The 57,671-nt window shown below is 36.8% G+C and carries 55 protein-coding genes and 2 pseudogenes; 8 read left to right on the top strand and 49 right to left on the bottom strand.

All coding sequences use genetic code 11. From position 1 onward, the window contains the following. Positions 1-2: 2 nt before the first annotated feature. The 3 genes from G564_RS0110960 to G564_RS0110950 all read right to left on the bottom strand — a co-directional run bounded on the left by G564_RS0110960 (position 3) and on the right by G564_RS0110950 (position 2,935). Entirely contained in the window at positions 3-998 is a 996-nt protein-coding gene (locus G564_RS0110960; protein ID WP_037373875.1) for an STELLO glycosyltransferase family protein, read from the bottom strand. Positions 999-1,045: 47 nt separating this feature from the next. Next, positions 1,046-1,774, bottom strand: coding sequence for a glycosyltransferase (locus G564_RS0110955; protein WP_084625628.1), 729 nt, complete (start codon positions 1,772-1,774; stop codon positions 1,046-1,048). Between the two features lie 147 nt (positions 1,775-1,921). Continuing rightward, positions 1,922-2,935 (bottom strand): glycosyltransferase family 4 protein, encoded by a 1,014-nt coding sequence (locus tag G564_RS0110950; protein WP_029037700.1) that lies wholly within the window; start codon positions 2,933-2,935, stop codon positions 1,922-1,924. A gap of 517 nt (positions 2,936-3,452) precedes the next feature. On the opposite strand from G564_RS0110950, the gene G564_RS0110945 reads away from it, so the two are divergent. The 4 genes from G564_RS0110945 to G564_RS0110930 all read left to right on the top strand — a co-directional run bounded on the left by G564_RS0110945 (position 3,453) and on the right by G564_RS0110930 (position 4,823). Beyond that, on the top strand, positions 3,453-3,737 hold the full coding sequence (locus tag G564_RS0110945; RefSeq protein ID WP_029037699.1) for a type II toxin-antitoxin system RelE/ParE family toxin: 285 nt from the start codon (positions 3,453-3,455) through the stop codon (positions 3,735-3,737). A gap of 4 nt (positions 3,738-3,741) precedes the next feature. After that, the gene (locus tag G564_RS0110940; protein WP_029037698.1) at positions 3,742-4,068 is read left to right on the top strand and encodes a helix-turn-helix domain-containing protein; all 327 of its coding nucleotides are present in this window, start codon (positions 3,742-3,744) and stop codon (positions 4,066-4,068) included. A gap of 242 nt (positions 4,069-4,310) precedes the next feature. Further along, positions 4,311-4,565: a type II toxin-antitoxin system Phd/YefM family antitoxin gene (locus G564_RS0110935; RefSeq protein ID WP_029037697.1), complete on the top strand. Its 255-nt coding sequence runs from the start codon at positions 4,311-4,313 to the stop codon at positions 4,563-4,565. Then, positions 4,566-4,823 carry a Txe/YoeB family addiction module toxin gene (locus tag G564_RS0110930; protein WP_029037696.1) on the top strand — a complete coding sequence of 86 codons (258 nt, stop codon included), beginning with the start codon at positions 4,566-4,568 and terminating at the stop codon, positions 4,821-4,823. It begins immediately after the preceding gene. Positions 4,824-4,914: 91 nt separating this feature from the next. Here G564_RS0110930 and G564_RS0110925 read toward each other — a convergent pair whose 3' ends face one another. Beyond that, complete coding sequence (locus G564_RS0110925) at positions 4,915-5,277, bottom strand: four helix bundle protein (RefSeq protein ID WP_029037695.1); 363 nt, start codon at positions 5,275-5,277, stop codon at positions 4,915-4,917. Positions 5,278-5,528: 251 nt separating this feature from the next. Here G564_RS0110925 and G564_RS20890 point away from each other — a divergent pair. Continuing rightward, positions 5,529-6,760, top strand: a pseudogene (locus G564_RS20890) (IS256 family transposase). Between the two features lie 45 nt (positions 6,761-6,805). On the opposite strand, the gene G564_RS0110915 reads toward G564_RS20890, so the two are convergent. The 33 genes and pseudogenes from G564_RS0110915 to G564_RS20885 all read right to left on the bottom strand — a co-directional run. Next, positions 6,806-7,843 carry a glycosyltransferase family 4 protein gene (locus G564_RS0110915; protein ID WP_037373873.1) on the bottom strand — a complete coding sequence of 346 codons (1,038 nt, stop codon included), beginning with the start codon at positions 7,841-7,843 and terminating at the stop codon, positions 6,806-6,808. Between the two features lie 3 nt (positions 7,844-7,846). Next, on the bottom strand, positions 7,847-9,220 hold the full coding sequence (locus tag G564_RS19135) for an O-antigen ligase family protein (protein WP_051205419.1): 1,374 nt from the start codon (positions 9,218-9,220) through the stop codon (positions 7,847-7,849). After that, positions 9,198-10,334, bottom strand: coding sequence for a glycosyltransferase family 4 protein (locus G564_RS19130; protein WP_051205417.1), 1,137 nt, complete (start codon positions 10,332-10,334; stop codon positions 9,198-9,200). Before G564_RS19130 ends, G564_RS19135 begins: the two co-directional genes overlap by 23 nt. Further along, positions 10,331-11,425 carry a glycosyltransferase family 4 protein gene (locus G564_RS0110900; RefSeq protein WP_029037693.1) on the bottom strand — a complete coding sequence of 365 codons (1,095 nt, stop codon included), beginning with the start codon at positions 11,423-11,425 and terminating at the stop codon, positions 10,331-10,333. Before G564_RS0110900 ends, G564_RS19130 begins: the two co-directional genes overlap by 4 nt. Next, positions 11,412-12,740, bottom strand: a complete 1,329-nt coding sequence (locus tag G564_RS0110895; protein WP_029037692.1) for a glycosyltransferase family A protein — start codon at positions 12,738-12,740, stop codon at positions 11,412-11,414. The genes G564_RS0110900 and G564_RS0110895 overlap by 14 nt, the downstream gene beginning before the upstream one ends. Before the next feature lie 19 nt (positions 12,741-12,759). Beyond that, on the bottom strand, positions 12,760-13,437 hold the full coding sequence (locus G564_RS19945) for a polysaccharide pyruvyl transferase family protein (RefSeq protein WP_169578128.1): 678 nt from the start codon (positions 13,435-13,437) through the stop codon (positions 12,760-12,762). A 207-nt stretch (positions 13,438-13,644) separates the two neighbouring features. Then, a complete protein-coding gene (locus G564_RS0110885; protein WP_029037690.1) occupies positions 13,645-14,712 on the bottom strand; it encodes a glycosyltransferase family 4 protein in 1,068 nt (355 codons plus the stop codon). Further along, the gene (locus G564_RS0110880) at positions 14,712-15,317 is read right to left on the bottom strand and encodes a sulfotransferase family protein (protein ID WP_156879217.1); all 606 of its coding nucleotides are present in this window, start codon (positions 15,315-15,317) and stop codon (positions 14,712-14,714) included. The genes G564_RS0110885 and G564_RS0110880 overlap by 1 nt, the downstream gene beginning before the upstream one ends. Further along, positions 15,307-16,404, bottom strand: a complete 1,098-nt coding sequence (locus tag G564_RS0110875) for a hypothetical protein (protein WP_156879216.1) — start codon at positions 16,402-16,404, stop codon at positions 15,307-15,309. The genes G564_RS0110880 and G564_RS0110875 overlap by 11 nt, the downstream gene beginning before the upstream one ends. Before the next feature lie 98 nt (positions 16,405-16,502). Further along, positions 16,503-17,324 (bottom strand): FkbM family methyltransferase, encoded by an 822-nt coding sequence (locus G564_RS0110865; protein WP_169578127.1) that lies wholly within the window; start codon positions 17,322-17,324, stop codon positions 16,503-16,505. Between the two features lie 64 nt (positions 17,325-17,388). After that, positions 17,389-18,591, bottom strand: coding sequence for a glycosyltransferase family 4 protein (locus G564_RS0110860; protein WP_245583685.1), 1,203 nt, complete (start codon positions 18,589-18,591; stop codon positions 17,389-17,391). Continuing rightward, complete coding sequence (locus G564_RS0110855; RefSeq protein WP_029037685.1) at positions 18,563-19,420, bottom strand: sulfotransferase family protein; 858 nt, start codon at positions 19,418-19,420, stop codon at positions 18,563-18,565. Before G564_RS0110855 ends, G564_RS0110860 begins: the two co-directional genes overlap by 29 nt. A 1-nt stretch (position 19,421) precedes the next feature. Beyond that, complete coding sequence (locus G564_RS0110850; protein ID WP_029037684.1) at positions 19,422-20,516, bottom strand: glycosyltransferase family 4 protein; 1,095 nt, start codon at positions 20,514-20,516, stop codon at positions 19,422-19,424. Next, positions 20,500-21,897 (bottom strand): asparagine synthase-related protein, encoded by a 1,398-nt coding sequence (locus G564_RS0110845; RefSeq protein WP_029037683.1) that lies wholly within the window; start codon positions 21,895-21,897, stop codon positions 20,500-20,502. Before G564_RS0110845 ends, G564_RS0110850 begins: the two co-directional genes overlap by 17 nt. Continuing rightward, complete coding sequence (locus G564_RS0110840) at positions 21,894-23,075, bottom strand: glycosyltransferase family 4 protein (protein ID WP_029037682.1); 1,182 nt, start codon at positions 23,073-23,075, stop codon at positions 21,894-21,896. Before G564_RS0110840 ends, G564_RS0110845 begins: the two co-directional genes overlap by 4 nt. After that, entirely contained in the window at positions 23,075-24,073 is a 999-nt protein-coding gene (locus G564_RS0110835; protein WP_029037681.1) for a glycosyltransferase family 2 protein, read from the bottom strand. Before G564_RS0110835 ends, G564_RS0110840 begins: the two co-directional genes overlap by 1 nt. Then, complete coding sequence (locus G564_RS19940; RefSeq protein ID WP_029037680.1) at positions 24,073-24,957, bottom strand: glycosyltransferase family 2 protein; 885 nt, start codon at positions 24,955-24,957, stop codon at positions 24,073-24,075. Before G564_RS19940 ends, G564_RS0110835 begins: the two co-directional genes overlap by 1 nt. Positions 24,958-24,987: 30 nt before the next feature. Next, positions 24,988-25,794 (bottom strand): class I SAM-dependent methyltransferase, encoded by an 807-nt coding sequence (locus tag G564_RS0110825; protein WP_029037679.1) that lies wholly within the window; start codon positions 25,792-25,794, stop codon positions 24,988-24,990. A gap of 14 nt (positions 25,795-25,808) precedes the next feature. Next, positions 25,809-26,891: a glycosyltransferase family 4 protein gene (locus tag G564_RS0110820; RefSeq protein WP_156879215.1), complete on the bottom strand. Its 1,083-nt coding sequence runs from the start codon at positions 26,889-26,891 to the stop codon at positions 25,809-25,811. A gap of 2 nt (positions 26,892-26,893) precedes the next feature. After that, on the bottom strand, positions 26,894-27,547 hold the full coding sequence (locus tag G564_RS20490) for a glycosyltransferase family 4 protein (protein ID WP_169578126.1): 654 nt from the start codon (positions 27,545-27,547) through the stop codon (positions 26,894-26,896). A gap of 572 nt (positions 27,548-28,119) precedes the next feature. Continuing rightward, on the bottom strand, positions 28,120-29,079 hold the full coding sequence (locus G564_RS0110810) for a glycosyltransferase family 2 protein (RefSeq protein WP_084625626.1): 960 nt from the start codon (positions 29,077-29,079) through the stop codon (positions 28,120-28,122). Beyond that, on the bottom strand, positions 29,076-30,092 hold the full coding sequence (locus G564_RS19935) for a glycosyltransferase family 2 protein (protein ID WP_084625625.1): 1,017 nt from the start codon (positions 30,090-30,092) through the stop codon (positions 29,076-29,078). The genes G564_RS0110810 and G564_RS19935 overlap by 4 nt, the downstream gene beginning before the upstream one ends. A 32-nt stretch (positions 30,093-30,124) precedes the next feature. Then, the gene (locus G564_RS19110; RefSeq protein ID WP_051205413.1) at positions 30,125-30,979 is read right to left on the bottom strand and encodes a glycosyltransferase family 2 protein; all 855 of its coding nucleotides are present in this window, start codon (positions 30,977-30,979) and stop codon (positions 30,125-30,127) included. A gap of 9 nt (positions 30,980-30,988) precedes the next feature. Further along, positions 30,989-31,816, bottom strand: a complete 828-nt coding sequence (locus G564_RS19105) for a glycosyltransferase family 2 protein (RefSeq protein WP_051205411.1) — start codon at positions 31,814-31,816, stop codon at positions 30,989-30,991. Between the two features lie 63 nt (positions 31,817-31,879). Continuing rightward, positions 31,880-33,160 (bottom strand): glycosyltransferase, encoded by a 1,281-nt coding sequence (locus G564_RS0110790; protein WP_037373869.1) that lies wholly within the window; start codon positions 33,158-33,160, stop codon positions 31,880-31,882. 2 nt (positions 33,161-33,162) lie between these two features. Next, positions 33,163-34,860: an FkbM family methyltransferase gene (locus G564_RS19930; protein ID WP_051205410.1), complete on the bottom strand. Its 1,698-nt coding sequence runs from the start codon at positions 34,858-34,860 to the stop codon at positions 33,163-33,165. Further along, a complete protein-coding gene (locus G564_RS0110775; RefSeq protein WP_051205408.1) occupies positions 34,857-35,504 on the bottom strand; it encodes a class I SAM-dependent methyltransferase in 648 nt (215 codons plus the stop codon). Before G564_RS0110775 ends, G564_RS19930 begins: the two co-directional genes overlap by 4 nt. A gap of 10 nt (positions 35,505-35,514) precedes the next feature. Beyond that, positions 35,515-36,801, bottom strand: a complete 1,287-nt coding sequence (locus tag G564_RS0110770; protein ID WP_029037673.1) for an ABC transporter ATP-binding protein — start codon at positions 36,799-36,801, stop codon at positions 35,515-35,517. A gap of 32 nt (positions 36,802-36,833) precedes the next feature. Further along, positions 36,834-37,694 (bottom strand): ABC transporter permease, encoded by an 861-nt coding sequence (locus G564_RS0110765; RefSeq protein WP_029037672.1) that lies wholly within the window; start codon positions 37,692-37,694, stop codon positions 36,834-36,836. Between the two features lie 114 nt (positions 37,695-37,808). Next, positions 37,809-39,311, bottom strand: a complete 1,503-nt coding sequence (locus tag G564_RS0110760; protein ID WP_029037671.1) for a glycosyltransferase family 39 protein — start codon at positions 39,309-39,311, stop codon at positions 37,809-37,811. Next, the gene (locus G564_RS0110755) at positions 39,299-40,003 is read right to left on the bottom strand and encodes a class I SAM-dependent methyltransferase (protein ID WP_029037670.1); all 705 of its coding nucleotides are present in this window, start codon (positions 40,001-40,003) and stop codon (positions 39,299-39,301) included. The genes G564_RS0110760 and G564_RS0110755 overlap by 13 nt, the downstream gene beginning before the upstream one ends. Next, positions 40,000-40,320, bottom strand: a complete 321-nt coding sequence (locus G564_RS20715) for a hypothetical protein (protein ID WP_245583684.1) — start codon at positions 40,318-40,320, stop codon at positions 40,000-40,002. The genes G564_RS0110755 and G564_RS20715 overlap by 4 nt, the downstream gene beginning before the upstream one ends. A gap of 219 nt (positions 40,321-40,539) precedes the next feature. Next, positions 40,540-40,944, bottom strand: a pseudogene (locus G564_RS20885) (glycosyltransferase); the annotation flags it as partial. 501 nt (positions 40,945-41,445) lie between these two features. Here G564_RS20885 and G564_RS0110745 point away from each other — a divergent pair. After that, positions 41,446-42,273, top strand: a complete 828-nt coding sequence (locus tag G564_RS0110745; RefSeq protein ID WP_029037669.1) for an O-fucosyltransferase family protein — start codon at positions 41,446-41,448, stop codon at positions 42,271-42,273. Between the two features lie 384 nt (positions 42,274-42,657). Here the strand turns inward: G564_RS0110745 and G564_RS0110740 are convergent, their stop codons facing one another. The 5 genes from G564_RS0110740 to G564_RS19080 form a co-directional block, all read right to left on the bottom strand. Beyond that, positions 42,658-43,431 (bottom strand): glycosyltransferase domain-containing protein, encoded by a 774-nt coding sequence (locus G564_RS0110740; protein ID WP_029037668.1) that lies wholly within the window; start codon positions 43,429-43,431, stop codon positions 42,658-42,660. Further along, positions 43,428-44,189 carry a class I SAM-dependent methyltransferase gene (locus G564_RS19090; protein WP_051205404.1) on the bottom strand — a complete coding sequence of 254 codons (762 nt, stop codon included), beginning with the start codon at positions 44,187-44,189 and terminating at the stop codon, positions 43,428-43,430. Before G564_RS19090 ends, G564_RS0110740 begins: the two co-directional genes overlap by 4 nt. 59 nt (positions 44,190-44,248) lie before the next feature. Next, positions 44,249-45,457 carry an ABC transporter ATP-binding protein gene (locus G564_RS19085; protein WP_051205425.1) on the bottom strand — a complete coding sequence of 403 codons (1,209 nt, stop codon included), beginning with the start codon at positions 45,455-45,457 and terminating at the stop codon, positions 44,249-44,251. 1 nt (position 45,458) lies between these two features. Next, positions 45,459-46,301: an ABC transporter permease gene (locus G564_RS0110725; protein ID WP_169578125.1), complete on the bottom strand. Its 843-nt coding sequence runs from the start codon at positions 46,299-46,301 to the stop codon at positions 45,459-45,461. A 417-nt stretch (positions 46,302-46,718) separates the two neighbouring features. Next, positions 46,719-47,138: a methyltransferase domain-containing protein gene (locus G564_RS19080; protein ID WP_394330243.1), complete on the bottom strand. Its 420-nt coding sequence runs from the start codon at positions 47,136-47,138 to the stop codon at positions 46,719-46,721. A gap of 224 nt (positions 47,139-47,362) precedes the next feature. On the opposite strand from G564_RS19080, the gene G564_RS20880 reads away from it, so the two are divergent. Continuing rightward, positions 47,363-47,803: a class I SAM-dependent methyltransferase gene (locus G564_RS20880; RefSeq protein ID WP_394330244.1), complete on the top strand. Its 441-nt coding sequence runs from the start codon at positions 47,363-47,365 to the stop codon at positions 47,801-47,803. A gap of 51 nt (positions 47,804-47,854) precedes the next feature. On the opposite strand, the gene G564_RS0110705 is transcribed toward G564_RS20880, so the two are convergent. Beyond that, a complete protein-coding gene (locus G564_RS0110705) occupies positions 47,855-50,323 on the bottom strand; it encodes a polysaccharide biosynthesis tyrosine autokinase (RefSeq protein ID WP_029037666.1) in 2,469 nt (822 codons plus the stop codon). Positions 50,324-50,326: 3 nt separating this feature from the next. Beyond that, entirely contained in the window at positions 50,327-51,115 is a 789-nt protein-coding gene (locus G564_RS0110700; RefSeq protein WP_029037665.1) for a polysaccharide biosynthesis/export family protein, read from the bottom strand. Positions 51,116-51,269: 154 nt separating this feature from the next. On the opposite strand from G564_RS0110700, the gene G564_RS0110695 reads away from it, so the two are divergent. After that, a complete protein-coding gene (locus G564_RS0110695) occupies positions 51,270-52,109 on the top strand; it encodes an exostosin domain-containing protein (RefSeq protein ID WP_029037664.1) in 840 nt (279 codons plus the stop codon). A gap of 70 nt (positions 52,110-52,179) precedes the next feature. On the opposite strand, the gene G564_RS0110690 is transcribed toward G564_RS0110695, so the two are convergent. The 5 genes from G564_RS0110690 to G564_RS0110660 all read right to left on the bottom strand — a co-directional run. After that, complete coding sequence (locus tag G564_RS0110690) at positions 52,180-52,875, bottom strand: outer membrane beta-barrel protein (protein WP_029037663.1); 696 nt, start codon at positions 52,873-52,875, stop codon at positions 52,180-52,182. 391 nt (positions 52,876-53,266) lie between these two features. Then, on the bottom strand, positions 53,267-54,208 hold the full coding sequence (locus tag G564_RS0110680; protein ID WP_029037662.1) for an NAD-dependent epimerase/dehydratase family protein: 942 nt from the start codon (positions 54,206-54,208) through the stop codon (positions 53,267-53,269). A gap of 298 nt (positions 54,209-54,506) precedes the next feature. Next, entirely contained in the window at positions 54,507-55,427 is a 921-nt protein-coding gene (locus tag G564_RS0110670; RefSeq protein WP_029037661.1) for a GDP-L-fucose synthase family protein, read from the bottom strand. A gap of 147 nt (positions 55,428-55,574) precedes the next feature. Beyond that, positions 55,575-56,708, bottom strand: a complete 1,134-nt coding sequence (gmd, locus tag G564_RS0110665) for a GDP-mannose 4,6-dehydratase (RefSeq protein ID WP_029037660.1) — start codon at positions 56,706-56,708, stop codon at positions 55,575-55,577. A 663-nt stretch (positions 56,709-57,371) separates the two neighbouring features. Beyond that, a partial coding sequence (locus G564_RS0110660) for a transposase (protein WP_029036218.1) occupies positions 57,372-57,671 on the bottom strand: 300 nt, incomplete at its 5' end.

The following is a 57,671-nucleotide window of genomic DNA, read 5'->3' as shown; positions in this document are numbered from 1 at the left end:
GGTTAAGATTTAATATCGTCTAACCAATTATGTAATAAGTCAAGTTCCTTTTCCCCAACAAAGCCTAATCGAACTAACTCTTTGTAGCATGTACTCATATTTTCGGGAATGTGTTCTTTTCCTAATTTAAGGTCCAGGTCATTCAAACATCTGCCTATTTCCAAATTTTTTGTGTACCCTTCAATCTCATCCTGAAAGTCTTTCATAAGGTCATGATCATTTCTTTCCTGTCGAACAGTACTCTGATGGAATAAAACTGGCCATCCACAAGTCCAGGCAATCCTTTGAGCCACAAAAGAGCGCCATATATCTGTCATCCGAAAGCTACAAAATGAAGGTAAATATAATAATGGAAAAGCTTCTTTAAACCATGTAGTGTTCTGACTGTTAAAGGGACAAAAAGTTTTCTTTCCTAAAGCTATATTGGGAAATTTATCAAAAGTTAATGGCAAAGAACAAGTAAGTCTGAATATGGCATCTACATCTGGATTTTCATCCGCCAATCCCTGCTGAATCGGACAATCAACTAAATTTCTTGTAGTCAATTCGGGTAATGTATTTTTAATCTTTTCAAGTGGAAACCCCCTGGGCCATATATTAGCTTTTGTAAAAAACTTATAAACATTAACCCAACCTTCATTCTCTAATAAGTACGCCGGTACGCTTTTGCTTCTGTTTATCCAGAAATCTTCGAGAGGAAAATTATCATCATCAGTTTCAATAATTTTCTGTGCACCGTTAGAAATTGCTATTAAATAACCAAGATTTTTCCGGGCATAGTGCTTTAGAGGTAAAGTTTTGGCAAGGGAATATTGTAAGGATTGTTGTCGCTTAACAGAATAAAAGTCACAGCCTTCCAGATTAAAATCTACAGGACTTTTAGTATCTCCTATTACAATATATCCAATATTATTTTTATGAGTTTCCTCAGCAAAAGTTCTTAAGACAGAATTTCTGTCATCTGCAATGGAGGTAATTATCAAAAATGTTTTATCCATAATCTGATATTTCAAATCTTAATAGTCTGGACTATTTTGCAGTTTCATTAAACTACAGGAGTTTTTAATTTTAACCGCAGGAAAAAATAATAAAGTAATACTTGAAATGAATTTTTAATCGCCTTTTGGGAAACACTTGGAGAAGGAGCACGGTAGTGTATTGGGATCTCTGCATACCTGCTTTTACGCAATAAATAGCGCAACTCTGTTTGATAAAAATGAGCTTTAGATAATAATTTATAATCAACAAATCTTTCTACAATGTGTGCATGAAAACCCTGATAACCTGAAGTCATATCATACAAATTTGTACCTAAAAGAACATTTGACAAAATAGTTCCGAATTTAGACAAGAAGCTGCGTTTCCATGTAGAATCACATATGGAACCACCATTAATAAAACGACTTCCAAATGCACACTCATTTCCTTCATTTAAGACTCTCAGGAACATTGGCAAAGCTTTTGGATCGTGAGAAAGTCCCGCATCCATTTCAATAATAATTTGATGCCCGTTTATTAGTGCTTCTCTATAACCTTTCATGTAAGCATCAACAACATTTCTGTTTTCAGGAGCCCAAACTGTGATAAATCTTTTATCAGTTTGTGAAAGGGCCTTACATAATTCCAGAGTGTTATCACGAGAAACTTCATCCACGATGAAATATATTGTTCCATTTCCTAAACCATCTAATACTTCGGACAAAGAGGAAACAAATGGATGAAAATCTGGAGATTCATTCGCCAGGGGAATTATAACAGCAAAATTGGATTTCATTACGTACAATGTAGTATGGGAAAATAATATAGATACATAAAAAAGATAGGGACCGGCGTTAGTGGAGTTAAAAGTATGTATAATTATTTAAATCCTACAGCCTTTATGTCAGGGTTTCCTCCTTCTTAATTTCTCATGCATCAAACCTTAAGAATCCAATATCCCTTTCCACATTAGTCTCACCCTCTCCCAATCAAAAGCTTCCACTTTCTTCCTTGCTGCAAGTATTCTTTCCACAGCGCGTTCTGGATCCTTGAAGAGGTTATTTACGGCAGCGGCCATTCTTTCGGGGTCATTTGGCGGCACCAGTACTCCGTCTATATCGGCGGAAATAAGGTATGGGAGTCCGCCGACATTGGTGGAAACCACAGGTAATCCGACAGCCATGGCTTCTATAACACTTACCGGAGTGTTATCAATATTGGTGGTGTTGAGGAAGATATCATATTGTTCAGAAAGAGCAATCCATTCTTCCTTTGGCAACTGACCGGGAAAGCGAACGGGCAGGCGGTGGAGTTTTGCATAGCGGATGCATGTTTTCCAGGAATCATCTTTTTCGGGACCTGCCATGCAAAGTTCGGCATTGGGATAGTCCGGCAGCAATAGTTCCAGAACTTTTAGAGCCTGCAGCGGATTGTACATTTCTGCAAAAGCCCGCACCCAAAGTAGCCTCGGACGAAGTTCAACACGTTCTTTAAACGGGTAATCTTCCAGATTAATAGAATTTGGAATATATCTTACGTTCAAGATTCCCGCCTGCTGAAAAACGGTTTTCATGTACAGCGACGGAGCCACGTTTAAAAAGGCCTTCCCAAACAGCTTTTTTGAAGCCCCCGGGGAGCGGTCGAGTCGGGCGGGAAGTTCGCCGCCGTGGAGGATGGGGATGTATTTTAAGTTCAGCTTTTGGCAAAATCGGCCAATTGCATAAGCGTACCAGAAATTTTGAGTGCTGTAAGTATCGATAAGGACGAAGTCAGCTTTTTTTCTGTTCCTGTACACCAGTCGGAGCATATCTGCAAGGCGCAGGAGTTTGTTCTTTTTGGAAGAAGCGGTTTTTACATTAAATCCTTCTTCTCTAAGTAGTGGTGCCAGAGTATCAATGGAGGTGGGAGTGCCGCCGCGGGAACGAAGTTTGTTTCCAATATAAATCAGGTTTTGCATTTGAAGAAGCTGAAGTAAAAATAGGAAATTTTCTTTCTGTTCTTTTTATTCATGAATACTATTTTCTCTTGGAATTCGTGAATCTTCGATTTCCATTGATGAATCCTTCAACTCCGCTTAGGAGAACCAATCCCGACGCCTCCGGACTAAGCTTACGAAAATGGGTCTAAATTCTTCGTTCGCTGTCTAATTTTTGTGAACTCGCGTGAGAGATTTTTATAACGAGAAAAGATCAGGACGCGCAAACCCGCCTGACCCTAGTGGCAGACATCAGAAATTTAAGGCTGACTTCTTTAAATTTTGCCGTAAATTTTTTGTAGACCGCCTTAATCCGAAGAAAAAGCAGCTTTAGTGAGAAGCATTAAACCTTAATATTTATCTGATTTTTTGGAATGAAAGCTGCCCAGATTCATTGTATTCTTCCATCCTAGGAAGGGAGAATGAAATCGAATTATATTTTACCTACTATTGTTTCCTTATCAAGAAACATTTACCTTTGTTGAAATGGTAGTAGTATATGACACAGAGATTTAAAGTGGAATTTCTTGAGGAAGTTGATCACTTTTTAGAGGGACTGGATGACAAGACGAGAACAAAAATCCTTTATAATATTCGTAAGGCACAGGTTATAAACGATAATGAACTTTTTAAAAAGCTAATCGCTTTCTGGGACAAAACTGATAAAAAAGAAACACTGATCATATCGACGCATGGTATAGAAAAGAAAACTGCTAAAACACCTTCCAAAGAGATCAAAAAAACCGAAGAAATAATGAAACAATATTTCGCAGCAAAAAAATAAAGTTATGAGCAATAAAAATATGACGACTAAAAGTTTAGACGAGATAACCGAAAAATATGTTGGAAGAGTTGGGACGCCGGAAAGAGATGCGTTCGAAAACGAACTTCGGCTAGATCTAATAGGACATGCAATTAAAGAGGCACGCAAAGAAAGAAATCTTACACAAGCTCAACTTGGAGAATTAGTGGGAGTTCAAAAGGCTCAAATTTCAAAAATTGAAAATCATATAACAGATGCACGTTTTGATACAATAATGAGAGTATTCAAAGCCTTAAACGCTAAAGTAAATTTCAATGTCACCTTGTTAAATCAGGAGTTGAAATTATCTTAATTTCTTCTCTATAGATCTCCTGGGGAATACATTACCGACTATAAAACTTAATAATCCGGGAAGTACTTAGGAAACGAACTTTACTGAAGCACCGGCAGCCAATGGCCAGAATTTAAACGGATAAAACTAACCGCTGTCAGGGTTGCTAACCGCTGACAGGGTTGGAACCGACAATTCACCCAAAACAAAATCTCACAAATCATTTTTTGTACATATATTTGTACTTCTAAAAATACAGAATTATGCTAATAACAACTGTTTCGGAATTTAGAAAAGATATCAAAACTTACCTGGACCGGGTTGTAAAGAACTTTGAAACATTGATCATCAATCGTGGAAAAGATTCTGGAATTGTAGTTATGTCTCTGCAAGAATACAATTCTTTAATGGCTACAAATCACGAATTGTCTTCCCGAAAGAATGAACAAAGGTTAGATTCTGCAATTGCCAAGCTAAAAAGCGGAACGACTTTCAACAAAGATTTAATCGAAAAATAAATGAAGTATATCTTCGTAGACGAATCCTGGGAGGATTATTTGTATTGGCAAAAAACAGATAAGAAAAAGTTGAAGAAAATAAATGAACTTCTGAAAGACATCTCCCGAAACCCTTTTGATGGAATTGGAAAACCTGAACCCTTAAAACATAAATACGCAGGATTTTGGTCAAGACGAATTGATAGCGAACATAGACTGATATATCAATATAATGAAGGAGAAATATTAATCGCGAAATGTAGGTTTCATTATGACTGAAGATGTCGGTTGTCGGTTGTCGGTTGTCGGTTGTCGGTTGTCGGTTCGGTTTAAGGAAGCAAATCTGACAACTCACAACTGAGAACTGAGCTTAACTTTTCCAGTTTTTCTCTACATATTGAATGAAAGAAAATATTTTACCGCCCAAAAGATCATATTTCTTTCTCAAATCCTTTATCTCCGGAATTTCATAAAGTTCATCAATCATTTCCAGCTGAGAAAAACATTCAAGAAGAGAGGCGTGACTGTAAGTCAGGAATTTAATGAAATCCTGTTTATAGGTTCTTCTACCATATCCTTCGACTATATTATCTTTTATACTCTTAGAGGATCGTCTCACCTGACTCCCCTGCTCATATAATTCAAATTTTGGCATTTTCAGAGAAGCTTTATGTACTTCTATAGCATAGGCAAATGCCAAATTGTAAATATCCAGATCTTTGTAGCTTTTCATGTCTTTCAGTTTTCGGTTATCAGTTGTCCGTTCTCAGTTCCCGGTTATCGGTTCTCGGTTGTCAGTTCTGGGTTGTCAGTTTACCGGTTGTCGGTTCTCAGTTATCGGTTTCAATTATGTGGAGTTTAATCATTAGTTGTCGGCCTTAAGCTAAGAATAAGATTAGACTATCAGTTAAGACTGAACCTAGCGAAATTAACTGAGCCAGGGAGACTGTTCAGAAAAGTGTGTCAATTTAATAAATTAGATACATGGAAAATAAAGAAAAGCCAAATGATTATGACGCCTTAGTAGCTGAATTAGCTAAAGGCGTTTCTTCTGGTCAATCCTTGACTGGTAAGGATGGTGTTTTTACCCCACTATTAAAACGAGTGATCGAAGCGAGTTTAGAAGGAGAAATGGATGCTCACTTAAATTCTGAAGGTAAGTTAGCAAAGAACCGCCGCAATGGGCGTGGGCGAAAAAATATCAATAGCTCGTTGGGCGGCTTTGAGATTTTTTCGCCGCGTGACCGGGACGGTTCGTTCCAACCTGAGATCATAAAAAAGCGACAACGGCGCATCAGTAGTGATATAGATGCACGTATTCTTTCCCTCTATGGTAAAGGAATGAGTTACCGGGATATACAAGATCATCTTAAAGAGATGTATGATGTTGAAATCTCTGTCGGTACTCTAAATGCCATTACAGATCGGATAATCCCAGAGATTTTAGAATGGCAAGCCAGACCTTTAGAGAGTGTTTACCCAGTGATTTGCTTGATGCAATGCACTTCAAAGTCAGAGAACATGGTAAAGTAATTGCTAAGGCTGTTTATTCTGTTTTAGGGGTTAACAGAGACGGAGAGAAAGAAGTGCTGGGGATCTACTTCGGAGACAATGAATCCAGTAGCTTTTGGAGACAAGTACTTCACAAACTTCAGTCCAGAGGGGTTCAGGATGTTTTTGTAGCGTGTATAGATAATCTCAAAGGATTTGCAGATGCTATTGAAGATATATTCCCTAAAACTGATGTACAGCTATGCCTGGTACATCAAATGAGGAATAGTCTTAAATATGTATCTCATAAAGATGTTAAACCTATCATTACAGATCTAAGAAAGATCTATACAGCTATAAATGTAGATGCAGCAGAGCAATTTTTGACTCTGGCAGAGGAAAAGTGGGGAAATAAATACAATGTAATTTTTAAAAGTTGGAGAGCTAACTGGGGTAGATTAATTAACTTTTACAAATATCCACCTGCATTAAGAAGAGTCATATACACTAATAATCCCATTGAAAGCTTCCATAGAATGGTACGAAAGGTCACTAAAACCAAAGGAGCTTTCACATCAGAATACGCTATTGTGAAACAAATATATTTAGCAACAATCAACGCTAAAACCAAATGGAATGGTTGTATGTTTGGATGGTCATCAGTTCGTAAAGATCTGGTAGCTTACTTTGATAATAGATTTTTAACCGATGACACACTTAATTGAACACTCCCACTGACAACTCACAACTGACAACTCACAACTGACAACTCACAACTGACAACTCACAACTGATTCATTCAAAACAGAAATCCACTCCTCCTTCACGATCTCCCAATCAAACCTCCTGACCTTCTCATAGGCCGCTTTAGCTATATTCTGACACTTTTCCGGGTTCTGGAGCAGGTCTTCTATAGCAGAGACCATGGCGGGGACGTCGTTCTGTGGTACGAGGATGCCGTCCTTGCCGTTTTCTATAAGGTAAGGCATTCCGCCGACATCCGTAGAGATCACGGGGAGACCGAGGGCCATGGCTTCTATTACGCTAATCGGCGTATTATCAACATCGGTAGAGTTTATAAAAAAATCGTAGTTCACAGAGAGTGCTGACCATTCCTTCTTCTTCATTTTCCCCGGAAATTCAACAGGTAAATTATTTTCTGACGCATATTCCAAACATTTGGCCAGAGAACCATCCTTCTCCGGCCCCACCATGCACAATTTGGCTTCGGGATGATTTCTGTATACCTGTTCAAAGACCTTAATAGCCATCAGCGGATTATAACGTTCCTGAAACCTCCGGACCCAAAGAAAATTGGGCTTAAATGTCTTCCTCTCCTTAAAAGGATAATTTTCGAGGGTGATGGAGTTTGGAATGATCCGGGAGTTGGTAAAGCCGTGATCTACAAAGATGTCATATAAAAAATGTGAAGGGGCAACATTAATACGGGCGTTGCCGAAAAGCGATTTGGTAAGATTAGGGGTTTTATCCAGACGTTCCTTTAAATTTCCGCCGTGTAATATAGGGATGTAAGGCAGTTTTAATTGCTGGCAAAGCTTACCAATGCTATAGGCATAATAAAAATTCTGAGCGCCGTAAGTATCGATAAGCACCACATCAGTTTCTTTGCGATGGCTCCAGATGAGGGAAAGCATTTCTACCAGGCGGAGGGCTTTGTTATCTTTCCCGGAAGCGGTTTTAACCCAGTAACCCTCCTGCTTTAATACTTCACTAAAAAAAGAAATATAGGTAGCGGTAAAGGTGGGATTGGAAAGATTGTTACCTATATAAAGAATTCTTTTTTTCATCAACTATTCTATAGCCGTACCGGCCGTTTTTTCTTCAAGGCTTTTTACTTTTCCTGATTTTTTCTTGTCCTCCACGATGTATAAAAGAGCCAATCCATATACAAATGCCGGCAAGGCGATCCTCATCGCCGAATGGTTTATGGTAAGGAACCAAAAGGCGACAAAGGCTAAAAAGTAGTAATTATTTTTAAATTTCAGCCAGAATAATAAAGGCACAAATATAAGAATAAGGATGGCAAAAATACCAAACATACCATGTTCTGATAAGAGGCGGCTTAATTCATTGTGAGAAGCTACTGCCCATCCTCTAAATTTCTTTCCCCTATCCACACCAATTCCTATAAATGGATTTTCGTAAAACCCCTCTAATTCAGTTATTATTAATTCTGCTCTACCGGTAGTAATATCATCTTTTAGTTCTCCTGACGCGTCACGACCGGTATACCTGTTCACAATTAAACCCTGTGTCTCTCTGGCAGTGTATCCAACTACTATTAATGCTGCTATTCCCAGCATCCCTAATTTAACCAGAATTCCGCTTCTTTCTTTTGCGTTTTGCTTGTAGTAAAAAAGAAATACAAAAGCTACTATGCAAATAATGGCAGTTATTACGCCTCCTCTTGAAAAAGTAACCAGGGCTCTGTAGCTCATCAAAGCAAAAAGGATTAAATCAACAACATTTATATAACTGTTCCTGATTGTAAAAAGCCTCATAAAAAGTACCACTGAACCTAAACCTAATACTGTAGCAATTTGATTTGGTCCGTATCCCCCCGATGTTGCAAAGTTTGAATTAGTTCCATACATAAGAGTTTCACCCACACTTGGGGTACGGAAATACAGATATATCATAGTGGACACCAAAGGCAGCACCAACATTAAAAGCACTAAATTAAATTCCTTCCTGGAAATTTTTTTGTAGTAGCAATACAAGGCAGATATACCGAGACAGACGGGACCGCTAAGATTAAAAGCTACAGATCTCCTAAATTCCCCTAAAGTACTATCCATAGATTGAGACGCTACAAAAATGGCTGGAAATAGCAGAAGAAGATAGATCCAATAGGGGATTGTTTTCGCAGAGGCACCTTTATAGAACATCCCAATCAACAAAAACAGGATAACGGAATATTTTCCTGTTTCCCAAAAAACCGTCGCATGCGTCATCCGAAAGAAAACTTCGGCGCCGGCCATATAGGCAGCAGCCATTAAAGCTTCATTATGTCTATTTCGATTGTTAAGAACTAACAATATTAGCAGAATGAAAACGACAGGTAAAATTAAAGCAGCCAAAGGTCTGTGTAAAAACACAACGAAACCTATAGCTACATGAAGCAGCACAAGTGTAAAATAATTATAATTTAATATGCTCCCCATGACCCGGTACTTCTTTCTGCAAAATTTTTTCTTTGACTTCGTTTAAAAAGGAATTAAACGTAAATTTAGAGGATAACATATAATTCCGTGTCACAATTTCTCTGTACTCCGCTTCCTTCAGCAAGAAACTTTTTTCCAAAACGGAAAATAATCTTTCTTTTGTTATCGGCATTAGTAAAAATCCGTTTTCTCCATCTTTGACTAATTGATCAATACAGGAGACATCTGAAACTATAGGTAGGCATCCATAATTCATTCCTTCAGCTATCACCTTTGGAAAACCCTCACTTTGGGAAGGAAGAACAATAAAGTGGCACGTTGAAAGAATTGAATGTACCTTTTCTCTTGGCTGAGAACCGTGAAAGACAATTCCGGGCATGATATGTTCATATTTCTCTTTTAATGGCCCATCTCCTACAATATGCACCCGGTCAAATTTATATTTGAGATCTTCCAAAGCAGACATAAAAATATCAAAGCCTTTCTTTTCTGTCAGGTTTCCTACGAAACATATATTTACACCCTCTGCAATTGTTTTTTGTTCAATTATAATCTTTCCTGATTCCCTATTCTTTTCTGTTAGACACGGATTTTCAAAAGGGATTATGTTCTCTGCATGATCTGGCCAGGAACCATTCACAGTTACCTTACGGCTCTGCTGCTTTAGCATCCAGCGTTGCAAAGAATACCCCAGGGGAGGATTTTCCTGCTTCCAGTTTCCCGCGTACTTAAACCAGCCCTTCTTCTTATATTTCATGGTTAGGTAAGGGATCAGGTAAATCCCTATTCCGGTAGGAGCCCGAAACTGAAATATATCTGATCTTTCTAAGACCCCGGACACAATTCCAATTGTTTTTCTCAAATTGCCTAAAACCGTCAATTTTTCTTTTAGAGAATTTCCTCCGGAAGGCGGCAGAGGCACAAATTCCACCTTGCCGGACTTGTAGGGAACTGCACTGAGAGGAGCATCTTCTTTATGGAGGAAGGCAACATGATAGATTTTTTCAAAAATAGATGAGAGATGATCGATCTCAGCCACTGTTGGTCCCCATCCCACAATGCGTCCATCGGATGTTCTGTAATGAGCAGTATGTGAAATAATCGCTAAGATCATTCTTCCAGTAATTCTATATATTTCCCTATTACTTTTTCCCACCGGAACTGCCGGGCCCACTGCACAGCATTAGAACTATATTCTTGATAATTCGCGAGAATCCCATCAACTGCAGCAAATACTTCTTCCGTATCACTTTTATTAACCAGCACTCCTGAAAAACCATCCTGAACAGCTTCTTCAATTCCACATCCCTTTGAACCTATGGATGGTATACCAAGAGAATTGGCTTCAAGAATTGCAATCCCAAAACCTTCTACATCGCCCACTTTGGTATTTTCACTTAGCATCACGAAAATATCAGCTTTTAGAAGTAAATTACATTTTTCAGCCTCATTCACAGCACCGAAGAATATAATTGCCTCTTCAACCTTTAACTGCCTTGCCAGGTCCTGCAACTTCTCTTTTTCAGTAGGAATACCTATTATATAATATCTAAGATCAGGATATTTCTCCAGAAGGCGGGGAAGAGCTTTAACAACATTCTGTTGTCCCTTTCTTTGAGTCACATTGCCAACAGTGATCAGAACAGGCCTGCTTTCCGGTCCAATACTCTCCATCCGGGGACATTGCAGACGGAAACCATTATGGATGACATGTACTTCTTTTAAAGATGATAATTTAAGTAAGGATTTCGTGAAGTTACTAACAGCAACAACTTTATCAAAGCGTCTCAAAGAAAAATCTGTGAAATTACGTAAACCTCTATTCGGTAGTAAAAGCTCACTTCCATGGACCATGGCAATATTTCTTTTATTCTTACGAAATGATAAAAATGCTCCTAACCACAACTGAAATTTGCCTGAAGCTAAAATTACTTCACTCCTACCCGCCAGATGAAAAGCTATTTTTATTCTGTGCAAATAGCTTAAAATTATCAGCTTTCTTCTCGGAATTCTTACCACCTGAAAATCGAGAGCAGCATCAAATTTACTTTCTTCTTCTCCTGTCTCTGAACGTCTGTCAGTAAGAACAGTAACAGAATACCCGTGATCTGCCAGACCCTGAGCGAGATTATAAGAATGGTTTCCTATGCCGCCGGGCTGGGGTGGAAATTCGGAAGTAAATATGGAAATTTTACTTAAACCCATGAATTCGTGCTCCTTGCTCTATTTTTTTAGTTGCCAGTCTCCAGGAAATCAAAACCTGAAGCAAGACCAACGGAAACAAAAGTAGAGAGATAAATGCTCCAAAAACTACAAATTTCCTTTCATTTCTGTAACGATAAGGTATTATAGAAGGCGGAACTGATTTTAGCAGAGCTAAAAGACTTCTTTTTGTTCCAAAATATTTCCTGTAAAAGTAAAGCACACTGGGGACCGGTCTTGGGGAAAGTAAGTTTTTTGGCCGGAACGAATCCCAACTTCCCATTTCTCTTAATCCACCTGAATGCGCTTTTAAGTCAATACAAAAAGCATAAGGATTGGAAATACTTTTGAAGCCAAGGAGGAAAGTCCGTAAGCCGAATTCCCCATCCCCCATTCTCTGCTTTTCAAATTGCCTGTCAAACAGACCTGTTTTTTTAAAAATGTGTTTGTAGAGCATTGCGTTTCCGGAAGCAAATTGGGAGGCAATCGCAAAAAATGATCGATCTTGAGGAATCTCCGCTCCCTCAGGAAAAAAAACCCCGGCTGAAATATCTGCATCGAAAAAATCCAGGCAAGCCAGATGACTGCTTAACCAGTCTGCAGGTATTCGTACATCATCTTCAGAAAATGCAACAATATTAGATTTAGCCTCCTCTACCCCCCTGTTGCGGGCGAGCCAAAGTGCTTTTTCCTTCTGTTTCAATACCCTGATCTTTAAACGGAATTCTGAATAGAAGTCCTGCCTAAAGGGTTGCGATTGATCAATAATAATAATTTCGAAATTTTTATAATCCTGTCTCTCAAAATCAGATAAAACATCCCCCAGGTATTCATAGCGATTTAAAGTCGGAATGATTACACTAATGAGCGGCTCTTCCTTTAAGAGAGTAGATTTGTAATTTTCCCATTCCAAATCATTACTCAGGATGGAAAAATTTGTAATCCTTTTTTTACTGCTACTCCTTCTCAAGGCAATGACTTCTCTAACGACGTTATTGAAAGATATGATCCGTAGCAGAAAAACATACATCACCCAAACCGGGTGAAAATATTTTCTGAGAAAACGATATTCATCCTCCAGAGGGATTTCTTTAAATTTTGAATAGGTTGGAGCAGGACCGGTATACCCAAATTTTAACGCCCGCCAGGATCTGTCATATTCAGCGGCAGAGGAATTAATGAAATCCCGATCGGGAGGAATTTGTTCCAATACTCTCTCGGGCAGATGAGAAACAAGGGGAAAGATTGAAGTTCCATCCTTTCGGTATAATTGAAAGTAATGTGTCGGTTGAAGATATTTCAGGAAATGGAACATCATAAATTTGTGAGAGAGGGTATTAATTTTGATTGATTTTGGAAAAAACTGAATTATAAATTCTTTCAATTTCCTGCTGTTTTTCAACTAAATAATTTTCAGTATATCTTAGTTTACACCTTCCAATGATCTCCTCTACCAATAAATCCGGTCTATAATCAAGATGTTCAGGATCAACATCCATTCCGTAGTAATAATCCTTAAACTTAAAAAGTCCGCCCACCGGCCTGTCCCCAAACCGAAGGTGAATATTGGGAATTCTGAATGAATCAGCAAAAATAAGCCCGTGAAGAGAAGAGGAAGCTATAAAATGACATTGCTTAATCTGTTTGGCTACCTTAAATGGATGATCTCTTGGATCTATGATCTTGATTTCAGCAACACAAGATAAATTTTTAATAAAATCAATATCTCTTTTATGGGGTACTATTCCCAATTTAAACTTTTTCTTCTCCTGACATGGGTAAATTTTAGAAGCAAGTATCCCCGGATCAGCATATAAAACTTCAGGGGGTGCATCACATCTTTTTCCGCTCAGGGGTCCTCTGATTATCTTTATTTTCCATTGATTCCTTTGTCTGTCATACCTTTCAGAAATAAAGCCGGCGCCGAGTAAATATCCTGAAAACTCCCTTTTAAAGTTTCCCAGGATTGAACCAGTCAATACCGTTTCACTTTCTGCGGGAGAAGCAAATATCAATTCAGCACCAAAAAAATGTACCAGATCTCTGTTAAAACTATCTCCAAAATTATTGATCCGGGCATAATAAGAATGAATTATTTTTTTCCTATAAATCCCGGACTTCAGTTTCCTCCAATTATTCACCAGATCAAGATATAACTGGTGAAAATTAAGATAGGTAGTTTTTAAAAAAGAATATTTCTTTTTTGCCATTCCTGAATTTTCTTATTCTATTAGAACTTCGAGAACTTCCCGGTATATTTTCTCTTTTTTAAAATGTTCTCTATATAAGGTTTTATAAAAGTTCCTGTCTATGCTTTCCAGACTTACGATATCAGCAATTTTTTGAGCTAAAGCTTCAGGATCTTCAGGATCGAAAAGGATCTGTTTGACTTCTGTGTTTTCTTTATCCACAAAATCAAGGGCGCCAAATCTTTCCGATACAAGAACAGGGATACCTAAAGAAAGTGCTTCAATAAAAACCAATCCAAAAGATTCAAAAAGACTCGGTAAAATGATCAGATCCATTTTATTATAAAAATCCACCATCTGGCCTGCTGACAAAACTCCTAAAAAGTTCACTTCCTCTCTAAGGTTGAGTTCGCTTACCTGTATTTCCAGGTTTTTGCGGTTAGGACCATCTCCCGCCAAATAAAATTTCAACTCTTTTGAAGCATTGGCTTTTGCTGAGGCAATAGCCTTTATAATTACCTGCTGATTTTTAATTATTGTAAATCTTCCGGGGCAACCTATTAAAAATTGATCCCTTGTTTCTTCAATTTCGATCAGTTTTGGTTTAACCTCTTGAATATTTGACCAAAAAGGTATAGGGATAATTTTAGACCCTCTAACATGAAAAACCTCCTTTAACTCTTTTTCGAGAATATGGGAATTGACTATGATCTTGTCAGCAAGTTTATAGAACTGCCTCTTTATAATAATTACATAATGTCCCGGATCACCGTGTTTTTTTAAAGAGTGGACCCAGACAATATTTCTTTTTATATTTAAAATTTTACCCGCTAACATGGACGGATTAGCATAACTGAAATTGGAAATAATAACATCGGGAGAAATTTCTTTTATGCATTTAAAAATTTGAAAATAGTCGCTTACATAACCTCCTTTTTCTTCGACAATAATTTCTAAACTTCCAACCTTATATTTTCCCGGGTGTTCCTTTAGGGAATATACCTTTACTTCATGACCATCTTCAATTAGCTGTTGGCCTAAGTCCATGAAAAAATCAGAGAGTAATCCTTTGTTGTAGGTAAAAAGAAATAATATTTTCATTACTTCCAGTTATTCTTTTTATTCCAGTAATAAGATCTCAGATCCCGGTATAATTTAATTTTCGCCCGTAACCTGGTATTTTTTCTACTATGAGGAAATTCTTCCAGAGGGATCTCCAAGCCCAGAAAATCACACAAGGTTTTATAATCGAAATTCTTTCCTTGTTCCATAACCAAAAAATTGGGCTTATTTTGAAAGAAATCTAAAACCTTCTTATTATGGCCTGTATAGATCCTTTTGTAGGTTTCCTCGAAGCCTTCAGCACAGGGAACATTATAGATCTTTCTATGCAATGGCACCCTAATGCTGCCCCAGTGCCTTACAACACTATTTATCCAGCCTTTGGTTTCTCTAAGGGTCAGTATAAATTTTGCGTCGGGATAAAGATCGTGTAATTCTTTATAGAAAAGAGGCCAGGGCATATCCTGCACAGCATCCCAATCTTGCAGGGTTCTATGGATATAATCCTTCAGATCCTTACTGTCTTCAAACTTCAAAAGATTCTTATCACCTCCATATACCCTGTAACCCAAACGCTTGAGTGCTGTTTCAAGCGAGGTAGTACCTGTTTTATGAAACCCTATGACAAACACTTTACTCCTCATTCCCATTCCGCGAAATTTCTGTAGCTAATATAGTTTTAAAATAAGGGCCCAGAGTTAATCGTTCCTCCCAGAGTTTCCTGTTATTGATCAATAGTTTCTTAAATCCACCTGAGTTCATTTTTTTATGAAAATGATCGATCTTTTCTCCTATACAATTAATTTCGCTCTTTTCTACCCACACCACATGATCCTTCCATTCAATCTGGTTATCCAGTGGCAAACCTCCGTTGGTATTTACATAAACAGGAATTCTACCCATAGCCAGGGTTTCATAAAACCGCACTGAAAAATTCCCTGATCCCCTCGCGCAAAAAACATAGTCTGAATCTTTGATATTATTAAAAAATTCTATTACGCTGTCATGGGAAAAATCATGCATTATACCTGCTCTATAATTCTTTCTAACTATAAAATTTGTTTTAATCCCGGGAGAGTTTTTAAGAATACCCAGAACTCTACCTCTAAAGTAAGAACTCGACAGGAATTGTTGTGGCTCTTCATTTCTCAGATCCAGGAGAGACAATACATTTTGAAGTTCAATTTTCATCAGTTCAATTGCTGCATCGACTCTTGAAGTTTTAGCAAAACCACAAAAACCTACTTTAGGTAGATCTCCATAGGTTCTCATGAAGATTTGGCGGGAATCGTAAAAAGTTTTTAAAGGATCCAGTATAAACGGTGGAATAATTATCTCATTTTCCTTCCTGGAGGTTTTATTCACTGCCAGTCTGAATATTAGGACATTTGGAAAAAATGGAATTTTAAGACCTATATCCCCGGCATTATAAATAAAAATTTTTTTGCCCTGGTGAGAAAATTGATCAATAAATTTTAACGCCGACTCCCTTTTCCCGGAAATTACATAATAATTCCACGACATAGGAAGTATTAAAACATCTGCTAATGTTGGATCCTCAACAAAAGAAATATCACTTGAAGATATTCCATATAAACTTATTCGTTCCGCATCAGAATATCCTTTAATTTTCAAGAAAGGCTTCAGTAAAGGAAACATATGTCCACGATAACCGGCATCATAAAGCTCCTTTGGATAAAATATTTTCGCCCTTTTCATTTCTAAAGTCAATACAATAATATTTTTGACATGGCTTCTGTGGATCTTTTTGCAACGATGATAAACAAGTTCAACTTCTATCAGGTTTATTACAGATATTATTTAAAAAATTAAAATTCATGTTTTTTGATTTTAATCGCTCTACTTCTCAGAACCCTGTTTCGAACGGCTTCTTCATCCCTGATGAAAAGTGTATTAAATTTTTCTTTGTTATAGGAATCGAGAACTATTAACTTCCTGGAATTATAATTATAAGCATAAGGAGTAAAACCCAATTCGACAATTTCTTTAAAAATATCTTCATCATCAATACCATACCTTTTCCCCGATCTGTTGAGTTCCATTATCAGCACCTTAAGTTTTTCAGATCTCAAAATTTTATTTGCTCCTTTTAGAGCAAAGTATTCATATCCCTCAACATCAAGTTTAATGGCTTCAGGGATTTCATTCCTTAATAAGTGATCTATAGTGGTAACCTTGACCTGAACAGCATTAGCGTAAGAATCAGAAACAATTCTATCCATAGTATTCCGGTCGGTTGAAAAAAACAAATTATTCTCTGAATGTGAAATGCCAAGATTTAAAGGTTGTATTAATTGTTCCAGCCGGTTTAATTTGATGTTGCGACGTAGTTGTCTGAAAGTTTCAGGTACCGGCTCTACAGCGATTGACCTACATTTGGTAAGACCGGAAAGCAGCATAGAATAATGCCCTAAATTTGCTCCTATGTCCAAAAAAAGATCATCCTCCTTCATGAAATGCAGCAAAAAGATTGATTCCTCAAATTCATACAGCCCGTAATAAATATTAGCAACTAAGCCTGCATCACCCTTTCTGGCATAAAATTTTAGTCCCTCGATCCAGGATATCGTTTGTTCCTGCTTAAACCTGCTCCTTATATGAAATAACAAGTAGCGGCAAAATGCTGCCACTGGATTTTTGCAGGTAAGCGGATGGCTCCTGAACTGTTTATACCTTTGATTAATTCTCTTTAGATTATTCATAAAATCTCTGGAATGAGGTACTTTGCATATCAGTTGAAAAATTATCTTTCACCCTTCGGACTGCATATTCGGAATAATTAGATAATTTGGATGCAGGGAATGCCAGCACTTCGGTTATTTTGATCGCCAATTTCTCTGCTGAAAGAGAATCTACCAAAAGTCCGGATTTTTCATTTTCGATATTTTCAGGAAGGCCTCCTACAGAAAATGCAATACATATCTTTCCCAGGGCCTGAGCTTCTAAAACTGCGTTACAGAATCCTTCGCTTAAACTTGTTTGCACATAGATATCTGCATCATTAATATTTTGAATCGTCTGCGCATGCGAAAGAGCTCCCAGAAAAACAACATGTTTCTCCAGCTTTTTCTCATATACATGAAAGCGGTAACGCTCCTCTTCCTTTTTATCCCCGGCTCCTGCAATTAACCATTCAAATTCAATATTTTTTTCTCTCAAAATTTCTGCTGCAGCTATCAGTATATCCATGCCTTTGATCCAATGCAATCTGGCAACGGTTATAAGTTTTAATTTGTCATTTTTAATCCTGGACCTGGAAAATTTTGGAAGCATCACCGGGTTCACGGCCGGATGTATAATCTCAGCCGGTTTTTCTTTAGGTAAGCCCAGATGCATCGCTTTATTGAGAAGGTATTCAGAAATAGCATGTACCTTATCCACCTTTTTCCAAAACAATTGATAACACCCGGGATTTTTTAATGGATATACGTCTATATCAAAACCTCTAAAACTAACTGCCATTTTAGCTCCAATAGCTTCTGCTATGCATTCCCTCTCCAGTGCCATAGTTGCAAAACCAAAATGAAGCCAATCCACTTCTGCCTTTAGCATGTGGGAATTCAAATATATTTTTTTTAGGATTTTAGATAAAGTCGTGCCTTCTTTCTTTTCGAAACTTATAAATCTCCGGACATTATTAAGAGAACCTACCAGTCCGATGTAAGTGAAAAGCGTATGAAAAATTTGCAATGCAGGGTTTTTGGACAGAGGTGGCCTGGTATATACAGGGCATAAATCAAATCCGATTTCATTCTCCTGACAGTATAAATTTACTTTAAAACCTTTTTCCTGCAGCCCCTTGATCTTTGACCTGAAAAATGTCTCAGTATAACCCGGTGGTTTGGCAAGTACGATCCCTATGGTCATATTACGAGGTTTGTCTTTGATAAAGCTCACATTCAAATTTATCCAGGATAACATTAATTTCCCTGTATTGCTTCGGTGAAAATTTTGCCTGATCCATAACCGAACCTCTTATCTCACTGCCGGGGTGGGTTTTGCTGGAAGGCAAGGTATATCTATTAGGAAGATCGTTTACTGGCTGCAGCTTAAAATGCTCACAAAGTTCCAGGAAATTATTAATGTCGCTTCTCAAATGTTCATGGTAAATAATTCTGGATTTATAAGAATAAGGTTCTCTCGTCTGAAGCGGAATTACATTTTCCAGACACCATCTTAGGGCAAGAACTTCAATTTCAGAATAATTATCGACTTCTTTTAAATTGACCTTAAATTTGGAATAGACCTGTTCCACAAGTTCTTCCTGCTGCTGAAAATGGCTGAGATCATAGAGCCAGGAAAACCTCACCCTTTGCTGGGAATGAATTACGCCATAAGGATTCCGGAGAATATGAATCAGGGGAATTTGAAAATGCTCATTCATAAAATGTGCAGCCAGATTTGCACGAACAAATTTGACAATGATCTTTTTAGGGATCAAAGGCCAGAGATGTCTTTTGAATTTCCTGTTACTGCATTGTGCTATCCAATCATTATCCACCTGATTTAAAAATATCTTTTTGAAATAATTTTCAGTAAGAGGAGAAATATTACGGGAATTGAGATCCTTATCACAGATCAGCTTCCCAAGCTCCGTACTAAATTCATGTTCCGGTTCAAATAAAAGACGATATCGATGCTGCGCTGCAATGGTTTCAGCCAGCCAACTGGTACCGCTTCTGGCAGAACCCACTATTATTATATGTTTATTGTACCTGTTTTTCAAATTAAGAGCAAAGCTTTACATATAGTTTTTCATGATCCTGAATAAACTGATCCATAGAAAAATGTTCTACCGTATATTTTCTTAATGTGTGACCTAATTCCTGTCTGTAAATTTCCCCGCTACCTTTTAGTTCCCTGAGTTTTTTGGCAAGGTCTTTCTCATTGGAGGCTTCGAACATAAGTTTCGGAAAATCTTTCAGAACAAAGTTAATTCCAGAAATAGCAGATCCCAGCACCGGGATACCCATACTCATCGCTTCCACCAAAGCCATTGGCATTCCTTCTTTCCTTCCCTCATCCAGAGTTGGAATAACAAATACGCCGGCCCCGGTGATAAAAGGCCTCACGTCTTTCTGTTTCCCTGTGAATTCCACTTGCTGCTCAAGATCTAACTGACCTGTAAGTTGTCGTAATTTTTCTGAATAAGGATCCCTATCGTTTCCCACTATCTTTAACCTGACCATCTTATCATCAAGTAGATGTACTGCTTTAATTAAAATTTCAATTCCCTTAACAGGAACAAGATTGGCCACTGTGACAATTTTAAAATATTGATCTTCTTCTTTTTTTGTTGAACTGAAGATCTCCGGATTGTAATAACGCGTGTCAATACCTATTGGGATGAGCTGTTGGGATTTTTTGTAAGGAAAGTAATCCCGCATTTCGTGATTTATGGTGATTATGTAATTAGCCATAAAACTTCGTATTTTCCAGTGTCTGTTACCCCAGCTCATCGCTTTCTTGGTATAGATCCATTTTACACCGGCCAATTTTGCTGCCAGGGCTTCTGTCCAGTCACTGCTCCAGTGCCAGGAGTGGATAAGGTCAAAATGATTTTCTTTAAAAAAAGCGATTACAGGCTGCAGCCTTTTAATTAATGTAATATATGGCCGGTAATCAACATTGGTATTCATGATAACAACAGGAACATTCAGCTTCTCTACTTCCTTAAAAAATTCACCTCTGTTATGTTCACAGGCTATGCTAATTTCAAACCTGTTCTTATCCAGGCCTTTGACCAGATCATACACCACCTTGCCGCTACCGGCAGTATCAAAATTCGGAATGGTAAATAAGACCTTAATTCGGCGTTGCATGATTGAATTTTTTATTCCAAACTGATAAGGTCAGCAAGGTACTAACTGAATGGGAGAATTGCACTCCATCCTGCTCTTTGAATTTCTTATAAAATTCTTTGACTATTGCTGGAGGGATAAATTCGCTGAATGAATCTTCATAAAGATAGTTAAGCAAATTCTCCTCATTTTTATTTCCCAGAAATTGCAGTTCCCAATTACGCTGGATATATTTTTTTCCAATCAGGGCAGCAGATTCCCTTTGAACTTTACTAATGACCCTGTAGGGTAAATTATAGGGTACTCTATTAAATGGGTAATTATGCAAATTAAAAGGTTTATGAGCTTCCCAGGTAATTTTACCCAGATCCTTATGCTGTTTTATATAAGAAAGCTGTAAACGCCGGTTCGCAAGAAAAGCTTCAGGTATTTCACAGATGAATTTACACATTCTGTCATCATAATAAGGCAGACTTACAGGATTCGCCCTGGCAAAAATCGCAAGGTTGGTTGAAGTCCAGCGGGGAGCCCAGTACATAGATTTAAAAGCTCTTATCCGCGCACTGGAGTTTTCTATTTTTATAGCTGAAAGTAAAGTTGATATTCTATCTTTAAGATAATCCTCATACCGGCCTTCAAGACCCCAGGCTTCCCAAAGAGAAACCGCCAGTTCCATTCCGCTTTTTTTGACCACTCCTTTTAACAAATAAGACAACTGATCTTTTTCTGCTAAATTTTCGGGAGCCCCTTTATCAAATAATACATCTCCCCAGTGGCCAAGGGAGAATATTCCCTGCAATTTCTTTAATTCCGGCAGCACCGCCATTTGCCGGGGATGTGTGAATTCAGAATAGCATTTATTGATCTCTGCAAGCTCATCGATCTCCTGCCACAGATAGCCGGCTGGAATTTGAATTTCCTTAAATGGGAATTGGCAAACTTCTGCAACTTTCCCGGCTATTTTACTTTCAGGATAGCCTCCGGAAAAAGAATAACTATAGCTCAAAACTTCATTGCCTAACCTTAACAGAGCCAATGCCTGGCTCCTGCTATCAAGGCCTCCTGATAAGGGAAGGATCACGGGGGAATCCTGCACCTGATCTTTTACAATGTGTTCAAATAAGCTTGTAAATTCAGCTAAAGCCTGCTCAAAACTAATTCCCCGAGGCTGGTAATACCATTCAAACCGGGAAGTGCTATTTATTAAAAAACCATCGTTATCCAAAGTATTAATGGTACCCGGCCTCATCACTTTTTTATCTTTCCAATAGGTATCCTGATCAAGAAAAAAACCGGTAGCTGCGAATACACAAATGGCTTTAAGATCCGGCTCGGAGGGGGCATTCCTCACCTTATAAAAGGAAGGGAAAACAGGAATAATGCTGGTTCTAATCTCCTTCATACTTTACTCCTTTGTAAAACTTTTTTGTATAAGCTTTCCATACCCCGGATCATCTGATCATTGGAATGCTGTTCTTCCACTTTTTCCCTTGCAGCGCGTCGAACAATTTCAATTGATCCTTCAGGCAAAGCGGTAAAGAATTCGATCTGTGCTGCTAAAGCCGCCGGATCCCGGGTAGGCACAACCCATCCCTCCCTGGCATGATCAATAAGTTCCTCAACACCCCCACAGGAAGTGCTAATTACCGGAATTCCGAGGGCCATCGCTTCCACCAGCACATTAGGTATACCTTCTTCTAAACTTGAAACGATAAGTAGATCAGCTTCTGTCATAAGCTCGTAAACCTTCTTCTGAGGTAATTTTCCTAAAATATTTACCCGCTCCTCCAGATGGTACATATTCGTTAAAAATAATATTTCCTCATTTCCCTTACCTCCCACAATAGTTATTTCAAACTCAACATCCTTTTTAACAAGGATTGCGCAGGCATGAATTGCATCGTGTAAACCTTTTTTCCAGTGTGGCCTGCCTACTGTAATAAGTTTCAGCTTCTCATTTCTGGAATAATTTTCCTGAAATTGGAAACTTTGGAGGTCTAATCCCGTATAGACAACTTCATCTAACTTTGCAGGTGAATTCCATATTTTATCTCCCTCCTGAGATATGGCCTTAGAGACGGAATGAAAGCCTGATAATTTAGGAAAGATAGAGCTCAGTTTTTGAAAATAGCTATTATTAACAAATGGCTTTACGTTTATCTGATATCCCCGCTGACTAAGAACAACGGGATATTTTCTCTCATTTATTACTTCTTCCAACACCTCCAGAAGAACCGGCCATTGAACATGAATAAGGTCCGGTTCTAATTCATTGAGGAGAACCTCCAAATTCCTCTTTTGCAGGTTTTTTCTATTGCCGAGAACAATTTTCTTTAAAGTGGAAAAAGTTGCAAAAATGTTATATTCAAAAGCAATTTTAAGGCTTTGAAAAATTAACTGAATGTTATTTTGACTACTTCCAAGAGAAAGATATTTTAAATTTTCTTTGGATGAACTTATGTTTCCTCCGAAATGCAGGAGGTAAATATGATGTCCCTCTTCAGCTAAACCTTCCATTAATCTTCTTATAAAGACCGGGGGCTGCAAACTACCTTCAAATATGATAATTTTTAAAGGCATTACTTTATCAAATTTTGAAAGACCTTCTGAACAGAAGTAATTTCGGTTAAAACAGGTACTTCCCTTCTAAAAAACAGATAAACCCTATTCCTCTGCATTTTTTGGATTTCCTTTTCCTGAAACATAAGATTTTTTTCGAAGTAATCCTCAAGCTCTTTATTATCCTTCCTACAATGATTTACTACCTCAATTAAAAACATTTTCAACTTCTCTACCTTTCTCCCGGAGAGATAAGTATTGGGGTGGGACTTAAAATTTTTATATTTTTTCACAAAATCTTCAGAATCAAAAGAATGATAATGCAGTAATAAACCTTTTACTGTAGTTTTAGGTTTTTCACCTTCTCGGTTTGTAAAGCGATGAACATTAAATGGAATTAAGCCTTTATTCAGGCGAATTGCCATTTTACCCATTTGATGACCATACCAATAGATATACTTCTCATGCTTACCGGTAACAGGATCATAAAACTTTTTAAAAATATTCTGAAAATACCTTTTAAATCTCGGTTGAGATTTAAAAAGCGTCTCTTCTGCGAAAACGTTTTGATAAAACTTCTTTGCCTGCAAAACTTCCTTCACCGGGAATTTTACTGCATTATAGTCGGCACTGATTTGAGAGAAAAAATCTTTAAGGTCAGAAATTTTCTCTGTTCCGGTTGCTATTAGTTCATCAGCATCAAGGGAAATAAGCCAGTCAAAACCTTGTTTTTCTGCCTTAATAGAAGCGTCAAAAATATTTAGGCATTGGCGTGCGGTATGATGTTCATCTGCCTGCCTCATAAACTTTTCCAGATAAGAATATTGAAGCAAATTATCGGCAGAAACAGAATCGCTCACTTCCACAAATTGTAAATCTTTGATACTCTCTTTCCCATTGTCTGTAGTGTTATCAAAATAAATATACACCTTCTCTACTCCTATGGCGTGATGATACAGAAGATTTTGCCGCAACAGGCGTTCTTCATTCCTCACAGTAAGAACTATTGCAATCTTCATCAGGAAAGAAATTTTGTTTTTATTAATTCACCTCGATAACAGCAATAGAGTTTAAGGTAAGCGAAGGATAATTTCCTTTTCCTTGAAACGCGGTTTCTTACCCTTTTGAAAAACCGATGAATATAAGGGTTAACCTTTTGATCCAGGGCTCCTTTTTCTTTTTTTGCAGCTAAACGGATAAATCTTACGTGTTCTTCGAAATACCTGGTCAAATAGTCCAAATCCTTTTCTTTTAGATTAGAGAGCCCAGCAGTTTCCTTTCTAAAATAGGCTATTGTTTCCCTATTATCAATAACTGATTTATGCTGGAAAAACTCAAAATAAAACACCCGATCTCCAATGAGCTGAAATGTGGAAAATTGGGATCTGGCGATTTCTTTTAATTCAGGAGCTCTAAAAAGTATTGCACTTACATTAAGAACCGGACAAAATAAGATCTGTTCATTCCCTATTATCTCTACATTTTTTTTAAATACAGGATGCTGGACTTCCCCCTGAATTCCTTGCTGATTAAATTTTAAAGTTTTAGCAACACTTATACTGCCACCTCCTAGCTGCTGAACCTGGACTTCAAGAAAATTGCTTTCACAACTATCATCACTTTCAGCAATCCAGATGATTTCTCCCCGGGCCAGTTCCAGGCCTTTTTTCCACTGCACAAAAGGACTTCCTGTATTTATCCGGTTAATTAAAAATTGCGTTACCTTTTCGTGATCCCGGTATTTTTCAAGTATTTCATGACTTTGATCAGTGGAAGCATCATCGAGAATGATGAGCTCAAAATTTCTATAAGTCTGATTCAGAATACTATCCATCCGCTCCTGTAGATATAGAGCGTGATTATAGTTTGGAAGTATTACAGATACCAGAGGCCTCTCTAACATTTGCTTGTTACTGTTTAGAAGAATATTCAATTAGGTATTTCGAAACAACATTGTCACTTGCATACAGTGGTAAACCTGCTCAGGATCCTGTGCATACCAGTCATCTTCAATGAGTTTTTTAATTGTTTTCTCTTTATACGAAGCTTTTAAAGGCAATAGGTTAATTAAAAGACCATATTTACTTTTACCCAGGATTCCCCTCACTTCCTCAATTTTAAAGTGCCCCTCGAACTCTTTCATCGTCCTTTTTGTAAAAGGCCATTCCCAGTCTTTATCACTTTGAAAAGGCCTGTATAATTTTCTCAGTATTTTTACAGGTGCACTTGTGTCTAATGGATCGTAAGATATCACTGTACCACCAATCTTCAATTTCTGCTTAATTCTTTCAATTAAGATCTCAAGATTTTCAAAATGATGCAAAACCCCATAGGCGTATATAATATCAAAGTCTTTCTCTTCAAAATCTGTGGACAAAAAATCAACTGCAAGTGCTTTTGCTCTATGGCAGTCTGCCTTTCTTAATTTTTTATTTAGGTCCTCAATAGCTCTGTCACTAAGATCAATGCCAATGTATTCTTTGGCATTTTTTGCCATATAAAGGGAAAGTGCGTTTCCCCTAAGACAACCCAGATCCAGGATCTTTTTATCACTTAGATCCCCAAGCCATATTTTGTGTTGCTCATATACCCGGGATTTAATATCAAATGTCCTTCTGAAAGGATCCAAAAACTTGTTTCGCAAACTGAACCACAGCTTAGTGGGCAGACTCTTTTTGGCCTCCCGCGTGGAATTATAAAATTCCTTTTGCCTCTTATTGGCTTTGAGAACTTCTTCCATTTTTTGCTTCATTTCTATTCCTTTGATATATCTTCATAAAAAGCTGTCACCTTCTGAGCAATTTTCTCCCAACTTAGTGTAAGCGCTTTTTCGCGGGAAGATATGGCCATCTCCTGTAAAGTTTCAGGCCTGCTTAATAAGTGGGCTACGGCATCAATATAAGCATTATTATCTCCCTTAGGCAGCAATAGATTTTTTGTTCCCTCCAGGTAGAATCTATTCCCCCCTACATCTGTGCTCACTATCGGAAGACCGCAAGCCAAACCTTCCAGAAGGGAATTACACGCAGTAGCCTCCCTGAGCGGTAAAAAAAGTAGAGAAGAACAATTATAGAGATTTCTCAACTCAAAATCATGAATGTCTGAATGTATTGTAATGCTCCCATGAGGTGTAATTTTATTTTGGTGATCTTTAGGAAGAACTACATGCACCTTTAAACCCTTTACTTTTTCTGAAATCCTGGGAATACAAAAATTGAAAGCATCGAAATCTCTGAGATGGTTGCCGACAAAGATAATTGTGTTTGATTCTTTCTTTACACGATCGGGTGTAAAAAATTCAGTATCCACTCCGTGGGGAATAAAAGCAATGTTCTGCAGCCGGAGCTTTTCTTTTAGAAATTCAACCTGGTTCTCTCCAACTGCAATAGCCCCATGAAGGTTCTGCAATATTTTAAAGTCTGTTATAGTTTGATATAACACCTCCGGCGGCTTGTGAAATGTGCCGCAAAACTTTGTAACCGGGAAGAACTTCCTGAATTTGACGAAATAACGTACATCCCTTTCTGCATTAAGGTAATGAACTACAGAGCTTTCCTTCCTGCTCCTGCGCAAATGTTCCAATAATTCTGCTTCCTTCCAGACGCTCCCGGCATTATACAAACCTCTTTTGTTGGAATGAGGCTTACTCACTAGTTTAGCCACATAATAAGGTAATCGGGTATTTCCATAAATTGAGGTCACAGGCATATAATCAGTCAACCTGCTATAACCAGATTTACCTGCATGGTTTTGGGAACGATGATGTATATGTATTAGGTTCGAAGGCATTATTCTTTTTATTCCAAAATTCATGGAAGGTACCAGAAAATAATTCAAATTTAAGTTTTGAAATTTAAAACTGAATCTACAGAATCTTCTAAAGCTTGATAGGTTGCATTAAGACTATAAGAGGCTTCCACCTTTTCCCTGGCTCTTTTAGGCAATTCCACCTGTGATTCCTCATTTTTAAAATACTTTAAAACATCTTCACTAAAATCTTCAGGAGTAGTTAAAATCCCATTTTTCCAATGCTCTATAACATCTACGGGACCACCGGAATCATTAATGGCTACTACAGGGGTTCCACAAGCCATAGCTTCTATCATTACCATTCCAAAGGTTTCTTTATTACTCGGGAGAGTGAATAAGTCAGCCTTTTGGAGAAAAGGAATTAATTCTGAATGTTCCATTTCACCCAAAAACCTCACATTTCTTTCCAGTTGTAACTCGACTATTAATTGCTCTAAAAAAGCAAAATAAGGTTTAGCACTTATGGGACCAATAATATCAAAGTGAGCATCGATAAAGCCGTTAGTAACTAATTTTTTAACAGCATCAATAGCTAAGTGAATTCCTTTTAATTCCACAATTCTTCCAACATATAATAGTTTGGGATCTTCATTCTTTTTTACCCTAGGCTTGAATATATTACAATCAACTCCCAAAGGAAAAACCCGAATATCTAAATTTTTAAAAAGATCCATTTGATGCATCCCCACTTTTTGAGACTGTGTGTGGACCAGAATATGATGTGCATTTTTATAATACTCACGATTCCTAATATGATCACTGTAATGCTGTCCTCCCAACATGGCAATATATACTTTATCCCTGCTTTTAATTACCTTGGATAACTCGTAAGAAAAAGGACTTGAATGGCCCGACATATTTATAATGGTAACATCAGGTGTTTTCTCCTTATAGTACCTTAAACAAGAGGAAGAGCTTTGTTTCTTCCATTTTTTATGGTCCCCACTCCACTTATATCGCACCGGGTAAAACCTATAGATGACATCTTCTATTTTAAAAGAGTATCCCCGTGATCTTGAGGTGAAATATTCCATCGAACATTCAAAATTTCTCTTTTTGGATAGAATCTGTAAAGCTTTCAAATGAGGCTGACTATGAATCGTTGGCAGATTCTTTTCATTTAGTCCTACTACCTCAGGAGTAAATGGGTGAAGAATTGATATTCTCATAGAACAAATATACTGATAACGGAAAAGGAAGAAGCCGGAGTTTAAGTTAAATGGATAAAAAGTTGACCACCCGAATTCTAATGAATTTAATCAAAAAAATGTTTTAGTCTTTTTTCAACTTTATAAGAGCCCTTCCCAAAAAAGATAAAGATCCTGCCCCAAAATTGTAACTCTAGACTTAGTGCAAAATTTATCCTTCGAACTAACGGGATTAATTCACCTATTAAATATACTGAATTTGAAGTCTGTCTTGTATCCAGAGATCTGAAAAACATCGACATAAGTCTTTTATAGTAGAAATTTATAAGCTCAGTATCTTTAGTTTCAATACCGCGGGAAAGATTTTGAAGAGCGACATAAATAACAGAGAACCTAAAAGCAGGATCAGGCTTTTCATTCTGCTTTGTTTTACTTGCATCGTGCTGGCGGTAAAGAAATAAAGGTTTATCAATAATGATATGAGAAGGTTCGGGATGCCTATAAAAGATCCTAAGAAACAGTTCAGTTTCATCTCCATACTCCAGGCCAGGCAAAAACAAAATTTTGTCTTTAAAAATTTTCCGGTTAAACAGGACAGAGTTAGTTACCAGCTTGAGTTCATACAGGGCATAACTCCTAAACAGATTAACGGATTTTTTTAGGGACACTGCCGTTTTCCTGTTCAGCAATGGATCAACAGGAAAAAAGGAACAGATCACTACCTCCACTCCTTGATTCATGTAGGAAATGCGTTCAGAAAGAAAATTGGGCAACATTACGTCGTCATCATCAAACCAATTAATATAGATACCTTTACTTATACTAAATCCGTAATTCCTACAATTGTTAGCTCCATTTTGTAATGAATCAGGCCTTTTAAAATACTTTATTCGTTCATCCTTACTACAATAAAAATCAACTAATTCTTTGGTATAATCCGTTGAGCCATCATCTACAATTATACACTCCCAATTCGAATATTGTTGAGCCAAAATTGATTCTAATGTCTCACCAATGAAAGCGCATCTGTTGTAGGTAGGGACAATAATGGATACTAACGGATTCATTTCTTACTCAGGACCTTTTTAATTTCACTTCGGAATTTGTTGGGAGGTTGTTTCGGAGCAATCCTGGAGATCAATATATACAATTTCAACAGAAGATATTTTTGAAAAGATAAATATCCGGCCTTATAAAATCTGTTCAAAAGCTTATCCATTTCCTGGAACAGGCCAAAATCTATAACCTTCAGAAAATTTTGTCTTAGATAATTATTAAAAGCTGGTTTGGATGCAGGAAAACTCATTAGGACTGAAAAAAAATAATTTATAATTTTTATTCTTTCATTGTATATGGTTCCATTCACAAAGTTTATCGCAGTCGTGTTACTTCCGTGAATTCGTCTATAATTCAAAGGCTTATTAAGATAAATGATCTCATGCTTGAGAAATAATGAAAGATAGGAGAATTGATCACCCGTGTTTTTATATTTCTTTAATTCCAAAATATCTACTGTTTCTTTGAATTTCTTCAAATTAAAGAGAACAGCACTCACATTCAGGATCAACATGTTATCTATAAAATATTGTGGAGCTTTTGTCTTGTCACTAAAGAGGTGAAAATCTGATTTAATTGAATTAATAAGTTTGTGACGTTCAGAAATTCTTTCCTTGATATTAGAATCCTGATCGACATTAAACGAGTCAGTAAAAACTAATCCTGCATTTTCATGTTCTTCTGCCAGTTTTACAGTTTCTTCCAGAAATGTTTCGTGAGCAAAGTCATCACTTTCTGCAATCCAAAGATATTTTCCTCTAGCCAGGTGGATCCCTTTAACCCATTGTCTAAAAACCGATCCTGAATTCTTCCGGTTCGAAATTACCGCCTTCACCCTCGGATGCTCTTTGTAATGATTAAGAATCTCCAGACTTTCATCCGTAGAACCATCGTCAAGTAAAAACACTTCAAAACTAGTATAAGTCTGTTTTAAAATACTCTCAATTCTTTGTCTTAAAAAATCAGCATGATTGTAATTGGGAACTATAACTGAAACGAGAGGACAATTGGACATAATCTTCATTCGATTAGGGTCTCTACCAGGGAATTTAGATACTACTGACGAAGATAACGATATAACCTACCAATTGGATGGTATTGCTTTAGAAGCTTCTTTTGAGTTTTGTAACCAAGGTACCAGAAAAAATTCCTATACAAGAGCCGGTAATACTTTTCATAATCTTTCGAGATCTTGTTTTTATTGACATTCGTAGCCTGGGCAGGATGAATCCTGAAGGCAACTAATTCCTTGTCTACAATAAGGATCTTGTGGTGTTTTAATATGCGGTAGTAAAATTCAATATCCAAAACCTGAATAAGATCTTCTCTAAAGAATCCGGTTCTTTGGATCAGATCCCGCGCGAATAAAACTGTGGAAGGTTCTCCAACCTTGTTATTTTTTATGAATTTTTCATCTTTTAGAAATTGTGAATGGTAGGTATATAATCCTTTTTTATTCAACTCAATTCCCTCCTGAAGATTTCCATAATTATTTTTCCAGCTCTCTGTTTCTGCAGAAGCTTCCCCTTCTATCAAGATGGATCGTTTACAGGCCACAAGGCCTACTTTTTCGTCATTGATTAAGATCTCAACTAGTTCTTCCACGCAGGTTGGATAAAGAATGTCGTCCTGAAATAAAAACTTAATATATTCCCCACCGGAATTTTTGATGCAATTATTCCAGTTAGCCCCTATCCCAGAAGGTTCGTGGTGATATATCCTCACGGGGATATTGGTGCTATGCTTGAATTTTTTGATCAGCCTGAGAGTATTGTCCTTTGAGTCATCATCTGAAATAATTATTTCCAGGTTTTTATAGGTCTGTGCATTTGCAGATTCGAGTGCTTCTGAAACATATTTTTCCCCATTAAAAGTGGGAATACAAATCGATACCAATGGAAGGTTTTTCACTGAAGGAATTTATTTTTTGAATTTATGAGAAATGAACTTATGGATTTTAAGCACAAATCTTACCACCTTTAAAAATCCTAGCAAAATAAATGATCCTTCCTTTTGGGATTGTTCTATGGCAAGGTAACAGATATCTCTTCTGGCTGCAGGAGGTAATTCCGCAAAACCATGAGTAAGCAATTTTAAATTTTTCCGCTTAAGAAAAAGTATATCTTCATTAAGTGAGCTTAAACCACCGTCAGCATAATTCGCAATTATTTCGTCAGTATAATACTTCTTAATACGGGAAGAGTAGAACCATCGGATGTTATGATCCCAATCTGCCCAAATTTTATATTTGAGATTAAACTTACCTATTTTTTTAAAAACACTTTTTCTAAAAAAGATGGATTGGTGACAAATGTTCTTAGTGGCCAGTTTGTAATATGAAAATTCTTCATCATAGGGATGTTCAAATCTTGTAGATTGAACATTTCCATATATCACATCATGGGTTTTAGCTGCTCGAAGAGAAAAAATCTTTTCTAAAACATGTGAATTAAAAAGTGAGTCATCACTCCCCATAAAAAAAAGCCATTCCCCTTTAGCTAAACTGATCCCTTTGTTCATGGCATCATATATTCCTTTATCAGGTTCAGAAACCACAGTGAGAACTTGAAAATCTGATTTATATTTTTGTGCAATTTCTAGAGTGTTATCTGTAGACACTCCATCTATTATCAGAACCTCCAGATCCTTAAATACCTGGCTTTTAATACTGTCCAGAGCTATAGAAAGAGAAGCTGCTGAATTATACGTAGGAATAATTATACTTATATGGATTTTGTTTTTTGCCAATATTATATTTTTATAGCCACCGCAAAAAATGTGACTTTGCTTTAATAATATAACTGAATACTATTATTTGGTGTTTTCTAAAATTTCCTGGAAAAGATTAATATAATTGTTCGCCTGAACTTGGAGTCCATATTTTTTAACTGCTTGTTGCCTGATCATTGTTGGATCAAAGATTTCAAGGGAATTTAAAAAATCATTTAAAGTTTGGGAAAGAGACGAAGCACTAATTTCTGGGGTTACCATACCATTAATCCCTTCCTCAATTATTTCAGGAATACCTCCTACCGGGAATCCCACAACCGGCGTACCGCACATAATAGATTCCAAAACTGTATTGGGCAAATTATCCATTAAAGAGGGAATAACAAATACATCGGCAGCTGAATATGCATAACTCATTTCCTTCTCATCTTGTATTTCTCCTAACGCAATGTAATTTAAATCCAGTAATGTCTCTGAATGGCTTCCCACCGCACAAAGAACTACATCAGCTCTATTTAATTTTGTTAGTGCTTTTATGAGAAAGATAAAACCCTTTCTGTTATTCTTAATTGAATCTGCAACAAATAAAATTACTTTCTTATTTAATGGAATGTTTAACTTATTTCTTGAAGCAATTTTATCTTTAGGGGAAAAAATATCTTGATCTAAACCATAGGGAATATGATAAACTGGCCTCCCCTTAAAGATCTCACTTTTTCTCGCCTTTTCGGCCAACCATTTTGATGGAGCGACTAAAGTTAAATTCTCTACCAGCGATACTACCTTTTTTTTGTATTCAACATTTTTATTTATAACACGCAATTCTTCTTCTGAATATTTTCTTTTTAAAGGAAGTCCTGAATCATTAATGCCATAAAATTCTTCTTCATAATGTTCACCTCCACTAATGGGATTCATATCGTGAAGTGTCCAAACTACCGGCTTTTTGTTCTTTTTAAAGAATGACTTGAAATCGAGAAACTGAGCAACCCAGTGAAGGTTTATAATATCAGCTTCTTTGTATAAGGGTGAATTTGTTATATCAAATCGGGTTTCAGGAAAGCTAAACATTTCCAGTCTTTTGGGTCTGCTCTGTAAAAATTCGGCGTTATGATCCATAACTTTACCAGGCTTATATATCTTTAATTCCTGCGCCAGTCTTCTTATTTTTCTTTTAATCTTATGCTTTAAGGAGAATTTTGGCTCAATTTGGTCAAACTCGTAGCTTTCCGGCCAGTTGTGCTGCTTATGTTTTAATAGAACTTTAGAATGCACACCCCCATTCAGTAGAGCAAGATGTAACCTTTTACATGAATTGGCTGCTCCACCCTTGTCGAATGTATTTACAAGTAAGATTTTCAATTTCAATATATTTTGAAAGCATAAATATTTAATTGCATATCCATATTATTATAGGTGTTCAATTTCACAAAAGGAGATTTGCTCGAAATACCCGGTGAGTTAATATGAAGTCTGAATCCTGCAGAGATCAAAATATTTAAAACTTCATCTAAATTCTGGGGTTTATCCTTAAAGGAATGGTACTCAATGAATATACGCTTCACTTTATCCAGATTATGTTGTATATCCCTTAGCACTACTGTTTCGGCCCCCTCTATATCTAATTTCAACAAATCTACTTCCTGGTTTAGAAATCTCTTTAAAGAAACTGTTTCTATTTTGACAGAAGCCTTATTCGCACTATCGACCTTTGTTAATAGTCCGCCATCTGCTCCTTCAGACCAGAAATCCAATTCTCCTTCCATATCCCATAAACCTTTGTTGACCAGGTTTACTTCTTTATAATTGAATTTGTCAATATTTACCCTAAGAAATTCAAAAATTTCAGGATCAGGTTCAAAGGCAATTATTTTTGAATGAGGATATAGTTTTTTGAAATAAGTGGTAGAAAGACCTATGTTGGCTCCCCCGTCAATTATATATGGGGCTTTCTTTCCTGTATAAAACTTATAGATTTCATGTACGAAGATCTCCCTATACATAAAATTGAATGAAGCCAGATCGGGTATATCAAACTCCTTCCCTAAAACCTGCTTCTTAGTCTTTGTATAGCGGGGAAATTGGTATACGTTCTTAGGATGCTTAATATCACGATTTAATTTCCGGCGGGCGAACTGAATAAATTCCGGGGGCATTCTTCGTTTCAAAAATCCCATGATCCCCCCATTCCTTTTTACTTCAGAATGATAAGTACCTTTCTTAATATTTTCTACTATATCCCTTTCCAGGATAACTGCTTTTCTTTTAACCTCTATTTTTTCATCAGGTTTCTCAGAGCTATTATAATGGGAAGGTATTGAAGAGCCGGAATGGATCCCGGTACCATCGAAGCCAATATTTCTGAGCAACGAGGTATTGGGGAAAAGAAAAACACCTTTTTTTAAAAACATGGAAGCATAAAAGCAAATCGCCCAGGAATCAATCTTGCCTTTTACCTGATCCCGCAACATATCATAAAAGGAAATATTCCCAAAGTCAAGTTCTTTACCAGTTTCTCTTGAATTTATTTCTGCCAGTAATGCTTTAGCATCAAAATTAATCTTATTCCATCTGTCTGCCCAGGTTCCATACCCCCAGGAACTCATTACAGGCAAAAAAAATGTGGATTTCTGGATTTTGTTAGCAGAATGGAATTTATATCCTGAAATTCCAAAAACTTCCTTCTGGCTTTCATATTTATTTAAACCGTCGTTTAGAAACTCCAGAAAATACCTACCTCCAATCAGGTCATCTTCAAGTACAATTACTTTACCATATTCAGAGATAATTTCAGATACACCCGTTATGACAGATTGAGCCAATCCTAAATTCCGGTCTCTTTCAATAATCTCTACTTCTCCACACCATTTTTCTTCACGTATTAACTCCCGAACTTCATGAATCCCGGAAATCTCATTATGATCGGCATTTTGTTGGGGGCCATCACTAAAAATATAAAGTTTGCTGTCCCCGGCCAGTGTATTGGATTTTAAAGATTCAAGTACCTGCCTGGTATGCCATGGCCGCTTATAAACAAATAATATTATAGGAGCTAAATTCATTTTTTAACAGCATCAACAATTAAAGATGTATAATTTAGCTTTCCGTTCTTATTTCTTTCATCAAATTGTTTAGAACGCTTTACTTTACCATCTTTAATATCCCAATTTTTGGAATGAAAATTTCCTTTCTCGTCCCAATATTCTAACAAATAAACCTCAAATCCTACTTCCTGAAGCTTAAAAGAAAGAGTTTGATAATTATATAAAATTTTATGGTCTTCAGAGCCAATTCCGTTACCATTAGGTTTTACATATTCTATATATTCTTTTGAAGGATGAAATCCGTCAGGCACTGCGATTCTAAGTTTACCTTTTCTTCTTAAGAAAGAATAACAATTTTCGTTAGCAGCACTAGCTTCTTCTTCCGTCAAATGCTCCCATACATGTTCAGCAAATATGTTCTCAACTTTTAAATTACCTAATAACTTGCTCCAACTATTCTTCTTTGAAATATCCAAAATATTTTTATCGCATGAAAACCAACTTTCATCAAACTCGGTGTAACCAGAACCAACGTTTAATTTTTGCGTACGTTTAACATGGTTTTTATATTTAAGAAACTCATATTTCTCTTTATACTTTTTGTATAATCTTTGAACTTTACGTCTAGCTTTTTCAAGCAATTTATTAATTCTCCCTTTCATCGAAAATCTATTAAAAATTGGATGGCAAATACCAATGATGACTTACTAAGACACTAACATGACTTTTCGGAACAGTTTTACCTGTACCAAAAAAATCTCCATCAATTACTTCAATATTGAAGGCATTTTGCAACCAATCAGCAATATTTTCATTTTCCCATACTATAACACTACAGTTGTACTCTCCTCCCATAAAAGGTAGTTTCTCTATTACACATCCAAAGATAATTTCGTCTGAATCATTTAAACTGAACGATTCATTGGTAAGCTGAGACATAAACGTAGCCAATAATTCTCCATTTTTTTTATATACAGTAAATGAAACTTTAAGATTTTCAAGATTTTTTCTTTTCACTCTACACTTAAATTTAAAAATTACTTTCTGTCCACTAATTAAGGAAGTAAGCCTATTATTCCTGTGATCAGTAATTGAATAATCAATAAATTCCAATTTCCCATTTCCTTCGCGATCTTGTCTATCCTGAAAATTTTTAGTAATGAAAGAATTTTTATTATTTAAATAAAAATTTATTGCATCATTTGTATCACCCTTAAAATTAATTACCCCCTTGTCCATAACAATTGTTCTCGTGCATAAGCTTTGAATACTGGCCATATTATGGCTTACAAAAAGTACAGTTCTCCCCTGTCCATGAGAAAGATCCTGCATTTTTCCAATGGCTTTTTTCTGAAATTCTGCATCTCCTACTGCCAAAACCTCATCAACTACCAAGATCTCAGGTTCGAGATGGGCTGCCACAGCAAACCCTAGTCGAACAGTCATCCCGCTACTATACCTTTTAATTGGGGTATCTATATACATCTCACAGCCGGAAAAATCAATAATTTCATCAAGCTTTCTATTTATTTCTGCCTTGGTCATTCCCAGCACCGCTCCATTCATGTAGATATTTTCCCTGCCGGTGAGCTCCCCATGAAATCCTGTTCCTACCTCCAGGAGAGATGCAATGCGCCCTCTCGTTTTAATATTGCCGGTGGTTGGGGAAGTTACCCGGGACAAAATTTTTAATAAAGTTGACTTACCGGCTCCATTCTGACCAATCAAACCTAAAACCTCTCCTTCTTTTACTTCAAAATTTATATCTTTTAGTGCCCAAACATAATCTTCTACAGCTTTTTTGTCCCGGTAATTCGTTGCCCCCATTTTAAGATAGGGATCTTCCTTTCCCTTAATCATATGCCACCATCGGTTGAGGTCATGTTTTAAACTTCCTGTCCCCACCAGTCCGAGTCTATATTGTTTTGATATATTCTGAGCTGTTAAAATAGTCCTCATCTTATAAAATTATCCATTCTTAGCAATGGGTATTAAACAGTATCAATGAAATTCTTTTCAGTTCTGTTGAAGGTAATCAGACCCGCGAAAAACAGAATTAATGAAATGGCTAGGGTATAGAAAAATGAACCCCAGGTAAAGATACCGGTATCCAGGATCATATACCTGAAACCTTCAATAATATGTGTTAACGGATTATATTGAACTATCCAGGCATATTCGGGCATTTCTTTTTCTACTTCTGCCAATGGATAGGGTACAGCAGATATATATATCAATAAAGAAGTAGCGAAACCTACCAGAATTGAAAGATCCCGATATTTAGTTGTAAAAGCAGAGATTATCATTCCAAGCCCTAAACCCATTAACGCCATCATAACAATGTATACTGGAAAAAGCAATAAATTGATATTGGGTTTTATTTCTATACCGGTCCAAAGGATATAAAAATAAGCGAAGAGCAAAATCCCTATCTGGATCCCGAATTTAAAAAGATTTGTAATTACATTGGAAATAGGCATTATAACCCTGGGGAAATACACTTTTCCAAAAATACCTGCGTTTGATTTAAAAGTATTAGAAGTGCCTGTTAAACATTGAGCAAAATAATTCCACGCAGTTATACCTGTAAGATTAAACAGGAATGGAGGAATTTCCCCAGTGGGAATATTGGCAATTTTATTAAAAACAAGGGTAAAGGTTATAGCGGTAAATATTGGCTGAATGAAATACCATAAAGGACCAAGAATCGTCTGCTTATAGACCGTAATAATATTTCGTTTCACGAACAGCATCAGCAGATCCCTGTAGCGCCATATTTCTCCAAAATTAAGATCAATCAATTTGCGTTTTGGAGAAATCTCATAGAGCCAACCCTCTTCATTTTCTGTCATTTAAAACATTTATTAAAAGTCCGAAGGTAAAAGTTTTGTTGTTGTCTCTCAAAACAAATATGAATAAATTGAAATGTTTGCAAGTATGACGTAAGGCTTTGAAAAAACGCTATTTTAATGGCTTTTATCTTTGTTGTAGGAATTTAATTCATATAAGTGATAGTTGCGGTATTTAATTTTCAGGGAATAATGTTCTTTTATATCTATGCTATATAAATTCGTTCTATTTGGATGAACAATGATGAACCTAAGATTTTGTTTCGCCCATTTTTCCACTAAAGAATAATCGTAAACCTCTCGTTTGAAGGTTAAAACATGGATAGGTGTTGGAAATAATACGGATTTTTGAGGAAAAGACTGAGCAATATTTATGTTCTGAGAATAAAAATAGCTGTTCCCCAGGTTTGAATTCAAAAAATCTATTATTTCCGGAATATCACCCTCCTGGTTATTGCCAGAAGTCAAATGAACAAAGTTATTTATTAATCGTGGTGCATAATTAAAAGTATGAATGATTGCAATGAAAATCCCAAAAAACATAAAGCCTATCAGGTATAATTTCTTTTTAATTATATGGTGGCTTTCCAAAAAAGAAATCATAAAAAGTAGTAAGCATAGTAATAACTCATTAAAGTAGTTTATAGCCGAGCCAACTTTAAGGGCCGAGAAAAAAGAGAAAAGAGCAATGGAATAGCTTATCGTAATAAAAAAAAGTAGGCTGGTATTTGTTTTTAAGTACTTCCAATTCTTCAAATAAATCACACTTAATAGGATGAACGCTAAAGAAAACCAGCCGAAGTATGCGAAATAATGCCTGTAGGATGTCTCCCAGGCCGAATTAATGGAAGTCCCATTATCGATACCTTTAAATATATTCTCGTAAAGATATGTTAAGTCGTAACCTAGTATTTGAATTAATGCACACATTAAGATTAATGACACCACAAAAGAAATAGCTGAAAAAAATGCCAAATTCCATGTTCTTGCAATTATCATATAAAATCCGAAGGCGATGATATAAATTCCCATGGTTAGTTTCGACAGGATACCCAGTGCCATAAAAACCCCTAAAAGAATTGCTGTATTCCTCTTGTTCCCATTTTTTTGGTACAACAGGATACTTCGGATAGACAAAGTAAAAAACAACAGGATCAAAACATCGGGCCTTGATATATTGAACCAGGGAAAACTTATTAAAAGATAAGTTAATACAATTATTAAACTGGTACTTTTCTTAACCCCAATAATGCGTTGGAGGATGTCCTTTACAACAAATAAAGATAAAAGCAATAACACCACTGATATGATTCTCGTGACAACTCGAATTTTAAAATAATCATCTGGTTCAATTAGCAATGAAGTAATGACTGCATCGCTGGTAATATAATATAATGGGGAGTATTGGGTTATATTAAAAGGAGGTGTTTCAGGAGATTTGTATAGTAATCCATTATTTTCTACAGCCAATTGAATAGAATAAATAACATTGGATTCCACTCCTCTCAAATCAGATTGAAAAAAGATAGACAATCCTATCAGGAAAACCACTCCAATTACGGCAAGGAAATAAGTTTTTTTAAACAAATAGTAAATATAATCGCTATTTATTTTTTCCATATCCCCACTAATGATTTACCAAGTGAATGAAATATTAGCTGGTCTAAAATCTTCGATATCGGCACGATCATCCTGTCGTACTTTAGAATTTGTTTTTTTGTGGGATAAGATTGTTTCAAGACAAACTTATTCACTAAAGAAGCGCACACTCCCAGAGAGTCAAGGTAAAATATTTTTAACTTACTCAATTCATCGGGAATTGCATTGACAAGCATTTTCCTGTTATATCTTCTGTAATGCCCAACTGCCTCATCAAAAGAGCTAAATAAAAAATTAAATGCAGGAACCAAAATAATTAAGTGCCCCCCTTTCTTTAGGTGTAATTTAGCCTTATTAAGTTCTCCGGAATCATCTTCTATATGTTCTATTACATCAATGTAAATAATGGTGTCGAATTTCTGAACAGTGGGTAGATCATGCAAATATTGATTAAGGACTGTTACTTTTGAATTATCTACTGTGATATTATTTAAGATTTGATCTGCCAATGATTTATCTGGCTCAATAGATACAATACTCCTAACCTCCAATTGATTTTGTAGAATGAGATTCGTATTTATCCCTATTCCTGCACCTACTTCAAGTACATCCCCTTTTATAAATTTACTGATTGAATTGTACCAATACTTTTTCCAGTTTACAGCATCCTTAAATACGGTTAATTCGTCACCAACATATTTGGAATCATTCATGGATTCTGTTTAATATAAGATCTGTAAAAATCTAGAGGTTTGGAAATAGGTTTATTTCGATTGTTGAGGTGGGTAAGGATGATGAGTAGATTAAACAGCACTACTGTAATTAGTAAATTGAGAATAAATCCAAATACATTGGTAGCCCATCCCGGAATCGCGTAGCCAGAAAAGTACTTGACAAATACCACAAGGATACTAATAAGGATCAAGAGTAGAAAGACTATAAAACTTAGCTTAAGTACCCGGATAATTATTGACTCAATATATACAGATAGTGAACTTAGTCCATGAAGAATGAGGCTGCTGGAATTCATTTTCGAAAACCCCGAATATCGCTTACCCCTTTCGGTCGATATAAGACTATGTGGCAGCTTGTATTTCAATACGGATGCAGAATAATGATTCCAAAAACTTGGATGATTACATATTGTAGATAATAATGATTTTGGAACACAACTGAAATTTCCAAATGAAATTGATGAACCTGTTAATAGCCTGAACAGTAGTTTGTATAAAACATAGAATAATCTAAACTTTAAACTTTCTGAACGTTTTGACCTCTTAGCGAATATTATTTGGTCTTTACTGGAGGAATTGACCTTGTCCAGAAAATGACTTATATATTTCGGATTATCTTCTCCGTCAGAATCCATTACAATTATATAATCAGGATCAATTGGCTGTTCAAAGCAATAACATAGTCCAATCAAGATAGCTCTTTGATGTCCAACATTTGTAACTAAATCAATTTGCGAATAAGAGATATTTTCAGGGATCTTAAATGTTTTTGAGGGTAATTCAATAGAACAGTCGTTTATAGCAACCAAATGGATAGCATCAACTCTACTTGCCAGAGTCTTACTTATATTATACATCAGAGATTCAATACAGTTCCAATCATTAAAAACAGGAATTACTATCGTGATCTTATTTTTCATAATTTCTTACAAAATACTACTAAAGGTTTTGTTTCTCTTTTCTTATTCCTGAATGAATGAATGAAATGATCCCTTAGTTTTTAAACAAAGAAAAATTATTTGATAACTCTCTTCAATATTATATAAAATGATGATATTCTTGATTCTATTTTAATTTTAATTTTATATGAAATATATACCCTCCAGTTTTTTTCATTTTACAAATGACCTCTACTTTCTGTTCTACATATTTCATAACTAATAGCATCATTTGCAGGGTCAATGAAAGCTAATTGGTGTTTTCCAGAGTGTCTTCTGAATTTGAAAGTTTAAATATACTGCCCCGGTGCCGAATGTGGCCAGCTATATTAAGATTTAAAAGACTTCTTCCAGAGTTATAAAAACTTCGTGACGTGTTAAAAGAAAAAATAACTAATTTGGAGTTCAGACCAGAAGATCCGAAATCTATTCTAAAATGAGTTTCAACGAATCGATTCGACGATAATCAGAATTTAGAAAATAATGAATTTTAATATTTTAGGTAGACCAGATGGACTTGGTAACAGAATAGAAGAGATTATTTTAGCAAGTGCATTTTGTTCCAAAGAGGGTCAATATGCTAATTACATTTGGAACAATAAAATAAAGAATAGAACATATGATATCAAGCTTACTTCAAATCATCTCAAAATATCAGAAAAAAGTGAGCAAAATGTTCCTTATAAAACCTTATCTGAAATAAAGGTAAACTTAAGTCAAAATGAAATTTTAAAGTCTGGTAAAGAGGTAAAACCAAATTTTGATATCCATTTTAAAAATGGCATAAAGCCTATTGGAATTCATATAAGAGGAACAGACAGAATTAACAACAATAATCATCCACATTTTATGAAAGATAAAAAGGAATTTTTCTCGTTTTTATCGAAAGCACTAGAGGTAATAAATAATAAGAGCCCAAAGCATATTTTCGTAACCTCGGATGATTCTAATACTCGTGAAGTTTTTATTGAAAATTTGAATAAACAGATTATTATTATAAATCCAGTCTATGATAAAGATGTAAGTGCTGAATATGTAGATTTTTTTGCACTTACTTTATGTGAAGAAATAATTATGTGTTCTAAGTTTTCTTCATTTGCAATTACAGCTTCTTTAATTGGAAATATTCCTTTAATTTCTTTTTCTTTTGATGACAGTATAGAAAAAAGATACAAAGCCCTATTTAAGTACGAATTAAATGCTTTATATCGTAAAGACCTTTATTTGGAAGAGGTTTCTTCTTCTATGGATTTATCAATGTTAAAAAAACGTTTGCTTTCAATGTGCAAAAATGCATTGAGGCGCTTCTGACGCTAAACGTTGTGCAAAATACCCCCAATAAGAAACTCATGATTTCCTGTAAGGGTGCAAAATATCACCTTCCTTTTTTAAATTTTTCATAGACTCTAATTCTTGTCTCTTTTTAAATTGGCGCTGGTAATTCTTGCTTCAGGAACTTATAATTTCTCCAAAAATCCGGAGTCATATTTTAATTATTGGTTTGAACATATAAAAGGAACTTCTGCAGAGAGACTATCGTATAATGATCTTATGTTTATAAAACAACGAAGAAATATTAGCCACTTTTTTAATTCCTAATTTAATACTTAATGTGACTGATTTTTCTTTAATGATACTGCCATGCGGCAATCATCTTAATATACTTTTAATACTACAAGAAAAAGTTACAAAACTTCAATTTTTATTACTAGAATTTATGTTTCTGCTTAATATATTTAAACCTTCTATAAGTTTTATAATTAATTTCTTAAAAATTCTGGGCCATCTTACTGTTCTTTTTCCTGAAAGATATTTTTTATATTCATGTTCATGGAAGATAGCATAAGGAGAGTTTAACCTTTCACCATTCAATATATTTATTAAAGAATTATGTTTATCCAAGACAATTGGAAGAGAAATTTGATCTCGTCGACTGAAACGTTTTACTTCATCCCACCAGTTGTTATATAAACTATTTTTACCAACACTCATATTTTTAATCAAAATTGAAGTTTCATACAAACCGCAATAAGGGGAATAATTTTTAGAAAAGTAATATAGACACTGATAAAATAAAGTAAGTGGCTCCTCCTTTCTATCTCTTATACAGGCGATAGCCTCGTCATAAAAGTTAGTTCGTTTTGGATGTTGAAAAGTTGCTATTTGCTTATTCCTAACCAAATCAACGAGGTCCTGAATGGTGTTATGTTTTAACTGTAGATTTGCATCGTGCCATATTAAGAAATCATAACCTTTAAATTCTGCCAAGCCTAAGATCTTATAATACCGTGCATTTTTCGCTATATCTTTATTAAAGATTTTCTTTAAAATAATCTTATATATGTCACTTTCACAATTTTTATTATCGGTAATTAAAAAATAATCAATATTGGGATCTTGAACATAGTTTAATGGATCCCGAAGTAAATCTTTCTCACCAAAAATAGCGGTATATACAGCAATTTTCATGAGCTCTTTGGGAGTATATAATGTAATGGAATGGGATTGAAATTTAAATCACTATAAGTAACAAAAAAAGTTTTACTTATATGAGAGGATTTATTTTTAGGAAATAGAATTTTTAAATCCTGGACAAGTTTTCTTTCACCTATCCTGTTTGCATCATCTAAAAAAATACAGAAATCTTTTTCCAATCTTTTCTCGATAAAATTAATGATGGGATATCTTGAAAAAGAGATTTTTGGAATATCAGCAGGAGGACCGTCAATTATCACTAAATCAAAGAACATCTTCTCCAATTTTTTAATCAGTAAATTTTCATCATACCATTTACAGTTTTCTATATTAGAATCTACCTTTAGATCAGAATGAATAAAAACTACATGATCGGATAAACCTTCATCTTCTAACATTCTTTGCAGATCTATTATCCACTCCTTATTATGTTCAATTGTATGCAATTGAATTCCTAAGTTATTTTTCTTAATTAATCTTGCTATTAAGATGGTGGAAATACCCGCACCAAATTCTAATATATTCTTCCTATTATTAATCAATATCTCATTTAATATATAAGCAATCCCCATAGGCCGCATAGCCCCTCCATTTAATGGCAGGTATCTATTATTTACCAAAAGAGGTTGTAGTAACTGAAATGAATAAATATCATCTATTTCTAATTTGATTCTTTCAAAATCCTTTTTTAGAAACGGTAAACTTTTATATCGGCTAATAAGTTTTTGGATATTTTTTTTAAGATCTATCATCAGGATTCATTTCAGGTGTCAAAACAGGTTCAAATAAATTTAGAATAAATTATTCAGTACTAATTCCAATTTGCTTTTAATTGTATAGGTACGTGTGTAAAACTGTTAGCATTGATTACAGAAATGGTAAAATGGTTTTGATATTGAAATAAAGTTTTCCCCCACTGTCTATCGTTCAGCATTTCTATTGCGTTGCAATTAATACTATATCTCCCCGGCGCAAAATAATTTTTAATTTTGATAATATGTCTTCTCCTCCCATTATTAATGAACGGCTGGTTATCACTCAAAGAAGTTACCGCTGCAACCGGCTTTAGTTCCACGTCATTAAAAACCAACGTAATACAGTATTTTTCAATATTTGGGGAAATCTCGAGGTCATATTGAAATTCAATCTCTTCATCTCTTTTACATACATATGCTTTTAAATTTTCATCAAAAGCTTTCCCCATGATCTTAACTTCAGAAAATAAGGTTTCTTTATGTTGAATTTTTAAAGACTGCTCCATATCGAAACGGCTTAAATATGTTAACACGACCTTACTGACATTCGAGGAGTAACTTATCATCTTTCCTTCTTCCAGTAATAATGTCGAGGTACTAATTTTTGCTACCTGAGGCATACTATGGCTAACGAAAATAACTGCACATTTCTTTAATAGCTCCGATATTCTGTTAAGGCATTTGATATGAAATCCCACATCTCCAACTGCCAAAACCTCATCTATAATTAATACATCGGGTTCCATTTGAGATGCAATGGCAAATCCCAGACGCACCTTCATACCGCTGCTATAATTTTGTACCGGCATGTCTATAAATTCACGAATTTCTGCAAAGTCTATGATCTCCTCCAGCTTCCGGTCTATTTCTTTTCTGGTGAACCCCAGAACTGCTCCATTGTTATATATATTTTCTCTTCCTGTAAGTATGGGATTAAAACCTGCGCCAAGTTCGATAAGAGCCCCCACTTTTCCTTTAATGGTCACTTTTCCCGCGTCCGGTTTTAAAAGTCCGTTTAGTATCTTTAGCAGAGTTGACTTCCCTGCTCCATTATGGCCAATAAGTCCAAGACATTCCCCGCGCCTAAGCTCAAAGTTGATATCCTTTAAGGCCCAAAATTCCCGGGGCCTAAGCAGACGTTCTTCTTTATTTCCTTTTAAACTGGAAAAAAGATCTTTCACTCCATACCATAAACTGGTCTTAAGATCCTTACAAAACTTTTTGGAGAGATTCTCCACTTCAATTAAAACTTCCTTTTCCTCCATTCTATGCATTTCGTTCAACAATTATGGGAATAGAAATTCGGTATAAAATTAAACCCAGAAAAAAAAGAGGTAGTGTTGCTGCCAATACTAAAAAATAGTAAGTGAGAAATTCAGGACTGGTGCCTGTAATGAGATCCCGGCTGGTAAGTATAACAGGAGTAAAAGGATTAATTAACATAAGTGTGCGCATTATACCCTCCCTTGGGAGTGCATAGACTACCGGGGTTATATACATTAAAAAATTAAATCCCACCACTACCACTTTTCCAACATCTTTGTACAGCAGACTTATAGGGGCAAGAAATAGACCTATGGTGGTTCCGAAGAGCAATGCCCCTAAAATAACAAAGGGAAGTAACAACAGTTTCCAATGAAATCCAATGCCAAACAGGAATACGAATAAGAGCAATAATAAAACTTTTATAGAAGAATTAAATATTAATTTATAAATACCCGAGAATACCAGCGCCTCTTTGGTGAAATTAATTTTATTCATAAAGCCTTTGGCTGCAAAAGTACTCGCGGTGGGAGAATTAATCGCTTCAGTGATAATTGACCAGAGTAAAGTACCGGTAAAAGCATAAACAGGGTAAGGAATTCCCGTATCAGTGATCTTTATTGTCCCGGAAAGATTTAGAAATACCCATACCGCAGCAGTAGTAATGGGAATGATAAATGCCCATATAATACCCAAGTAGGATTGACGGTACTGAGCTTTAATATCTCTTTCTGCCAATTGCCTGGCTAAAAATCTGGACCGATAAATATCTCCAAAAATTTCTTTGAGCAGTATAAAGGGATTTATATTAGTTTCCTTTTGATAAACTCTGGTTTGCAATTTCATTGTAGGCACTGTCATTTAAATAAATACATCGTTTTTAAAACCAAAAGATGATGCAAGTTAGGGAATACATCAATATTTTACTGAAATGGAATCAATCATTCTAAAGAGTTCCAGGGCTTTGGATATGAAAGAATTTTATGAAGTGGTTACTACAATTTTTTTGCCGAGAAAGAACTGGTGAGAAAAGGAAGGCCGCCCTTCAATAAGATATCTTCTTTTGCTAAGTTTTATTCTTCCTGTACTTTGTACTTAAGCATTTAATCAGTTTTATTTCTGCAGAACGACATAAAATTCAAAATTGTTTTTTTTAGTTGGAATTATACTTTCTACCTGCAAATCCACCATTCCCAAATTATTTAATCCAGCCAATATTTCTTTAAAACTTTTAGGGGTAAAATACCACGCGTGAACATTGATTTAATTTGAAGCTTTAAATTCACTTAAAGCCTGTTTAATAATCCCCAGATCTCCTGAACGCTCTCCATGATTTCCCTTCCAATGCATAAAGGGGTCATTGTGTGTTTGCATAGATAATCGATGAGTGATAACACTTCTAAGAGAGTGTTTTATTCTTTTTTCTTCATGTGCGTTTAAAACATCTTCCAATTTAGATTCACAATTAAAATGATCAAAACAATATCTTTTATTTGGTATGATCAGGTAATATTTTCCTTCTGGAAATAATATTTGGCTTACATCATTAAGATGTTGAATTAAATCGGGTTGATGTTCGATGCAATGGCTGCTTACAACGTTATCAAATTTTTCATTGATAATCTTCAAGTCTCCATTTTCAGAAACAAAATCTATAAAATTAAAGCTATTAAAGGAATTCAATGGTTTTTATTCCCAAATTCCGTTTCAGGATGAAAAGCAAAAGGGTAGGAGATATTATTTCAAGAACAAATTCTATTCTTACACGGATGCAATTATTCTTTATTCTTTTATCAGATATTTTAAACCCAAAAAAATTATTGAAGTTGGTTCCGGTTTCTCCTCCGCATTAATGTTAGATGTCAATGAAGTATTTTTTCATAATAAAATTAATTTAAATTTTATAGATCCAAATCCAGAAAGGCTGTACTTTATTAAATCCAGAGGACAAAAATTTTAATGTTATAGCGAATCAGGTTCAATCAATTAATCTCTCTTATTTCCAACAGTTAGAAGCAGGAGATATGCTTTTTATAGATAGTTCCCATGTTTCTAAAACAGGAAGTGATTTAAACTTTGTTCTGTTCGATATCCTTCCCGTTCTAAAGAGTGATGTATTAATTCATTTTCATGACATTTTCTACCCGTTTGAATATCCGGAAGAATGGGTATATGAGGGCAGAAGTTGGAATGAAATCTATTTAATTAAAGCATTTTTAATGTGTAATAGTGAGTTTGAGATATTATTCTTTTCTCATTATTTACATATACACTTACCGGGATCTTTTGAATCCATGCCACTATGTTACCACAACCCTGGTGGAAATTTATGGATTCAGAAAAAATAGTGAACTAAAAGACAGATACGGTGCTTAGATCCAATTTATGCTCTAAGTCAATTACTCGAAATTCCTAATAAACTCCTTCCACTTTTTCTTTAATTTACTTGTTTGGGTGTCCTGTTGTCCATATCCTTTTCCATACTGGCCATAGCCATAGCCATAGCCATAACCGTAACCGTAGCCATAACCATAACCATATTTCGCCCGGTGGACAAAATGGTTAAGCACAAAACTTATATTCTTGATCTCCCCTTTGCTATACTTTTCGTTGATCACCTCCAGCATTCCACGTTTGGTGTAATCCTGGCGTATCAGGTATAAAGTAGCATCTGCATATTTTACGAGATTCAGGGCATCAGCCACCACCCCTACAGGCGGGGTATCCATAATAATATAATCATATCGCTCCTTCAGCTCATTCATAAGTACCTCCATCTGCTCATTCATAAGCAATTCAGAAGGATTTGGCGGGATAGGTCCGGCAGTGATCACATCCAGATATGGCACCATACTCGGCTGAATAATGGAATCGAGCGTCTCCTGACCGATGAGATAATTTACCACCCCCACGTCATTATTGATCTTAAAATCATCAAAGATCTTTGGTTTACGTAAATCGGCACCTAGCAATACAGTTTTCTTTTCACTCAGCGCGAACACTGTGGCCAGGTTCATAGCGCAAAAGGTTTTGCCCTCCCCCGAAACCGAAGAAGTAATTAGAACTGTCTTTGAACCTGTTACTCCCTGTTTCTTATACATAAACTGAAGACTCGACCGTAGGCCCCGAAATCCTTCAGCAATTGCTGATTTGGGCTTCTGGAAAACGGCGAGGTTGGTGTCCATCCTGCTTCTTCCAATCATCCCCAGGATTGGAATGGGAGATAGCCGTGTCACCTCCTGTGCATTATGCACATTAGTATTAAGAAACACCAGGAGGAATACAAATGTGAGCGGGATCATACCCCCCACCATTAAAGCCATCACATAATTAAGTTGAGTGTTGGGTCCAATTTTACCGCCTCCCGTATCTTTGGCCATATCAATTATCATTACATCGCTCACATTAGCCGCCTTAATCAGTCCTGCCTCGCTGCGTTTTTCAAGAAAGAGGTTGTAAGTTTTTTCACTTAAGGAGTATTTCCTTTCAATCTTAAGTAGATCCTGCTGCTCCTGAGGTAACTTTCTTATTTCAGCTTCCGCCAGAGCCATATCTCTATTGATCTCCTGCAATTCTCTTCGCAGAAGGCTTTGGGAGGAACTAAGATTTTCGAGCAGAACCGCTTTAACCGCATTGATCTGTCTATCTATATTATCAAATACCGGGGAATTTTGCTGTAGGGAATACTCATATTTCCTGCGTTCCTCGGCTAGAGTAATAATGCGACCTACGCCACCTACGATACTTCCTTCAGAAATGCCGGCAACAGAGGGTGCAGGAACCTCTGAGTAGTCACTCCGGGTTTTCAGATAATCCTCCAGAATTTCGTAATAGGCGAGTTCTCTCTGGACTGCTTCCTTGCGTACGTCCAATCCCTGGAGTCGGCTATTAAGCTGCCCCGTCTCAGCACCTAGGTCAATTATCTGGTTCTCATTTCTGAACCTGTTCAATTCATCCTCTACATTTTGAAGCTCCAGAGATTTAACAGAAAGACTGCTGTCGATAAACCGAATAGTTTTTGTTGCAAAGAGATTTTTTCGTTCCAGCATATTCTGACTTAAAACTCTTACCGATCCATTAAGATAATCTACTATCTCTGCTTTGTTATTTCCTGTTAGTGCCAGGTTGAGTACAGATGCACCCTGTCCCTGGGCATTAACAGAGATCCCTTTCCACCTGTTCACCACCCTGTCAAAATTCTCAAAACTCACATAAAATGGCTTGCCAACAACAGGCTCAATATCCGTAGGCAAAAAACTGCCGCTAAAGAAAGGCAAAACAACCTGATCCCCTAATTTGTAGTCCCTGCTAAATTTTCCCTGTTCTACCTCGACCTGCAGGTATTCCTGCGTCGCATAATTATAGGTTGTTGATTTCCCGCCGGAAAAGTTAGTACTCAAAGAAAAAGTTTCCGGATCTTTAAACCGCACTTCGAAAGTTGTGTTCAGTGCCTGAAATCCGGCTGTATCCGCTACAATCTTAAAAGGAGTATTGCCGTAAGCATTTACTCTTTGATACTCTCCATCCTCCAGGTAATTTATATAATACTGCAAACGTTCAACAACTTCTTCATTATGAGAACGGGATTTTAAAATTGTAATCGCAGTATTCACCTTATCTGAAGTTCCACCCCAGTTAAAGGTGAGGCTGGTATTACTGGTAAAGAAAGGATTTTGATCGTCTTTTATACTGATCGAATTATCAAGGCGGTAGACCGGTAATTTTCGGACGTTATTGTAATAGGCAACTCCAAGACTAATGGCAATAGACAGAATGATAAGCTGCCAATAACTCAGCACCTTAAGAATAAAACCTTTAAAATCAAAGGTTGAGCCAATGTCTGTTATGTGATCATCTTCATGTGCCATACATCACCGGGTAATTAGAAATATTGTAGTAGTAAGAAAAGCTAAAATACTGGAAATAGTAGTTAAAGCTTCCATGCCTGTTGTACCAAAACCTAAAGCTTTTTGCGGAAGTGGATTTACGATAATGAGGTCATTTGGCTGTATATAGTAATAAGGGGAGCGCATCGCATCTATCGTTGTAAGATCTATATGATGCCGCTTTTCCCCACCGGGATACTGCCGCACGATCACCACATCGGTACGATCACCAAATTCATTTATATCTCCGGCCTGGGCAATAGCCTCCATGATGGTTACCTGCTCCTTATAAATTACCTGGGTTCCAGATCCTATCTCGCCTATCGTGGTGTATCTTATTCCCGCAAGCTTGACGGTCACGAATATGTTTGCCTGCTCCCTGAAGTAATTCTCTAATAATGCCTTTTCAATCTTCTCTCTTACCTCATCTACAGTATATCCCAAAACGTTCACCTCGCCAAGGGTAGGAACTCTAATATTGCCGTGCGCATCCACCAAAAATCCATCATAATATAATCTCTCCTCCCCGGTAGCGTTGGCATCCCCCTCTCCTATTGGGTTAAACATACCCACCAGCTCCTGATCCAGCGCCTTCACTCTGATACTCAGCAGGTCATTTACCTGTATTCGATATGGTTTTTGAATCCGCTCCACCCTTATTAAACTATCTGTTGCCGTCCGGTCTTCCTGCAGGTACATTAGCCTTTTGGTGGGGACACAGGAAGAAAAAAAAAGCAAAACGCTTAGAACAACGATTAATTGTCTGATACTCATTTGGGACTAATAGGTAAAGACAAATATAGGTTTTGAATGTTAATAATAAAATAAATGTGTAGTATTGTTGTTCTTGCTTTCTTTTATAGCCCCCGTTCTTTAATATGTGGTGGTTTCAGGACATTATTCTATTTTTGAAAACTTACTTTAAAGAATGGCAGGAAAGGACATATTATTTGAAACTGAGATAAAGCTCCTACAGGAGCTCCGTTTAATTCATGCCATTGCTGAAACAGGACATCAAATCAACGTAAGACGATCTGAAAAATTTAAGGTCGAACCGCTTGAAAAAAAATTTAATATTTCCATAGGCACAGGAACGGAGGGTGTTTTTCCCATTGCCAATCTTGTAAAGATCGATCACAAAACACCGAAAGTTAGTATTGGAAATATTACCCAAACTCTTATTTTTCCCCGCTCCATAACAGATTACTGCAAATCTCTATGGAAGGCGGAACGCACGGATAAATTTGTGTTTTCAGGATGGATGAGTCGCAAAAGAAAAAAGGAATTAGAGCATTGGATTAGAGAAAAATGGGGGATTCAACGGAGCATTCATAGTCACAAAGAATATTTACCCAAAATAAAAAATCATTTCCGCCTCCTTTTCGGTTTACCTGAAATTCAAATTATCTTTAATAATGAACTAAAAATTTTGCCCTCCGGAAAAGGGAGAAAGTTTCCCGATAAAGCCTGGGATGAGGAATATTATCAAAATTTAGCCAATTCAAAGTTTGTTTTATGTCCCTGCGGCAATAGCGTTTGGACTTACAGATTCTTTGAGGCCATTCTTTGTGGGGCTATTCCCGTGGTAGAGAAAACATGTGAAGCTTATAACGGCTTCACCTATTTTGCATTCGATGATCCAATAGAAGAATTGAAATGGGATCAAAAAATCGCCGATGAAAACTTTAAACTTTGCCTGGAAAGAATAACAGTTGAACCGGAAGAATTAAACCGGGAACTTGAAAAAATTGTATATTCAAATTATTAAAAAATGTAAACGTCGGAATTTTCCTTTCATTAATACTGCCCACTAACTACTGCCTACTGCCCACTTCTTTTTAATAGCAGGCTCTTCGTCTTCTTTCATTCAGTCCGGGCCCGCCAATTTTAAAAATAACGCTCACGATTACCTGATTTAACCTGGCGTCATTAAACCAGCCTTTATTAGCTCCTCCGTTAGGTCCACCAAAGAGGTTATTATCCAGATCTATTTCCTGCCGCTCAGCAGTAGAAAGAGAATGTTCATATCTCACGTCAAGACCAAATCTGCCAACTTCAACTTTTACTCCGGCCTGTGCGTTTATTGGTGTATTTTGAACAACAATTAGTTGATCATTTTGTTCGCCGTAAATTTTTGCATCCAGCACATTGGAATAAACAGGTCCTGCATACACATCAAGAGGACCATAAATATTATAACCCAACATTAAAGGAATAGTGAATGTTTGCAAATCATATGGCGTGTTTTCCTCTCGCAGTGGAATTTCAAACTCCTGAGTTAAAGAGGTATAAACCACCTCCGGACGGATAAAAAATTTACCGAAGTTAACCTGTCCAAATATACCTCCATGATAGCCTAAACCTCCAACTCCCTGAATCGTCTCACCCCAGTAATTTGCATTAGATTTACTACCTCTTATTTCACCACCCATAGCGTAATTGATCCCTCCTTTGAGTCCGTAACTAAAGGTTTGTGAGAAACCGGTATAACTAAAGGCAAAAATTACTAGAAGGGCTAAAATGTTTTTTTTCATAAGACTGGATTGTGCTTCAAACTATTTACAAATAAAAAGATTTTTTTTAATACCTGTTACTATTCGTCCATATATAACGACAGTTATGGAAAATAATTTTGAAGTGAATAAAGAAATGAGGAATTTTTTCCAGGGATTTATCATTTCGAACCTGCCTGCCGGCAGGCAGGGGAGCCTTTTTGGCGACTGAGAAATCGGCCTCCTGAAATGCAAAAGGAGAATTCGTATTTGTTTCATGAGATCTCTCGTCGCTTCCTTTCCTCCGGTTAGGAAGCTCTGTCGAGATGAAAAAAGTCAAACTAGCTGTCAGTCAGGAAGACTCCTTAACGAATACCCTCTATAGCAGATTATCCATTATGAAAATGCGGACAGGCGAAAATCAATTTATTCCCTACACTCTTAAATTTTTATACCAGTCAATCTGTTTTTTAAGTCCCTCTTTAAGAGTTGTAGACGGATTATATTCTAACCATTCAATTGCCTTACCAATATTGGCTGAAGTCGCTAATTGATCACCATTTCTCTTTGAAATTACCTCAATTTTAATTTGCTTCCCCAGCAGTTCCTCTACCAGAGCAATTCCATCCAGGGTCTTATATTCTTCCCTGGCTCCCAAATTAATAATTTCTCCATTTATTTTGTCATACCTCAAGACAGCCTGATAAATTCCTTTCACAATATCTCCCACATAAGTAAAGCTGCGGGAATGTTTTTCACTTCCTTCAAAGATTCGAAAAACTTCATTGTTTAATCCACAGGATATTAGCCTGGTGTACAATTTATCGGGCCGTTCCCTGGGACCATAAACAGAGAAAAGTCTGAGTATTGAAGCTTTCATGCTCCCTAGTTCTACTTCCTTCATAATTAGTTCTTCTCCCTCCAATTTGGTACTCCCATAATCTGAAGCCGGATTAGGAGGTGTAGTTTCGGGAAAATCGACTTTAAGGCCGTAAACAGAAGAAGTGGAGATGTAAATAAAATGTTTTAGATCTTTATTCAGTTCTGCAAAATTTATAAGATTTCTGGTACCCAGAACATTGTTAGTGTAGTAATCATCAAAGGTACTTTTAGCAGAAAGACCGGGATGTGCGGCAAAATGTATTATGAAATCAAAGTTAATTGGAATTTGTAGAAGACGCTCCTTATCTCTAAGATCCACCTCCACAATTTCTACTCCCAAGTCTTTGAGGATATCTGCATTCTGCCGTTTGAGAGTTATGTCATAATAAGGAGAAAAATTGTCAATCCCCATCACCTCCATTCCTGCCTTTTGCAATTTTTCCGCAGTATGCGAACCTATAAATCCCGCTGCTCCTGTAACCAGTACTTTCATCCAAATAACTGTTAATTGCAAATAAAAAGCTTTTTTTCTATTCCTTCTCTTTTTAGCAAGTTTAGATAGACATATGTTTTACCGTTGCCGGTAGCGAGTTGCGGATTGTGGGTGGCGGGTTGATCTCCTACGAATCCCCACCCCGACCTACGGCCATCCCGAAACAAGTTCGGGACAGGCTCCCTCCGAGGGAGGGGACTCATTTAAACAATCTTTCAGGTAAAACAAAAGTTTGGAATTTGGTCCTCCTCCGCTGAAGATCCAGAGGATAAATGCTTGGTGCTTGAAATTTGGTGCTTCAGATAAATTTCTCCTCATAAACCCTCCTTATCCCCTCCTTTAGGGAAATAGAATGCTTCCACCCCAGACTGTGGATAAGTGAAACATCCAGCAGCTTTCGTGGAGTGCCATCGGGTTTTGTGGCGTCCCAGGAAATCTCTCCGGAATAGCCGGTGATATTTTTTATCATTTCTGCCAGATCTTTAATAGAAAGATCCTCTCCCGTCCCTATGTTAACACTTAAATTTCCGCTGTAGGTTTGCATGAGGTGCAGACAGGCTTCAGCCAGATCATCAACATGCAAGAATTCCCTTTTTGGAGCTCCTGTGCCCCATACCTCTACTGAGGGTTTACTTTGCTCTTTTGCTTCATGAAACTTCCGCAGCAGTGCAGGCAGGACATGAGCCGTTTCAGGATCGTAATTATCATTTGGCCCGTAAAGGTTTGTCGGCATTACCGATATAAAGTCACAGCCGTACTGCAGATTATAAGCCTCACACATTTTGAGTCCGGCGATCTTAGCGATGGCATAAGGCTCATTTGTAGGCTCCAGCTTTCCACTGAGCAGGTATTCCTCTTTAATCGGCTGCGGAGACATTTTCGGATAAATACAGGAAGAAGCCAGGAACAGGAGTTTTTTCACTCCGTGTAAATAGCTCTGGTGGATCACGTTGTTCTGGATCATGAGGTTTTCGTAAAGAAACTGACCTCTATAGGTATTGTTGGCCATGATCCCACCTACCTTTGCAGCAGCAAGAAATACATAATCAGGTTTCTCCTCTTTAAAAAAATCCGCTACGGCCTGCTGTTGCGTAAGATCCAGTTCAGAAGAGCTTCGGAAAATGAGATTTTTGAAACCTTCTTTTTTCAGCTTCCGCACCAATGCCGATCCCACCATGCCGTTATGTCCGGCTATGTAAATTTTTGAATCTTTTTTCAATTTCTTCGGTTTACTGTTTTCTGTTTACCGTTTATTGTTTACCGTTTTCGGTTTACCGTTTATTGTTTATTTCTGATCACTGACACTGAACACTGACCACAAAAAAGTCTTGGTTCTAGTCTCTTGGCTCTTGACTCTTAAACTTAATTACTCGTCCCTAAAATCCAGCGTCCTGTGTCCGCCTTCCCTCAAATATTTTTCTCTTCGGAAAAGTTCTACATCTGCTGCCACCATTTCCTCTACCAGGTCCTGAAGACTGTGTTTTGGCTCCCATCCCAGTTTCTCTTTACATTTTGAAGCGTCGCCTATGAGCAGATCCACCTCTGTTGGCCGGTGATATTTAGGATCAATTTCAAGTACCGTTGTTCCTGCCTGAATCTGAAAATCAGGATTCTCACACTTCACCACTTTAGCCTTTTCCTGCTCTCCCTCTCCCGTAAATTCAAGTTCTATTCCGACACAGTCAAAAGCCATCCTCACCAGTTCTCTTACAGAAGTGGTTTTACCGGTAGCGATGACGTAATCTTCAGGCTTATCCTGCTGCAGCATCAACCACATGGCCTCCACATAATCCTTTGCGTGCCCCCAATCTCTTTGCGCATCCAGGTTTCCCAGGAAAAATTTCTCCTGCATCCCCAGTGCTATTCGTGCCACCGCCCTGGTGATCTTTCGGGTGACAAAGGTCTCTCCCCGCAAGGGAGATTCATGGTTGAACAAAATTCCATTGCAGGCGAACATATCATAAGCTTCCCTATAATTCACGGTGATCCAGTAAGCATATAATTTCGCCACTCCATAAGGGCTTCGCGGATAGAATGGAGTCTTCTCCGTCTGCGGCACCTGCTGTACCAATCCGTATAATTCTGAAGTTGAAGCCTGATAAACCCTGGTCTTTTTTGTAAGCCCCAGCAATCTTACTGCCTCAAGTATACGAAGAGTACCGAGTCCGTCTACATTAGCCGTATATTCCGGAGTATCAAAACTCACCTTTACGTGAGACATGGCTCCCAGATTATAGATCTCATCGGGCTGCACTTCCTGGATGATCCGTGTAAGGTTCATCGAATCGCTCAGGTCCCCGTAATGTAGCTTAAACCTGATATCCTCCTCATGAGGATCCTGGTAAAGATGATCCACTCTTTCGGTATTAAATAGGCTCGATCTTCTTTTGATCCCATGCACCACGTAGCCTTTTTTGAGAAGAAATTCGGCTAAGTAAGCCCCGTCCTGTCCAGTGATACCGGTAATTAAAGCGGTCTTTTGTGAAGATTTTGTTTCGATAGTATTACAAAGATTGATTAGCTAAAAACAAATATAAGTTTTTATAATGGTAGGTTTTCTTTTAGTGTTAGCTTTTGCTGTTAGCTGCCTGCCCGCCGAAGCTATTGCGCAGGAGGGTTAGATTAAAAAGTTGCAGGTTTCAGGTTGCAGGTTTCGAACGGGTTGCGGGTTGCGGGTTGCGAGTTGATCCCCTACAAATCCCCACCCCGTCCTGCGGCCATCCCGAAACAAGTTCGGGACAGGCTCCCTCCGAGGGAGGGGACTCTTACAATGAAAATCTTGGTGGTAACAAAGATTATGTAGAAAAGGTCTGGCTCTTGGCTCTTGTTTCTCAATAACTGCCTACTCCTTACTGCTTACTGCTTACTCAAAAAATTCCGCTCCGCTGGAGCTCCTTTTTCAGCAAAATTATAATTCTATAAATATTTCGCTCCTCCGGAGCTAATTCTTAAGTCCCCTTCAGGGGATTTAGGGGTAGTAAATTCAGCTCATCCCCTCCCCAACCCTCTCCAAAGGAGAGGGAGCAAGGTTGCTCATTGCTCCTCTCCCCTGGGGAGAGCCTGCCCACCGTGGTGGGGTGGGGTGTGGGATGAGCAGGGATTGGAAAATTATTCGTTGTACATATAATTCCGTTAGCGCTTCCACCCTTTAGTCCCGATATTCTTATGGATAAACCAAGGTTAAATTAAGGGATTTTTCATATTGCCTGTTTTCTCTAATTAAGGCGAAGATCCTGTTAATTAATTTTGCTCTTACAGCATTAACAACAGTCATTTTGTTCTTTCCTTCTGCTATTTTTCTTTCAAAATAATCCCTGAGCTCACCCTTCATTTTTATTGCTGACAAGGCAGCCATATGGAAAAGTGTTTTAAGCTTTTTATTTGCTCTGTGAGACACTTTATTTTTTGATCTTTGACTTGTTCCCGAATGAAAAGAAAAAGGAGCTACACCTATATGACAAGC

Origin of the sequence: Salinimicrobium xinjiangense DSM 19287 (assembly GCF_000423585.1) — a bacterium.
Lineage (GTDB): Bacteria > Bacteroidota > Bacteroidia > Flavobacteriales > Flavobacteriaceae > Salinimicrobium > Salinimicrobium xinjiangense.
The sequence above is the reverse complement of the archived record's forward strand: the minus strand, read 5'-3'. Positions and strand labels throughout refer to the sequence as shown.

Excerpts from the sequence above, each read along its gene's own strand:
- G564_RS0110960 (WP_037373875.1), bottom strand. The coding sequence starts at position 998 with ATGGATAAAACATTTTTGATAATTACCTCCATTGCAGATGACAGAAAT.
- G564_RS0110955 (WP_084625628.1), bottom strand. The coding sequence starts at position 1,774 with ATGAAATCCAATTTTGCTGTTATAATTCCCCTGGCGAATGAATCTCCA.
- G564_RS0110950 (WP_029037700.1), bottom strand. The coding sequence starts at position 2,935 with ATGCAAAACCTGATTTATATTGGAAACAAACTTCGTTCCCGCGGCGGC.
- G564_RS0110945 (WP_029037699.1), top strand. The coding sequence starts at position 3,453 with ATGACACAGAGATTTAAAGTGGAATTTCTTGAGGAAGTTGATCACTTT.
- G564_RS0110940 (WP_029037698.1), top strand. The coding sequence starts at position 3,742 with ATGAGCAATAAAAATATGACGACTAAAAGTTTAGACGAGATAACCGAA.
- G564_RS0110935 (WP_029037697.1), top strand. The coding sequence starts at position 4,311 with ATGCTAATAACAACTGTTTCGGAATTTAGAAAAGATATCAAAACTTAC.
- G564_RS0110930 (WP_029037696.1), top strand. The coding sequence starts at position 4,566 with ATGAAGTATATCTTCGTAGACGAATCCTGGGAGGATTATTTGTATTGG.
- G564_RS0110925 (WP_029037695.1), bottom strand. The coding sequence starts at position 5,277 with ATGAAAAGCTACAAAGATCTGGATATTTACAATTTGGCATTTGCCTAT.
- G564_RS0110915 (WP_037373873.1), bottom strand. The coding sequence starts at position 7,843 with ATGAAAAAAAGAATTCTTTATATAGGTAACAATCTTTCCAATCCCACC.
- G564_RS19135 (WP_051205419.1), bottom strand. The coding sequence starts at position 9,220 with ATGGGGAGCATATTAAATTATAATTATTTTACACTTGTGCTGCTTCAT.
- G564_RS19130 (WP_051205417.1), bottom strand. The coding sequence starts at position 10,334 with ATGATCTTAGCGATTATTTCACATACTGCTCATTACAGAACATCCGAT.
- G564_RS0110900 (WP_029037693.1), bottom strand. The coding sequence starts at position 11,425 with ATGGGTTTAAGTAAAATTTCCATATTTACTTCCGAATTTCCACCCCAG.
- G564_RS0110895 (WP_029037692.1), bottom strand. The coding sequence starts at position 12,740 with ATGATGTTCCATTTCCTGAAATATCTTCAACCGACACATTACTTTCAA.
- G564_RS0110885 (WP_029037690.1), bottom strand. The coding sequence starts at position 14,712 with ATGAAAATATTATTTCTTTTTACCTACAACAAAGGATTACTCTCTGAT.
- G564_RS0110880 (WP_156879217.1), bottom strand. The coding sequence starts at position 15,317 with ATGAGGAGTAAAGTGTTTGTCATAGGGTTTCATAAAACAGGTACTACC.
- G564_RS0110850 (WP_029037684.1), bottom strand. The coding sequence starts at position 20,516 with ATGCAACGCCGAATTAAGGTCTTATTTACCATTCCGAATTTTGATACT.
- G564_RS0110845 (WP_029037683.1), bottom strand. The coding sequence starts at position 21,897 with ATGAAGGAGATTAGAACCAGCATTATTCCTGTTTTCCCTTCCTTTTAT.
- G564_RS0110840 (WP_029037682.1), bottom strand. The coding sequence starts at position 23,075 with ATGCCTTTAAAAATTATCATATTTGAAGGTAGTTTGCAGCCCCCGGTC.
- G564_RS0110835 (WP_029037681.1), bottom strand. The coding sequence starts at position 24,073 with ATGAAGATTGCAATAGTTCTTACTGTGAGGAATGAAGAACGCCTGTTG.
- G564_RS19940 (WP_029037680.1), bottom strand. The coding sequence starts at position 24,957 with ATGTTAGAGAGGCCTCTGGTATCTGTAATACTTCCAAACTATAATCAC.
- G564_RS0110825 (WP_029037679.1), bottom strand. The coding sequence starts at position 25,794 with ATGGAAGAAGTTCTCAAAGCCAATAAGAGGCAAAAGGAATTTTATAAT.
- G564_RS20490 (WP_169578126.1), bottom strand. The coding sequence starts at position 27,547 with ATGCATCAAATGGATCTTTTTAAAAATTTAGATATTCGGGTTTTTCCT.
- G564_RS0110810 (WP_084625626.1), bottom strand. The coding sequence starts at position 29,079 with ATGAATCCGTTAGTATCCATTATTGTCCCTACCTACAACAGATGCGCT.
- G564_RS19935 (WP_084625625.1), bottom strand. The coding sequence starts at position 30,092 with ATGAAGATTATGTCCAATTGTCCTCTCGTTTCAGTTATAGTTCCCAAT.
- G564_RS19930 (WP_051205410.1), bottom strand. The coding sequence starts at position 34,860 with ATGAATTTAGCTCCTATAATATTATTTGTTTATAAGCGGCCATGGCAT.
- G564_RS0110775 (WP_051205408.1), bottom strand. The coding sequence starts at position 35,504 with ATGAAAGGGAGAATTAATAAATTGCTTGAAAAAGCTAGACGTAAAGTT.
- G564_RS0110770 (WP_029037673.1), bottom strand. The coding sequence starts at position 36,801 with ATGAGGACTATTTTAACAGCTCAGAATATATCAAAACAATATAGACTC.
- G564_RS0110765 (WP_029037672.1), bottom strand. The coding sequence starts at position 37,694 with ATGACAGAAAATGAAGAGGGTTGGCTCTATGAGATTTCTCCAAAACGC.
- G564_RS0110760 (WP_029037671.1), bottom strand. The coding sequence starts at position 39,311 with ATGGAAAAAATAAATAGCGATTATATTTACTATTTGTTTAAAAAAACT.
- G564_RS0110755 (WP_029037670.1), bottom strand. The coding sequence starts at position 40,003 with ATGAATGATTCCAAATATGTTGGTGACGAATTAACCGTATTTAAGGAT.
- G564_RS20715 (WP_245583684.1), bottom strand. The coding sequence starts at position 40,320 with ATGAATTCCAGCAGCCTCATTCTTCATGGACTAAGTTCACTATCTGTA.
- G564_RS0110745 (WP_029037669.1), top strand. The coding sequence starts at position 41,446 with ATGAATTTTAATATTTTAGGTAGACCAGATGGACTTGGTAACAGAATA.
- G564_RS0110740 (WP_029037668.1), bottom strand. The coding sequence starts at position 43,431 with ATGAAAATTGCTGTATATACCGCTATTTTTGGTGAGAAAGATTTACTT.
- G564_RS19090 (WP_051205404.1), bottom strand. The coding sequence starts at position 44,189 with ATGATAGATCTTAAAAAAAATATCCAAAAACTTATTAGCCGATATAAA.
- G564_RS19085 (WP_051205425.1), bottom strand. The coding sequence starts at position 45,457 with ATGGAGGAAAAGGAAGTTTTAATTGAAGTGGAGAATCTCTCCAAAAAG.
- G564_RS0110725 (WP_169578125.1), bottom strand. The coding sequence starts at position 46,301 with ATGAAATTGCAAACCAGAGTTTATCAAAAGGAAACTAATATAAATCCC.
- G564_RS0110705 (WP_029037666.1), bottom strand. The coding sequence starts at position 50,323 with ATGGCACATGAAGATGATCACATAACAGACATTGGCTCAACCTTTGAT.
- G564_RS0110700 (WP_029037665.1), bottom strand. The coding sequence starts at position 51,115 with ATGAGTATCAGACAATTAATCGTTGTTCTAAGCGTTTTGCTTTTTTTT.
- G564_RS0110695 (WP_029037664.1), top strand. The coding sequence starts at position 51,270 with ATGGCAGGAAAGGACATATTATTTGAAACTGAGATAAAGCTCCTACAG.
- G564_RS0110690 (WP_029037663.1), bottom strand. The coding sequence starts at position 52,875 with ATGAAAAAAAACATTTTAGCCCTTCTAGTAATTTTTGCCTTTAGTTAT.
- G564_RS0110680 (WP_029037662.1), bottom strand. The coding sequence starts at position 54,208 with ATGAAAGTACTGGTTACAGGAGCAGCGGGATTTATAGGTTCGCATACT.